Origin of the sequence: Paracoccus rhizosphaerae (assembly GCF_026162645.1) — a bacterium.
Lineage (GTDB): Bacteria > Pseudomonadota > Alphaproteobacteria > Rhodobacterales > Rhodobacteraceae > Paracoccus > Paracoccus rhizosphaerae.
Genome location: NZ_JAOTBE010000019.1, coordinates 1 through 54433, shown reverse-complemented (window position 1 = coordinate 54433; position 54433 = coordinate 1). Strand labels below are relative to the sequence as shown.

58 protein-coding genes and 1 tRNA gene (1 of these 59 cut by a window edge) are annotated in these 54433 nt (G+C 67.4%); 35 read left to right on the top strand and 24 right to left on the bottom strand.

The window, feature by feature from the left end; all coding sequences use genetic code 11:
- Positions 1-218, bottom strand: the start of a protein-coding gene (locus OC184_RS09165) for a D-alanyl-D-alanine carboxypeptidase family protein (RefSeq protein WP_322630194.1). The gene continues 1441 nt to the left of window position 1, outside the view; the window shows 218 of its 1659 coding nt (coding positions 1-218); the start codon lies at positions 216-218; the stop codon falls past the left edge of the window.
- Between the two features lie 264 nt (positions 219-482).
- Here OC184_RS09165 and clpS point away from each other — a divergent pair, with 264 nt between their 5' ends.
- From clpS to OC184_RS09150, 3 genes are read left to right on the top strand one after another with little or no spacing between them, the layout of a single operon-like run.
- Positions 483-800 (top strand): ATP-dependent Clp protease adapter ClpS, encoded by a 318-nt coding sequence (gene clpS / locus OC184_RS09160; RefSeq protein ID WP_265506903.1) that lies wholly within the window; start codon positions 483-485, stop codon positions 798-800.
- A 4-nt stretch (positions 801-804) separates the two neighbouring features.
- Entirely contained in the window at positions 805-1809 is a 1005-nt protein-coding gene (locus OC184_RS09155; protein WP_265506902.1) for a class I SAM-dependent methyltransferase, read from the top strand.
- On the top strand, positions 1806-2612 hold the full coding sequence (locus tag OC184_RS09150; protein ID WP_265506901.1) for an SDR family NAD(P)-dependent oxidoreductase: 807 nt from the start codon (positions 1806-1808) through the stop codon (positions 2610-2612). The genes OC184_RS09155 and OC184_RS09150 overlap by 4 nt, the downstream gene beginning before the upstream one ends.
- Here the strand turns inward: OC184_RS09150 and OC184_RS09145 are convergent.
- Positions 2609-3019 carry a hypothetical protein gene (locus tag OC184_RS09145; RefSeq protein ID WP_265506900.1) on the bottom strand — a complete coding sequence of 137 codons (411 nt, stop codon included), beginning with the start codon at positions 3017-3019 and terminating at the stop codon, positions 2609-2611. The genes OC184_RS09150 and OC184_RS09145 overlap by 4 nt on opposite strands.
- Before the next feature lie 63 nt (positions 3020-3082).
- Between OC184_RS09145 and hemF the strand changes: the two genes are divergently transcribed.
- The gene (gene hemF / locus OC184_RS09140; protein WP_265506899.1) at positions 3083-3949 is read left to right on the top strand and encodes an oxygen-dependent coproporphyrinogen oxidase; all 867 of its coding nucleotides are present in this window, start codon (positions 3083-3085) and stop codon (positions 3947-3949) included.
- An 81-nt stretch (positions 3950-4030) separates the two neighbouring features.
- Positions 4031-4666 (top strand): AbiU2 domain-containing protein, encoded by a 636-nt coding sequence (locus OC184_RS09135; protein ID WP_265506898.1) that lies wholly within the window; start codon positions 4031-4033, stop codon positions 4664-4666.
- On the opposite strand, the gene parE is transcribed toward OC184_RS09135, so the two are convergent.
- From parE to OC184_RS09120, 3 genes are all read right to left on the bottom strand, one after another.
- The gene (gene parE, locus OC184_RS09130; RefSeq protein WP_265506897.1) at positions 4663-6624 is read right to left on the bottom strand and encodes a DNA topoisomerase IV subunit B; all 1962 of its coding nucleotides are present in this window, start codon (positions 6622-6624) and stop codon (positions 4663-4665) included. The genes OC184_RS09135 and parE overlap by 4 nt on opposite strands.
- A gap of 103 nt (positions 6625-6727) precedes the next feature.
- Entirely contained in the window at positions 6728-7387 is a 660-nt protein-coding gene (locus OC184_RS09125; protein WP_265506896.1) for a glutathione S-transferase family protein, read from the bottom strand.
- 78 nt (positions 7388-7465) lie between these two features.
- Positions 7466-8425: an alpha/beta fold hydrolase gene (locus tag OC184_RS09120; protein ID WP_265506895.1), complete on the bottom strand. Its 960-nt coding sequence runs from the start codon at positions 8423-8425 to the stop codon at positions 7466-7468.
- Here OC184_RS09120 and OC184_RS20455 point away from each other — a divergent pair.
- From OC184_RS20455 to ccoS, 7 genes are all read left to right on the top strand, one after another.
- On the top strand, positions 8358-8873 hold the full coding sequence (locus OC184_RS20455; RefSeq protein ID WP_378927240.1) for a DUF1007 family protein: 516 nt from the start codon (positions 8358-8360) through the stop codon (positions 8871-8873). The two genes, OC184_RS09120 and OC184_RS20455, sit on opposite strands and share 68 nt — an antisense overlap.
- A gap of 330 nt (positions 8874-9203) precedes the next feature.
- Complete coding sequence (locus OC184_RS09115; protein ID WP_265506894.1) at positions 9204-9563, top strand: hypothetical protein; 360 nt, start codon at positions 9204-9206, stop codon at positions 9561-9563.
- Between the two features lie 14 nt (positions 9564-9577).
- Positions 9578-9802 carry a hypothetical protein gene (locus tag OC184_RS09110; RefSeq protein ID WP_265506893.1) on the top strand — a complete coding sequence of 75 codons (225 nt, stop codon included), beginning with the start codon at positions 9578-9580 and terminating at the stop codon, positions 9800-9802.
- A 73-nt stretch (positions 9803-9875) separates the two neighbouring features.
- Positions 9876-11291 carry a cytochrome c oxidase accessory protein CcoG gene (gene ccoG, locus OC184_RS09105; protein ID WP_265506892.1) on the top strand — a complete coding sequence of 472 codons (1416 nt, stop codon included), beginning with the start codon at positions 9876-9878 and terminating at the stop codon, positions 11289-11291.
- Entirely contained in the window at positions 11288-11746 is a 459-nt protein-coding gene (locus OC184_RS09100) for a FixH family protein (protein ID WP_265506891.1), read from the top strand. Before ccoG ends, OC184_RS09100 begins: the two co-directional genes overlap by 4 nt.
- Before the next feature lie 4 nt (positions 11747-11750).
- Positions 11751-13964, top strand: coding sequence for a heavy metal translocating P-type ATPase (locus OC184_RS09095; protein WP_265506890.1), 2214 nt, complete (start codon positions 11751-11753; stop codon positions 13962-13964).
- On the top strand, positions 13964-14128 hold the full coding sequence (gene ccoS / locus OC184_RS09090) for a cbb3-type cytochrome oxidase assembly protein CcoS (RefSeq protein WP_265506889.1): 165 nt from the start codon (positions 13964-13966) through the stop codon (positions 14126-14128). Before OC184_RS09095 ends, ccoS begins: the two co-directional genes overlap by 1 nt.
- 56 nt (positions 14129-14184) lie before the next feature.
- On the opposite strand, the gene hisG is transcribed toward ccoS, so the two are convergent.
- From hisG to hisS, 3 genes are read right to left on the bottom strand one after another with little or no spacing between them, the layout of a single operon-like run.
- A complete protein-coding gene (gene hisG / locus OC184_RS09085; protein WP_265506888.1) occupies positions 14185-14901 on the bottom strand; it encodes an ATP phosphoribosyltransferase in 717 nt (238 codons plus the stop codon).
- Entirely contained in the window at positions 14898-15956 is a 1059-nt protein-coding gene (locus OC184_RS09080) for an ATP phosphoribosyltransferase regulatory subunit (RefSeq protein ID WP_378927245.1), read from the bottom strand. The genes hisG and OC184_RS09080 overlap by 4 nt, the downstream gene beginning before the upstream one ends.
- Positions 15956-17434: a histidine--tRNA ligase gene (hisS, locus tag OC184_RS09075; RefSeq protein ID WP_265506886.1), complete on the bottom strand. Its 1479-nt coding sequence runs from the start codon at positions 17432-17434 to the stop codon at positions 15956-15958. Before hisS ends, OC184_RS09080 begins: the two co-directional genes overlap by 1 nt.
- Before the next feature lie 58 nt (positions 17435-17492).
- Here hisS and OC184_RS09070 point away from each other — a divergent pair, with 58 nt between their 5' ends.
- The 6 genes from OC184_RS09070 to OC184_RS09045 all read left to right on the top strand — a co-directional run bounded on the left by OC184_RS09070 (position 17493) and on the right by OC184_RS09045 (position 21959).
- Complete coding sequence (locus tag OC184_RS09070; RefSeq protein ID WP_265506885.1) at positions 17493-17708, top strand: SlyX family protein; 216 nt, start codon at positions 17493-17495, stop codon at positions 17706-17708.
- A gap of 144 nt (positions 17709-17852) precedes the next feature.
- On the top strand, positions 17853-19145 hold the full coding sequence (locus OC184_RS09065; protein WP_265506884.1) for an adenylosuccinate synthase: 1293 nt from the start codon (positions 17853-17855) through the stop codon (positions 19143-19145).
- Between the two features lie 80 nt (positions 19146-19225).
- Entirely contained in the window at positions 19226-19438 is a 213-nt protein-coding gene (locus OC184_RS09060; RefSeq protein WP_265506883.1) for a DUF2842 domain-containing protein, read from the top strand.
- On the top strand, positions 19435-20091 hold the full coding sequence (locus OC184_RS09055) for a thiamine diphosphokinase (protein WP_265506882.1): 657 nt from the start codon (positions 19435-19437) through the stop codon (positions 20089-20091). Before OC184_RS09060 ends, OC184_RS09055 begins: the two co-directional genes overlap by 4 nt.
- Positions 20092-20152: 61 nt before the next feature.
- Positions 20153-21286, top strand: a complete 1134-nt coding sequence (gene ispG / locus OC184_RS09050; protein ID WP_265506881.1) for a flavodoxin-dependent (E)-4-hydroxy-3-methylbut-2-enyl-diphosphate synthase — start codon at positions 20153-20155, stop codon at positions 21284-21286.
- A 73-nt stretch (positions 21287-21359) separates the two neighbouring features.
- Positions 21360-21959 carry a P-loop NTPase family protein gene (locus OC184_RS09045; protein ID WP_265506880.1) on the top strand — a complete coding sequence of 200 codons (600 nt, stop codon included), beginning with the start codon at positions 21360-21362 and terminating at the stop codon, positions 21957-21959.
- Here OC184_RS09045 and moaA read toward each other — a convergent pair.
- Entirely contained in the window at positions 21956-22963 is a 1008-nt protein-coding gene (moaA, locus tag OC184_RS09040; RefSeq protein WP_265506879.1) for a GTP 3',8-cyclase MoaA, read from the bottom strand. The two genes, OC184_RS09045 and moaA, sit on opposite strands and share 4 nt — an antisense overlap.
- A 119-nt stretch (positions 22964-23082) precedes the next feature.
- On the opposite strand from moaA, the gene OC184_RS09035 reads away from it, so the two are divergent.
- Entirely contained in the window at positions 23083-23571 is a 489-nt protein-coding gene (locus tag OC184_RS09035; protein WP_265506878.1) for a hypothetical protein, read from the top strand.
- Here the strand turns inward: OC184_RS09035 and OC184_RS09030 are convergent.
- Positions 23559-24200: a DNA alkylation repair protein gene (locus OC184_RS09030; RefSeq protein WP_265506877.1), complete on the bottom strand. Its 642-nt coding sequence runs from the start codon at positions 24198-24200 to the stop codon at positions 23559-23561. The two genes, OC184_RS09035 and OC184_RS09030, sit on opposite strands and share 13 nt — an antisense overlap.
- A 113-nt stretch (positions 24201-24313) precedes the next feature.
- Here OC184_RS09030 and aroA point away from each other — a divergent pair, with 113 nt between their 5' ends.
- Positions 24314-25645 carry a 3-phosphoshikimate 1-carboxyvinyltransferase gene (gene aroA, locus OC184_RS09025; RefSeq protein WP_265506876.1) on the top strand — a complete coding sequence of 444 codons (1332 nt, stop codon included), beginning with the start codon at positions 24314-24316 and terminating at the stop codon, positions 25643-25645.
- Positions 25646-25662: 17 nt separating this feature from the next.
- Here the strand turns inward: aroA and OC184_RS09020 are convergent, their stop codons facing one another.
- Positions 25663-27552, bottom strand: coding sequence for a propionyl-CoA synthetase (locus OC184_RS09020; protein WP_265506875.1), 1890 nt, complete (start codon positions 27550-27552; stop codon positions 25663-25665).
- 190 nt (positions 27553-27742) lie between these two features.
- A complete protein-coding gene (locus tag OC184_RS09015; protein ID WP_265506874.1) occupies positions 27743-30022 on the bottom strand; it encodes an NADP-dependent malic enzyme in 2280 nt (759 codons plus the stop codon).
- Between the two features lie 148 nt (positions 30023-30170).
- Here OC184_RS09015 and OC184_RS09010 point away from each other — a divergent pair, with 148 nt between their 5' ends.
- The 6 genes from OC184_RS09010 (at position 30171) to OC184_RS08985 (ending at position 35647) form a co-directional block, all read left to right on the top strand.
- Positions 30171-30566, top strand: coding sequence for a cytidine deaminase (locus OC184_RS09010; protein ID WP_265506873.1), 396 nt, complete (start codon positions 30171-30173; stop codon positions 30564-30566).
- Positions 30563-31843 carry a thymidine phosphorylase gene (locus tag OC184_RS09005; RefSeq protein WP_265506872.1) on the top strand — a complete coding sequence of 427 codons (1281 nt, stop codon included), beginning with the start codon at positions 30563-30565 and terminating at the stop codon, positions 31841-31843. The genes OC184_RS09010 and OC184_RS09005 overlap by 4 nt, the downstream gene beginning before the upstream one ends.
- Positions 31840-33018, top strand: coding sequence for a phosphopentomutase (locus OC184_RS09000; RefSeq protein WP_265506871.1), 1179 nt, complete (start codon positions 31840-31842; stop codon positions 33016-33018). The genes OC184_RS09005 and OC184_RS09000 overlap by 4 nt, the downstream gene beginning before the upstream one ends.
- Entirely contained in the window at positions 33015-33974 is a 960-nt protein-coding gene (locus tag OC184_RS08995) for an adenosine deaminase (RefSeq protein ID WP_265506870.1), read from the top strand. The genes OC184_RS09000 and OC184_RS08995 overlap by 4 nt, the downstream gene beginning before the upstream one ends.
- A complete protein-coding gene (gene upp / locus OC184_RS08990) occupies positions 33974-34603 on the top strand; it encodes a uracil phosphoribosyltransferase (protein WP_265506869.1) in 630 nt (209 codons plus the stop codon). The genes OC184_RS08995 and upp overlap by 1 nt, the downstream gene beginning before the upstream one ends.
- 66 nt (positions 34604-34669) lie before the next feature.
- The gene (locus OC184_RS08985; protein ID WP_265506868.1) at positions 34670-35647 is read left to right on the top strand and encodes an SPOR domain-containing protein; all 978 of its coding nucleotides are present in this window, start codon (positions 34670-34672) and stop codon (positions 35645-35647) included.
- Between the two features lie 7 nt (positions 35648-35654).
- Here the strand turns inward: OC184_RS08985 and hemE are convergent, their stop codons facing one another.
- Positions 35655-36683, bottom strand: coding sequence for a uroporphyrinogen decarboxylase (gene hemE, locus OC184_RS08980; protein ID WP_265506867.1), 1029 nt, complete (start codon positions 36681-36683; stop codon positions 35655-35657).
- An 82-nt stretch (positions 36684-36765) separates the two neighbouring features.
- Between hemE and hemC the strand changes: the two genes are divergently transcribed.
- The gene (hemC, locus tag OC184_RS08975; protein ID WP_265506904.1) at positions 36766-37695 is read left to right on the top strand and encodes a hydroxymethylbilane synthase; all 930 of its coding nucleotides are present in this window, start codon (positions 36766-36768) and stop codon (positions 37693-37695) included.
- Between the two features lie 27 nt (positions 37696-37722).
- Here the strand turns inward: hemC and lexA are convergent, their stop codons facing one another.
- The 7 genes from lexA to OC184_RS08940 all read right to left on the bottom strand — a co-directional run bounded on the left by lexA (position 37723) and on the right by OC184_RS08940 (position 43254).
- The gene (lexA, locus tag OC184_RS08970) at positions 37723-38439 is read right to left on the bottom strand and encodes a transcriptional repressor LexA (RefSeq protein ID WP_265506866.1); all 717 of its coding nucleotides are present in this window, start codon (positions 38437-38439) and stop codon (positions 37723-37725) included.
- Between the two features lie 97 nt (positions 38440-38536).
- Complete coding sequence (locus OC184_RS08965; RefSeq protein WP_265506865.1) at positions 38537-39715, bottom strand: molybdopterin molybdotransferase MoeA; 1179 nt, start codon at positions 39713-39715, stop codon at positions 38537-38539.
- Positions 39712-40185, bottom strand: a complete 474-nt coding sequence (moaC, locus tag OC184_RS08960) for a cyclic pyranopterin monophosphate synthase MoaC (RefSeq protein WP_265506864.1) — start codon at positions 40183-40185, stop codon at positions 39712-39714. The genes OC184_RS08965 and moaC overlap by 4 nt, the downstream gene beginning before the upstream one ends.
- Positions 40182-40973: an indole-3-glycerol phosphate synthase TrpC gene (trpC, locus tag OC184_RS08955; RefSeq protein WP_265506863.1), complete on the bottom strand. Its 792-nt coding sequence runs from the start codon at positions 40971-40973 to the stop codon at positions 40182-40184. Before trpC ends, moaC begins: the two co-directional genes overlap by 4 nt.
- A gap of 39 nt (positions 40974-41012) precedes the next feature.
- Positions 41013-41648: a uracil-DNA glycosylase gene (locus OC184_RS08950; protein ID WP_265506862.1), complete on the bottom strand. Its 636-nt coding sequence runs from the start codon at positions 41646-41648 to the stop codon at positions 41013-41015.
- Positions 41645-42667 carry an anthranilate phosphoribosyltransferase gene (trpD, locus tag OC184_RS08945; protein WP_265506861.1) on the bottom strand — a complete coding sequence of 341 codons (1023 nt, stop codon included), beginning with the start codon at positions 42665-42667 and terminating at the stop codon, positions 41645-41647. The genes OC184_RS08950 and trpD overlap by 4 nt, the downstream gene beginning before the upstream one ends.
- Positions 42664-43254 (bottom strand): anthranilate synthase component II, encoded by a 591-nt coding sequence (locus OC184_RS08940; protein ID WP_265506860.1) that lies wholly within the window; start codon positions 43252-43254, stop codon positions 42664-42666. Before OC184_RS08940 ends, trpD begins: the two co-directional genes overlap by 4 nt.
- A 139-nt stretch (positions 43255-43393) precedes the next feature.
- Here OC184_RS08940 and OC184_RS08935 point away from each other — a divergent pair, with 139 nt between their 5' ends.
- The 4 genes from OC184_RS08935 to trpE all read left to right on the top strand — a co-directional run bounded on the left by OC184_RS08935 (position 43394) and on the right by trpE (position 49001).
- Entirely contained in the window at positions 43394-44308 is a 915-nt protein-coding gene (locus OC184_RS08935; RefSeq protein WP_265506859.1) for a hypothetical protein, read from the top strand.
- A gap of 1 nt (position 44309) precedes the next feature.
- A complete protein-coding gene (locus OC184_RS08930; RefSeq protein ID WP_265506858.1) occupies positions 44310-45485 on the top strand; it encodes an aminotransferase in 1176 nt (391 codons plus the stop codon).
- A gap of 67 nt (positions 45486-45552) precedes the next feature.
- Complete coding sequence (locus OC184_RS08925) at positions 45553-47496, top strand: peptidylprolyl isomerase (protein WP_265506857.1); 1944 nt, start codon at positions 45553-45555, stop codon at positions 47494-47496.
- A complete protein-coding gene (gene trpE / locus OC184_RS08920; RefSeq protein ID WP_265506856.1) occupies positions 47496-49001 on the top strand; it encodes an anthranilate synthase component I in 1506 nt (501 codons plus the stop codon). The genes OC184_RS08925 and trpE overlap by 1 nt, the downstream gene beginning before the upstream one ends.
- 53 nt (positions 49002-49054) lie before the next feature.
- Here trpE and OC184_RS08915 read toward each other — a convergent pair whose 3' ends face one another.
- From OC184_RS08915 to fabI, 4 genes are all read right to left on the bottom strand, one after another.
- A complete protein-coding gene (locus OC184_RS08915; protein WP_265506855.1) occupies positions 49055-49858 on the bottom strand; it encodes a PRC-barrel domain-containing protein in 804 nt (267 codons plus the stop codon).
- Between the two features lie 131 nt (positions 49859-49989).
- Positions 49990-50490 carry a xanthine phosphoribosyltransferase gene (gene gpt / locus OC184_RS08910; RefSeq protein ID WP_265506854.1) on the bottom strand — a complete coding sequence of 167 codons (501 nt, stop codon included), beginning with the start codon at positions 50488-50490 and terminating at the stop codon, positions 49990-49992.
- Between the two features lie 13 nt (positions 50491-50503).
- The gene (locus tag OC184_RS08905) at positions 50504-51115 is read right to left on the bottom strand and encodes a LysE family translocator (RefSeq protein WP_265506853.1); all 612 of its coding nucleotides are present in this window, start codon (positions 51113-51115) and stop codon (positions 50504-50506) included.
- 13 nt (positions 51116-51128) lie between these two features.
- Complete coding sequence (gene fabI, locus OC184_RS08900) at positions 51129-51956, bottom strand: enoyl-ACP reductase FabI (protein WP_265506852.1); 828 nt, start codon at positions 51954-51956, stop codon at positions 51129-51131.
- 78 nt (positions 51957-52034) lie between these two features.
- Between fabI and pdxH the strand changes: the two genes are divergently transcribed.
- The 4 genes from pdxH (at position 52035) to OC184_RS08880 (ending at position 54125) form a co-directional block, all read left to right on the top strand.
- Positions 52035-52649, top strand: a complete 615-nt coding sequence (pdxH, locus tag OC184_RS08895; RefSeq protein ID WP_265506851.1) for a pyridoxamine 5'-phosphate oxidase — start codon at positions 52035-52037, stop codon at positions 52647-52649.
- A gap of 137 nt (positions 52650-52786) precedes the next feature.
- On the top strand, positions 52787-53374 hold the full coding sequence (locus OC184_RS08890; RefSeq protein ID WP_265506850.1) for a cold-shock protein: 588 nt from the start codon (positions 52787-52789) through the stop codon (positions 53372-53374).
- Positions 53361-53888: a DUF192 domain-containing protein gene (locus tag OC184_RS08885; RefSeq protein ID WP_265506849.1), complete on the top strand. Its 528-nt coding sequence runs from the start codon at positions 53361-53363 to the stop codon at positions 53886-53888. The genes OC184_RS08890 and OC184_RS08885 overlap by 14 nt, the downstream gene beginning before the upstream one ends.
- Positions 53889-54048: 160 nt before the next feature.
- Positions 54049-54125, top strand: a tRNA-Pro gene (locus OC184_RS08880).
- Positions 54126-54433: the final 308 nt, after the last annotated feature.

The window sequence follows — 54433 nt, the reverse complement described above, 5'->3', positions numbered from 1 at the left end:
CCCCTCTCGATGGCCGAGAAGGTCATGTAGAGGGTCATCATCTTGGTCAGGGACGCCGGGTGCAGCCGGGTGTCCGAGTTCTGGCGATAGATCGGCTGGCCGCTGCGGGCGTCCATCACATAGGCCGCGAAGGGCGCTGCGGCGGCGGGCACCGCAAGCAACGTCACGGCAATCAGTACGCGGCCGAGAAGCCGGAATGCGGGAAGGATTCGGGTCACTGTCGCTGTCTCTCTGCCTCAAGCGGACATGTCGTTTGTCGCATGCCCGTCGTTAACAAAATGATGATAGCACGGGTGAAACATCCGTGAAACCGGGCATTCAACTTAAATTTGTATTGTCAGCCTGGGAACGGCGGAAAGGCGGGGCCGGGGCTTTCATCCGCGATGGTTTGCGTTATATTTCCTGTAAACACCTGTGCGGACGTTGTCCGGCGGGTCCACGCTGCAGACTTCAGGAACGACGCCAACCCGATGACGCACTGGATGACCGATACCGACAAGCCCGACGACCAATCCGATCTGGCCGTCAAGCCGCGCGCCAAGTCGCAGCGGCCGCCGATGTACAAGGTGCTGATGCTGAACGACGATTTCACGCCGATGGAGTTCGTCGTCCACGTGCTGGAACGCCTGTTCCACATGACCCACGCCCAGGCCATCGAAATCATGCTGACTGTCCATCGGCGGGGCGTGGCGGTGGTCGGCGTCTTCTCGCACGAGGTGGCCGAAACGAAGGTCGCCCAGGTGATGGAGCTGGCACGCCGCCAGCAGCATCCCCTGCAATGCACCATGGAAAAAGAGTAATCACGTGACCCAATCACGATTGGACCTGGCCTTTCCGGACGGTCATCCCGGAGGCGAGGTGCTGTTCATCGGGGCCTTGGCCGCCGACGACCTGTCGCCCCTGGATCCCAGCCATCTGCATGTCGTCCAGGGGCACTTTCCCGACTATGAGGGGCTGTCCGCCCGCGGATTTCGCGTCTCCACCTCGGTGGAAGGGCAGTTCGACCACGCGATCGTCCGACTGCCGCGCGCCAAGGCGGCCGCCCGCGCCCGCATCGCGCAGGCCTTCGGGCACCTTACCGCCGCGGGCAACCTCTGGATCGACGGCCAGAAGACCGATGGTGTCGATGCGCTGCTGAAGGAGTTGCGCCGGCTCGCGCCCGTCAGCGACGTAATCAGCAAGGCGCATGGCAAGATCTTCCGCGTCAGCGCCCCCAATCATGACTGGCTGCCGCCGGACTGGGTCGCCTCGGCCCGCGAGGTCGCTCCGGGCTTCACGACCCTGCCGGGCGTCTTTTCCGCCGATGGAGTCGATCCGGGATCGCGGATGCTGGCCGAAAACCTGCCGCCCAAGCTGCCGACTCGGATCGTCGACTTGGGCGCGGGCTGGGGCTGGCTTTCGGCGCAGATCCTGTCACACAGCGGCGTGACGGAACTTCATCTGGTCGAGGCGGATCACGCCGCGCTCGAATCGGCGCGGCGGAACGTGATCGACCCCCGCGCGCGGTTTCACTGGGCGGATGCCCGCGACTTCCGGCTGGCCGAGCCTGTCAACGGCGTTATCATGAACCCGCCGTTCCACGAAGGACGTCAAGCCGATCCGCGTCTGGGGGCGGCCTTCATCGCCACGGCGGCGCGGCTGCTGACGGGCGCGGGGCGGCTGTGGATGGTCTCGAACCGGCACCTTCCGTACGAGGCCGTCCTGGCCGACCATTTCGGACAGGTTCACGAGATCGGCGGCGACAGTCGCTTCAAAGTGATCGAGGCAACTGCCGCCGGCAAGGGCGACGCACGGAAGAACCGCAGATGAGCATGTCGATACAGGGCAAGTCCGCCATCGTGACCGGGGCCGCGCGAGGCGTGGGCCTTGCGATCGCCCGGCACCTGACGGAACGTGGCGCGCAGGTCATGTTCGCCGACAGCGATGAAGCGGCGCTGAACTCGGTCGTCTCGGACTACGAGGACGACCAGTCGCAGGTGCGCCGCTTCGCCGGCAACATGTCGGAGAAGCTGGCGATGGCGAACCTGCTGTCGGCAACCCTGGATGCCTTCGACCGCGTCGACATCCTTGTGAACGCCCACCGCTTCGTCAAGGACAGCGACCCGCTGGACACCGACATGGACACGCTCGAGGAGATGCTGCGCCAGAACCTGATGGCCAGCCTGCGCCTGTCGCAGATGGTGGCCAAGCGGATGATCAAGCAGGCTGAAGGCGAGGGCCCCGCCTCTCAGACCGGGGCCATCGTCAACATCTCGACGCTGGCGGCACGGCGGCCGATCCCGTCGATGCTGGGCTATTCCATCGCCTGCGCGGCGCAGGAACAGGCGACGCGCGGGCTGGCGCTGGCGCTGGCGCCGCACCGTATCCGGGTGAACGGCGTCAGCTTCAGCAGCGTGATGTCGCACGAACTGCAATGCGCATTAAAGGAAGACCCCGACAAGCGCGCGCAGATCATCGCCGGCACGCCCCTGGGCCGCATTGCCCCCGCTGATGAGCTGGCCGAGACGGTGCATTACCTTGTCAGCGACGGGGCGCGTTTTGTCACTGGGCAGATCATGACCGTCGATGGGGGCCGCAGCCTGGCCGATTCCGTGACGGCGCAAATCCTCTAGGTGGTTTCAGGATAGGCGGCGCGGCAAGCCGACACGGCGGCGCGGGCGCTGCTGGCCAGGGCTGCCTGGCGTTCGGCCAGACCGTCGCGCTTGCGCGCCTCGGCCGCGGGGTCGATGGGCACGCGGTACCGCTCGGTGTCCACATAGTCGCGCCAGCAGCCATAGCTGGTGACATGCGCATTGCCGTCCTTGTCCCGCAGGACCCGGCGGCACTGGTCGAAGCGGGTGCGGACGACTTGGCGCTCTTCCCAAGCATAGCCGCGCGCCAGATTGCCCTCGACCTCGGCCAGAAGGCTGCTGACGGTGCGGTATTCGCTGGTGTTCCGGCTGATGCAGCGTTCCTGCGGGGTGCCGCAGGCGGCCAGCAGGGGCAGGGCGATCATGGCAAGGGCGGTGTTGCGGCGCATGGCGGGTCTCTTTACATCGATGTCGTATGCTAGCCGCGACGTGGCCGGCTTTGCAAATCACGAATGAGGAGCCTCATGGACGAACAACGCCGTCGCGCCGCCGCCTGGTTCCACGAGCTGCGCGACCGCATCGTCGCCGCCTTCGAGGCACTGGAGGACCGCGGCCCCGGCGACAGCCCCGCCGGCAGGTTCACGGTCACGCCGACGGAACGCGCCGACAATGGGGGCGGCGGGCTGATGTCCGTCATGCGCGGCGGTCGCGTCTTCGAGAAGGTCGGCGTGAACTGGTCCGAGGTCCACGGCACTCTGGCCTCCCGCGCGCAGGCCGCGATGGCCGCACGCGGCGTTCCGGGCATGGACAGCGATCCGCGTTTCTGGGCCAGCGGCGTCAGCCTGGTCGCGCATATGCAGAACCCGCATGCCCCGGCCGTGCACATGAACACGCGGATGTTCTGGACGCCGGGCGCGTGGTGGTTCGGCGGTGGGTCGGACCTGAACCCGTGCCTCGAATATGCCGAGGACACCGCCCATTTCCATGACACGCTGCGCGACGCCTGCCTGCCGCACGGGGCCGACTATTATGACCGCTTCAAGGCTTGGGCTGACGAATACTTCTTCATCCCGCATCGTGGCCGCGCGCGGGGCGTCGGGGGGATCTTCTATGACGACCTGAACACCGGCGACTGGGAGGCGGATTTCGCATTCACCCGCGCCGTGGGCGAGGCTTTCCTGCCCGCCTTCCTGCCGCTGGCCGAGGCGCGGATGGCAGAACCGTTCACCGACGCCGACCGCGACGCGCAGTTGGTGCATCGAGGCCTCTATGCGGAATACAACCTCGTCTACGACCGCGGCACGAAGTTTGGTCTTGAGACCGGCCACAACGCCGACGCCGTCCTGATGAGCCTGCCGCCGCTGGCGAAATGGGTGTAGTGCGTCCATGGATCGCCCGTGGGAGCACCTGGAGGAACTGCAAGGTACCATGCCTCGAAGGCCATAGCGGAATTCTGCTGGATGCAACTTGCGACGCTCAAGACCCAGGAGCGGATTTATACCGGCCTGTACGGTGAAGAACGTCGAGTTGAAGTGATGAACACGGCGTCCGGCATGGTCTCGAAGGTCATTCAGGATACCCTTTTCGACATGATCGTCTTGGGGATATGTCGCCTTCTGGACCCGGCGCAGCCGAGCAGAAGGCCTCTCAGGAACCTGACGTTCGATCTTCTGATCGAGACATTACCAGATGCTGATCGACGAAAATCCTACAAAGCTTGTCTCCTTGAACTGCGTGTTCTCGCCCAGCCACTCCGCGACCGTCGTGACAAACATCTGGCCCACGCGGACGCAGATACCCTGAAGAAGGGAGCCAGCGTCGGTTGGGTCAGTATGTCAGAGATCAAGGCAGTCATGGGTGGCATGGGTGACCTGCTTGTCGACATCAATGCACAGGAATTCGAGACACACCTGATCTTGTGGCCGCCTGACGATCATGCAGAGCTGAACTTTCTGCGCGCCCTATCATTCGGCAATCTGGCGCACCAGCAGAAGCTGGACGAATTCGAGGCGCGATTTGTCGCAACACCCTACGGCGAGAAGCTGCCTGACTTGGACGACATCTACCCCGCCTGGCTGCGACGACCGCAGGGTTAGACGTCCAGTTCCTCGACGAACCGCGCGTTCTCCTGAATGTATTCGAATCGCAACTCGGGCTTCTTGCCCATCAGGCGCTCGACAAGGTCACCGGTCTCGCCGCCTTCCTCATCGTCGATACTGACGCGGATCAGTTTGCGCGTCTTGGGGTTCATCGTTGTGTCTTTCAAGTCCTTGGCGTCCATCTCACCCAGGCCCTTGAAGCGCTGGACGTCGATCTTGCCGCGACCCCCGAGGCCCTTGGCCAGCATCCGTTCCTTTTCGGCATCGTCGGCGACGTACACGCGGTGCGCCCCCTGCGTCAAACGGTAGAGCGGCGGGCAGGCCAGATACAGGTGCCCCTTGTCGATCATCGGCCGCATCTGCGTGAAGAAGAACGTCATCAGCAGCGATGCGATATGCGCACCGTCCACGTCCGCGTCCGTCATGATGATGATCTTGTCGTAACGCAGGTCGTCGACGTTGAACTTGGACCCCATGCCGACGCCAAGCGCCTGGCAAAGATCGTTGATCTCCTGGTTGGCGCCCATCTTCGAGGAGGCCGCGCCCAGGACGTTCAGGATCTTGCCGCGCAAGGGCAGCAGTGCCTGGTTGGTGCGGTCGCGCGCCATCTTGGCGCTGCCGCCGGCGCTGTCGCCCTCGACGATGAACAGCTCGGTCCCGTCGCGGTTGGTGGCGCTGCAATCGACCAGCTTGCCCGGCAGGCGCAGCTTCTTCGTGGCCGTCTTGCGCGCGGTTTCCTTTTCCTGCTTGCGGCGCAGGCGCTCTTCGGCGCGTAGGACCAGGAAGTCCAGGATCGCGCCCGCCGATTTCATATCGGCCGCCAGCCAGTTGTCGAAATGATCGCGAACCGCGTTTTCGACAAGGCGCGCAGCCTCGGTGGTGGCCAGGCGGTCCTTGGTCTGGCCCACGAACTCGGGCTCCCGAATGAAGCAGCTGACCAGTGCGCAGCCGCCGGCGGTCAGGTCCTCACGCGTGATCTGCGCGGCCTTCTTGTTCGACACCCGTTCGCCGTAGGCGCGCACGCCCTTCAGGATAGCGGTCCAGAAGCCCAGCTCGTGCGTACCGCCCTCGGGGGTGGGAACGGTGTTGCAATAGGACTGGATGAAGCCGTCGCGGACGGGCGTCCAGTTAATGGCCCAATCGACCTTTCCCGGCACGCCAAACTTGGCCTGGAAATCCACGTTGCCCGCGAAGGGACGCTCGGAATAGGTCGTGGCGCCGGACAGCGTCTCGGCCAGGTAGTCGGCCAGACCGCCGGGAAAGTGGAACGTGGCCTCCCGCGGAGTTTCGCCGTCGTCGATCTCGGATTTCCAGCGGATCTCAACGCCCGAGAACAGGTAGGCCTTGGACTTGACCATCTTGATCAGCCGAGCAGGCTTAAAGCGGTGATGGCCGAAGATCTCCTCATCGGCGTGGAAGGTCACGGTGGTGCCGCGCCGGTTGGGGGCCGCCCCGACCTTCGCCACCGGCCCCTGCGGGATGCCGCGCGAAAACCGCTGCTCGAACAGCTCTCGGTTGCGGGCGACCTGGACGACCATGCTGTCGGACAGGGCGTTCACGACCGACGCGCCGACGCCATGCAGACCGCCCGATGTCTGGTAGGCATCGCCCGAGAACTTGCCCCCCGCGTGCAGCGTGCACAGGATCACCTCTAGCGCGGACTTGCCCGGAAACTTGGGGTGCGGGTCGATGGGGATGCCCCGGCCGTTGTCGCGCACCACGACGCTGTAATCGGCCTGCAGCTCGACCTCGATCCGGCTGGCATGGCCCGCCACCGCCTCGTCCATCGAGTTGTCGAGGATTTCCGCCACCAAGTGGTGCAGCGCCCGTTCGTCCGTGCCACCGATATACATGCCGGGGCGCTTGCGCACCGGTTCCAGCCCCTCCAGCACCTCGATCGAGGATGCGGAGTAGGCGTCGGCTTGCATGTCGCCGGAGAGGAGGTCGTCGGCCATGGGGTCTGCTCTGTCTGTCGTGGTCCGGGGGGTTATCTCATGCCCGGGGGGCGGGCGGCAAGGGGTTGTGGCCCCACGCTGCACCGCCCCCACCGATTGCGTGTCATTCGGGCTCGGACAGGCGGGCCTGCCACATCTTGTGGAACGCCGGGCGGTCCTGGCAAGCCTTCAGCCATGTCCGCAGCGCCACGAACGGCTCCAGCAGGGCACCGTGGCCCTGGGCATAGCGAATGACCTCGGCCATGTTCAGGTCGGCCACGGTGAAGCGCCCGCCGACCAGGTGGCCATGTTCGGCCAGGTGGTCGTCCACGACCTTCAGCGGGCGGACCAGACGCTCGGCGGCCTCCGCCACGAGGCCCGCGTCGTCGGCCTCCTGCAGGGTGCCGCGATTGTGCAGCATCAGGATGGTCAGGGCGTCGGGCTCGATCGCGGTGGCGGCATAGAAGGACCACTGCCCCATCAGCGCGTCCTCGGCATAGTCCTGGGGGCCGATGTCGGTGCCGTGTTTGCGCGCCAGGTGCAGCGTGATCGCCAGCGACTCTGACAGGACAAGAGCGTCGTCCTCGATCACCGGGATCGCGCCTGCGGGCGACATGGCCAGAAAGCCGGGGCTGCGGGTGTTCATGGGTGCATCCGGGGCATCGGCATCGGCGATGCGATAGGCCTGGATGACAGGCTCCTGCCGGAAGGGCAGGTCAAGCTCGTGACAGAGCCAGATGACGCGCGAGGCGCGGGAACGGGTGACGCCGTGGATGGTCAGCATGAGAGGGCCCCTGTGTGCGGTTCGCCCAGATTGGGACGGCTGGGGTGCCACCGCAACCCCCGTCGGCACGAACCCCCGTCAGCGCAGGCCCGCCCGCGCCGCCGCCCGGTCGATGGCCGCAACGACGGCCTGCGGGTCGGCGTGGTGGGCCATGTGGCCGACGCCCGGCAGGATGGTCAGCCGCGCGTTCGGCAGATCGCGAGCCAGGGGCCGGGCATGGATATTGGCGGGCACGATGCGGTCCTCGGCCCCGTGCAGGATCTCGACCGGCAGGGTCAGGCGCGAATATTCGGGCGCCATCGCCCGCAGATAGGGGCGCAGTTGCGTGATCTGGCGGGCGTTGGCGCGATAGGTTTCGCGGCGGGCGGCCAGGCCCACGCCGATGTGGTCGGCATAGCCCGGCGGGACCGGCTGCGGGGCGAAGATCCCCGCCATGATCCGCTCGCCCACCGCCACGGGGGTCAGCGCGGTCAGCAGGGGCGGGGCGACGCGGCTGCCGACGGGACTGCCGACGAAGGCGTACCAGCCGGTCAGCTCGCCCGGCCATGGCTCGGTCGCGCCCGAGACGACGACCAGAGCGGCGGTGTCCGATGGCGCCCGCAGCGCCCAGGCCAGCGCCACCGCACCGCCATAGCTGTGGCCCAGCACGATAGGATCGCTGGCGTCCAGCTGCTTTGCGGCGGCGCGCAGCAGTTCGGCCTGGGCGATGGGGTTGTCGTTGTCCGCGATGGGGTCTGTCCAGCCGAGGCCGGGGCGGTCGAAGGCGATGACGCGATAGCGATCCTTCAGCCGGTCGATGAGGTCGAAGGTGAAGTCGCGCACGTTGCCGCTGGCCCCGTGCAGCAGGATCAGGTCGGGGCCGCTGCCCTCCACATGGGCATGGACGGTGGTGCCGTTCACCTCCAGCAGCTGGCCGGTGGGTGGGAACTCTGCCTCGAACGCGGCCTCTCGCGCCGTGGCACGGGCGTCGATGACGGCGCATCCCGCCAGTGCCGCGACCAGTACCAGTCCCAGCACCGCCCGTGCCGGCCTGCCCATTCCCATCGTCCGTCCCCCAACGCTGCATCTGGTCGCGGCCCTGCGATTGTTAAGTCGGGCCGAATGGGACCAACTGTCCGCAGCCCGATCCGCCGTCAAGGCGCACCGTCACGGACCGGGCCCATGCCCCTGCGGCGACTGGCCCCTTCTGCTATCGCTGTTTCCGATGGCGGCTTGCGCGAATCCGCATGTTTTCGTCGATGCCGCGCTGAGCCTAGACTATGACGCTGCCGACTTGTCGCAGGTGACGGTCGAGTGGCAGTATGACGATTTCTATTCGCTGCTGATCAACGAGGACTTGGACATCGACCCCGGCGGCAATGGCATCCTGACCCCGAGGAGGGGGGCCCGCCCGCAAAGGTTTCGATGCTGCCTGGGAGCCCGGCTTCGATGGCAGCCTGTATCTACAGTCGGGCGGCGCCCCTGTCGCGTTGGGACCGCCGCGTGATTTCAGTGCTGAGTACCGGAACTGACGGCTGGTATCCGGCCACGTCCGGCCCGTGGTCCAGCCGCTGCCGGAGTCGCAGCCGCTGCCGGAGTCGCAGCCGCTGCTGATCCAGGTCTATAATCCCGAATACTACGTGCAGTTCAGCCTGCCGGATCTGCCGCAGATTCGGGGCGCGGACGGCTGCGACATGAAGGCGCGATTGGGCGATCCCGTCGCTGCCGCCGAAGCCTGTCCACGCGCCGTTGCCAATTACCTCGGTCGCCAAAAAGGCTGGCGATCGACATCGGCGCAGCCGGCGCCGATGAGGTCCGCATCACCTGCGGCGGGGCGATGCTGCGGCTGGCCGCACTGTCTGTCGCTGCGTTCCTGGCGCAGGCGACCACCGCTGTCGCGCTGGTCTGGACCGGCATCGCCGTCCTGAACCTGGGCCGAGAGGCACTGACCGAACTGGGCGTGCGGGCGACGCTGCATCTGAGCACCCGGCTGGTCGCGGGTGTCGGCCTGTGGCTGGCCCTGCGCGGATTGCGGATGCTTAAAGTGCAGACGCACCATCATCACGACACCTGCGGCTGCGGCCATGTGCATGGTCCCACGCCTGCGCAGGTGCGCAATCGCGATCGCTGCGCGACGGCCTGCTGGTCGTGGCCGGCATCGCGGCCCGGCCCTGCACGTGGGAGCTGTTCCTGCTGATCCTGACTTGGCGGATGGAGATCTTCGGAATGGGCGTCCAAGGCGCCTTTGCCATGGATCTTGGCACCGCCTTCGTGACGGTGGCGGTGGCCGGGCTGGCGGTCTGGGCGCGGCGCGGCAGTCTTGCGCTGCTGCCGCCGGACAAGCCTTTAAGGTCGGCGGCGCGCTGGCTGCCCGGGGTGATGCGACTGGCGGCGGGGGCGCTGATCGCGATTGTGTCGCTGATGGTGCTGGTCTGAGGGTGGTTTGACTCAGGTCAAGGACGGGCGGGGGCCGCGGGCCTAGACGGGCGGGGCGCCACAGGAGCCTGCCATGCCGACCCCGCCGCTGGATACGTCCAGCCTCTATGCCGCCCGAGAGCCGATCTTTCCCAAGCGGATCAGCGGCCGCTTCCGCAACCTCAAGTGGATCGTCATGGCGCTGGCGCTGGCGGTCTATTACGTCACGCCGTGGATCAGGTGGGACCGCGGGCCGTCGATGCCCGATCAGGCGGTTCTGGTCGATCTGGCCAACCGGCGCTTCTTTTTCTTCGGAATCGAGATCTGGCCGCACGAATTCTATATCGTCGCGGGGCTTCTGGTCATGGCGGGGCTGGGGCTGTTCCTGTTCACCTCGGCACTGGGGCGGGTCTGGTGCGGCTATGCCTGTCCTCAGACGGTCTGGACCGACCTGTTCATCCTGGTCGAGCGCTGGATCGAGGGCGACCGCAACAACCGCATCCGCCTGCACCGCGCGCCCTGGTCGCTGCAGAAAGCGCGGCTGCGGGTGACGAAATGGACGGTCTGGCTGCTGATTGCGCTGATGACCGGCGGGGCCTGGGTATTCTATTTCACCGATGCGCCGACGTTGGCGCGGGACCTTCTGGCGCTGGACGCCCATCCGGTCGCGTGGCTGACCATTGCGACCCTGACCGCCACCACCTTCTTTTTCGGCGGCTTCGCACGCGAACAGATCTGCATCTATGCCTGCCCATGGCCGCGCATCCAGGCCGCCATGATGGACGAGGACACGCTGACCGTCGCCTATCGGGATTGGCGGGGCGAGCCGCGCGGCAAGGGGGCGGGCGCGGGCGACTGCATTGACTGCATGACCTGCGTGAACGTCTGCCCGATGGGCATCGACATCCGGGACGGGCAGCAGATGGAATGCATCACCTGCGCGCTGTGCATCGACGCCTGCGACCAGATGATGGAGCGGACCGGCCGCCCGAAGGGCCTGATCGGCTATCTGGCCCTGTCGGACGAGACTGCCGAACGGGCGGGGGCAAAGCCGCGCCCCGTCTGGCGCCACGTGCTGCGGCCGCGCACGATCCTCTATACGGTCATGTGGTCGGGGATCGGCGTGCTGATCGTCCTGGCGCTGCTGATGCGGTCCCAGGTCGACATGAACGTCACGCCGGTCCGGAACCCGCTGTTCGTGACCCTCTCCGACGGCACGATCCGCAACGCCTATGAGCTGCGGCTGCGCAACAAGCAGCATGACGATGTCATCTACGAACTGGGCGTCGACGCCACCGGACCGCTGGTTCTGGCGATCGAGGGCGAAGAGGCGCAGCGCCTGATCGTGCCCGCGGACCAGACGATGACCCGACGCGTCTATCTGTCCGCGCCGCCGGAAAGCCCCCTGGCGACGTCCGAGACGACGCCCCTTACGCTGACCGCCCGCGATCCGGCAGGCGCCGCCGCCGCCGATGTCGAATCGGTCTTTCATGGAAAGGATGCCAAATGATCCGCGAACTGAAGGGCTTTCACGTCCTGCTGATCACTCTGACGGCCTTCGGCACGATCATCGCCGTGAATGTCGTCATGGCCGTCAGCGCCATCGGCAGCTTCCCGGGGATCGAGGTGCGCAGTTCCTACGTCGCCTCACAGCACTTCCAGGCCGACAGGGCGGCACAGCAGGCCCTGGGGTGGAGCGTCGATGTCGATCTGTCGGACGGGCGGCTGACGCTGCGGATGCGCGACCGGCTGGGGCAGGGAGTCCAGCCGAGGCTGCTGGACCTGATGCTGCGCCGCCCGACGCACCAGCTGTCCGACCAGCACCCGCGCCTGCGGCCCGAAGGTGACGGCGTCTGGATGTCGCAGGTCGATCTGGCGCCGGGCAACTGGAATGCCGACCTCTTTGCCGAAAGCCGTGACGGAACCGCCTTCCGCCTGCGCATCCCGCTGAACGTGGAGGAATAAGGCCATGGCCGAACTGACCGCCGCACCGGGTTTTCAGCCGCGGCTTGGCGCATGCCCAGCCTGCGACGCCGCACCCCTGGCGCAGCGCCTGGCCGAACGGGCCGAGGCGGCGCTGCCGCAGAACCTGATCCTGTCGCTGCCCGACGCGCATTGTGCGCTCTGCATCTCTCAGGTGGAAACGGCGCTTCTGGCGCATCCGGGTGTGCGTTCGGCCCGCGTGAACCTGACGCTGCGCCGCGTCACTGTGGATGCGCCGGGGCTGCAGGCGTCCGACCTGATCCCGCTGCTGGCCCGCGCGGGTCATGTCGCGCATGAATTGGACCCGGACGCGCTGTCATCGACCGCCGCCGACCGCGCGGGCCGTGACCTCTTGATGCGGATCGGGGTTGCGGGCTTTGCCATGATGAACGTCATGATCCTTTCGGTCGCCGTGTGGTCGGGCGCCGAGGCGGCGACCCGCGACCTGTTCCACTGGATCAGCGGCGCCATCGCCCTGCCGACGGTGGCTTTCGCGGGTCGGCCGTTTTTCGCCAGCGCATGGACGTCGCTGAAGGCGCGGCAGCTGGGGATGGACGTGCCGATCTCGCTGGCGCTGATCCTCGCCAGCGCGATCAGCGTTTCCGAGACCGCGCAGTCGGGGCATCACGCCTATTTCGATGCGGCGGTGATGCTGTGCTTCTTCCTGCTGGTCGGACGCTATCTGGACCACCGCACCCGCGCCATCGCCAAGTCCGCCGCCGCCGAGCTGACTGCGCTGGAGGTACCGCGTGCCACACTGATTTCAGACGTCGTGGAACGGACGGTGCCGGTGGCAGATCTGCGCCCCGGCGACGTGATCCGCGTGCGGCCCGGCGGCCGTGTCCCTGCCGATGGCATCATCGTCGACGGCACGAGCGAGATCGACCGCGCCCTTCTGACCGGAGAGACGCTGCCCGTCGCCGCCGCGCCGGGGCTTGCGCTCTCGGCCGGAGAGGTGAACCTGACTGGCCCCCTGGTCCTGCGCGTGACCGCTGCGGGCCGCGACAGCTCACTCTCGCGCCTGACGGCCCTGGTCGAGGCGGCCGAGAACGCCCGCGGCCGCTATACCTCGCTGGCCGATCGCGCGGCGCGCGCCTATTCGCCCGCCGTCCACCTGCTGGCGCTGAGCAGCTTCGCCGGCTGGCTCTGGGCCTCGGGCGACCTGCGGCTGGCGCTGAACATTGCGGCGGCCGTTCTGATCATCACCTGCCCCTGTGCCCTGGGGCTGGCGGTTCCGGCGGTGGCCACCTCGGCATCGGGCCGGCTGTTCCGGCGCGGACTGCTGATCAAGGACGGCACCGCGCTCGAGCGTCTGGCCGAGGTCGACACCGTCGTCTTCGACAAGACCGGCACCCTGACCCTGGGCCAGCCGCGTCTGCTGGACCCGGCGGCCATCCCCGCCGAACTGCGCGGCGTGGCGCGTGCGCTGGCGGACGGGTCGTCCCACCCGCTGTCGCGCGCCCTGGCCGAGGGACTGGCCGACACCGCCCCCGCCACGTTGCAGGATCTGCGCGAACAGCCGGGGCGTGGTGTGACCGCCCGCTGGCTGGGACTGCGCGTCAGCCTCGGCCGCGCCGACTGGCTGGACGTTCCGCGGGACGACGCGCCGACGCTGTCCAGCTGGCTGGCGGTCGAGGGGCGCCCGGCGCTGCGTCTGGACTTTGCCGACCGCCTGCGGCCCGGGGCCGAGGATTGCGTGGCGCGGCTTCTGGCCGATGACCGTCGGGTGATCCTGCTGTCGGGCGACCGGGCCGCGCCCGTCGCGGCGCTGGCGCGGCAGCTGGGTGTGCAGGAATGGCGGGCCGGCGTCAGTCCCGTCGAAAAGGCCGATGCCGTGGCGGCCCTGTCCGATGCGGGCCACAAGGTGCTGATGGTCGGCGACGGGCTGAACGACACGGCCGCGCTGGCGCGGGCGCATGCGTCGATTTCGCCGGCAAGCGCGCTGGACGCGGCGCGGGTTGCCAGCGACATGGTGCTGACCGGACAGGACCTGACGCCGGTGGCCGAGGCGCTGGTCATCGCCCGGCAGGCGACCCGGCGCATCCGCCAGAACTTCGCGATCTCGATCGGCTATAACGTGGTGGCGGTGCCCATCGCGCTTTTGGGCCTTGCGACGCCGCTGATCGCCGCGCTGGCCATGTCGATCAGCTCGATCACGGTCACCCTGAACGCGCTGCGCCTTGGCGGAAGGGCCCGCTGATGGAGATCCTGGCAATCCTGATCCCAGTCTCACTCGGGCTTGGAGGGGCCGGTCTGGTGGCGTTCCTCTGGGCGCTGCGGAACCGCCAGTTCGAGGACCCTAAGGGCGATGGCCAGCGCATCCTGTCCGAGCAGTGGGACGACAAGCCCCGCCCCAAAGACTGACAGCCCGCCAGCGACTGCGGTGGCAGGCGGGCGCGACGGTCCCCCTTGGGCCGCCGTCAGCCTTGCGCGGCCTCTTGCGGGGCAGGGGTGTCCGGCATCTCCAGCCCAAGCTGGGCGGCGAACCGTTCCAGGGCAGGCCCCACCGCGCCGCGATTGGCAAACAGCGTCGCCTGGGACCGCAGGATCGGCGGTTCGTCCAGAATGCGCAGGTTGTTGGCTCGCAGCGTCTCCCCCGAAGAGGTGATGTCGGCGATGGCTTCGGCGGTCTGGTTCGCGACCGTGCCCTCGGTCGCGCCCTGGCTGTCCACCAGCTGGTAATCCGCAACCTCTTGCGCCGACAGCCAGGCCCGCACGAGCCGGTGATACTTGGTGGCGATCCGCAGGCGGAACCCGTGTTCGGACCGGAAGTCGCGGGCGATGGCGGCGAAATCGTCCAGGTCGACGCAGTCTCGCCAGCAGTCGGGCACGGCCAGGATCAGGTCGGCGTGACCAAAGCCCATCGGTGCCAGTTCCACCAAGTCCGACGACCAGCCGGCCAGCTTTTCCCGCACCAAGTCGGTCCCGGTCACGCCCAACTCGATCCTGCCGGCGGCCAGCTCGCGCGGGATCTCACCCGCAGACAGCAGGACCAGCGCTACGCCCTGCGCGCCCTCGACCCGGCCTGCGTACTCGCGGTCTGACCCGCTGCGCGACAGTCGGACACCGCGTTCGGCGAACCAGTCGAAGGTCTGTTCCATCAGCCGCCCCTTTGACGGCACCCCCAGGCGGATCATGCGGCCCCCTCCAGTTCGGCCACCAGGCCCGGACGGATGATGCCACCCACGGCGGGAATTTCCCGGCCCTTTCCCAGAACGCGGGTCAGCGCGTCGTAACGACCGCCCGATGCGACGGGCGGCCAGCCGTTGCGGTCGGCTTGGAAGGTGAAGGTGAAGCCGTCGTAATATTCCATCGTGGTCCGGCCGTGGCTGGCGTCGAAGATCACCCGGTCAAGGTCGATTCCGCGATCCGCGATGGCCGCCATCCGGGCCTCGATCCTGGCGACGGCCGGCGCGATGGCTGGCATGTCGCCGGCCAGTTCGGCGAGCGTTGGCAATGCGTGCGGTGCCGGTGCCCGCAAGTCGAACAGCCGGTCCAAGCGTTCCGTCCATACCGCCGCCAGGGGCGCCACGGCGGCGTCGCCCTGTAGCCGCGCCATGCGGCGGATCATCTCGTCCTCGCTGCGCAGGCCGGCCCAAGCCTGGCCCGCCTGCGCGAAGCACCGCGTCACGCCCGGCTTCGAGAAGCGTTCGAGCAGCCGGCTGAACCGGCCCGGACGCCAAATATGGTGCATCAGCGCCTCGGCCCGCGCGCGTGTCAGGGGCAGGCCCGAGACGGCATCCAGCAGCAGGCCCATGTCGCCCATCTCGGCCCGAAGACCCAGCGGCTGCAGCGCGTCGTAAAACAGGGCGAAGACCTCGGCATCGGCGGCAGGGTCGCGGCTGAACAGCTCGAACCCGCACTGCAGGTATTCGCGGTCGCGCGGGTTGCGGGGCCGGATGTCGCCGCTGTCCTGCTTGCGGAACACCTCGCCCAGATAGCAATAGCGCGCGGGCTCGGCCCCCGACGCCATGTGGGCCTGCACGACCGGCACTGTGAAATCCGGGCGCAGCATCATCTCGCCCCGGATGGGGTCCTGGGTGACATAGGCGCGGGCGCGGATGTCCTCTCCGTAAAGGTCCAGCAGGCTTTCGGCGGGCAGCAGGATGTCGGGCGCGATCTCCTCGGCCCCGGCCTGCCGGAACCGCGCCAGCAGCCGCTGGCCAACGGCCTCCTTGTCGCGCTTGGGGATCATCCGAGGATCCGCCGCACTTCCGCAACCAGATCTGCACGCGCAGCCTCGGTCTGCGCAGGCTGCGACTTCCATTCCTCGACCGAGGCATCGGCGGCGATCCTTGCGCCCAGGACCAGGTCCTTGACCTGCACGACGCCACGTTCGGCTTCGTCCCCGCCCTGGATGATCGCCACCGGCGCGCCGCGTTTGTCGGCATATTTCAGCTGGTTGCCAAAGTTCTTCGGGTTGCCCAGATAAACCTCGGCCCGGATACCAGCCGCGCGCAGCTCGGCCGCCATCGCCTGGTAATCCGCCATCCGGTCGCGGTCCATGACGGTTACGACGACCGGCCCCCGATCCTCGGCCCCCGCCAGCCCCTTGGCCCGCAGTGCGGCCAGCAGCCGGTCCACGCCGATGCTGACGCCGGTCGCGGGCACCTTCTGGCCGGTGAAGCGTTCCACCAGCCCGTCATAGCGCCCGCCGCCAGCGACCGACCCGAACTGCCGCTTGCGGCCCTTGTCGTCCAGGATCTCGAAGGTCAGCTCGGCTTCGAAAACCGGGCCGGTGTAGTAACCCAGGCCCCTGACCACCGACGGGTCGATCACGGCCCGATCCTCGGCGACGCCCATGGCGGCCAGCATGCCGGCGATCTGGCGCAGCTCGTCCACGCCCTCGGCGCCGACGGTCGATCCGCCGACGGCCGCCGCCAGGTTGTCCAGCGTCAGCGCATTGTCGGCGCCTTTCGAAGTCAGGAACGCCAGGACCGGCGCGACCTGCGCCTCGGACAGCCCGACGCCGTCGATCTGCGCGCCGCTGTCGTCGGTGCGCCCCGTCGTCAGCAGGGCCAGCACACCATCGCGGCCGACCTTGTCGAACTTGTCGATCTGGCGCAGCACGTCCTCGGCCTGATCGGGACGAACCTCGGCGGCCTCCAGCACTCCGTTCAGCACCTTGCGGTTGTTGATCCGCACGATGTAGTCGCCGCGCGCGATCCCGACGCCCTCCAGCGCATCGGCTAGCATCGCGCAGATCTCGGCATCGGCCGCGACCGACGCCGACCCGACCGTGTCGGCATCGCACTGATAAAACTGCCGGAACCGGCCCGGCCCCGGCTTCTCGTTGCGCCACACCGGCCCCATCGCATAGCGGCGATAGGGCGTCGGCAGATCGTTCCTGAACTGTGCCGCGACCCGCGCCAGGGGCGCCGTCAGGTCATAGCGCAGCGCCAGCCAGTCGCCCGAACCGCCACCGGGCACGGCCTCTTCCTGCCAAGCAAAGACGCCGGCATTGGGGCGGTCCACATCTGGCAGGAACTTGCCAAGGGCCTCGACCGTCTCGACCGCGCTGGTTTCCAGTGGATCGAAGCCATGGCGGTGATAGATCGCGGCGATCCGGTCCAGCATCGCCTTGCGCTCGGTCACATCCGCGCCGAAATAGTCCCGGAACCCCTTGGGCGTCTCGGCCTTGGGCCGGGGCTGCTTCTTTTCTTTTGCCATGGTGTCTGTCGCCTTTTCAGGGCCGTATTCAGGCGCCGCTCTAACGGAAGGTGACGACATGGACAAGCAGCCCGACAGGCTCCACCAGATGGAAGAGGCGCTGGCCCACCTTGCGCGCCTGACCGAAGATCTGTCCGAGGTCATCGCCCGGCAGGATCGCGACATCGCGCGCCTGACCCATCGCCTGGACCTTCTGATGCGGGCCGAGGCAGAGCGTCAGGCCGACCAGACCGGCACAATCCCCTTGGCCGACCAGCGCCCGCCGCACTACTGACGCTTCACCTTTGCAAAAATACCCATGCAGGGGCCAATGTGCGTGATGCCGCCGGCGGGGCGCACCAAATCGCGCCTTCCCCCGCATCACCCGATGCGCTAGAGCCGGGACGAAAAACGGTTTCGGACAACGAAAGGATCGCTCATGGCCAATGTGGTGGTTGTCGGCGCGCAGTGGGGCGACGAGGGCAAGGGCAAGATCGTGGACTGGCTGTCGGAACGCGCCGACGTGATCGCGCGCTTCCAGGGCGGTCACAACGCGGGCCACACGCTGGTCATCGGCGACAAGGTCTTCAAGCTGTCGCTGCTGCCCTCGGGGATCGTGCGCGAAGACAAGCTGGCCGTGATCGGCAACGGCGTCGTGCTGGACCCCTGGGCCCTGTTTTCCGAGATCGACAAGCTGGCCGCGCAGGGCGTCAGGATCTCGACCGACAACCTGATGATTGCCGAAAACACGCCCCTGATCCTGCCTCTTCACCAGGACCTCGACAAGCTGCGCGAGGAAGCCGCCGGCAAGGCCAAGATCGGCACCACGGGCCGCGGCATCGGTCCCGCTTACGAGGACAAGGTTGGCCGCCGCACGATCCGCGTGGCGGACCTTGGCGATGAGGAGACGCTGGACGCGCGGCTCGACCGCCTGCTGGCCCATCACGACGCGCTGCGCCAAGGCCTGGGCGCCACGCCCATCGACCGTGCCGACCTGAAGGCGCGCCTGATGGAGATCGCGCCGAAACTGCTGCCCTACGCCCAACCCGTTTGGAAGATCATGGCCGACGCCCGCAAGGCCGGAAAGCGCATCCTGTTCGAGGGGGCGCAGGGCTCGCTGCTGGATATTGATTTCGGGACCTATCCCTATGTGACCTCCTCGACCACCATGTCGGGGATGGCGGCCAGCGGCACCGGCATGGGGCCGGGCGCGATCGGTTTCGTGCTGGGAATCGTCAAGGCCTATACGACCCGCGTCGGCGAGGGGCCTTTCCCGACCGAACTGAACGACGCCGACGGCCAGCGCCTGGGCGAGCGTGGGCATGAATTCGGCACCGTCACGGGGCGCAAGCGCCGCTGCGGCTGGTTCGACGCGGTCCTGGTGCGCCAGACCTGCGCGATCAGCGGCGTGAACGGCATCGCACTGACCAAGCTGGACGTGCTTGACGGATTCGAGACGCTGAAGATCTGCACCGGCTATGAGGTCGACGGCGTGCAGTACGACTATCTGCCCACCGCGGCGGCGCTTCAGGCGAAGGTGACGCCGATCTATGAAGAGATGGAGGGTTGGCAGGAATCGACCGCCGGCGCGCGCAGCTGGGCCGATCTGCCAGCCGCCGCGATCAAGTATGTCCGCCGGGTCGAAGAACTGATCCAGTGCCCCGTGGCGCTGCTGTCGACCAGCCCCGAGCGTGACGACACGATCCTGGTCACAGACCCCTTCGCCGACTGATTGCATCCCGCGACCTCCGGGGGACGTCCCGTCCCCCGGGCCCCCTGGGGGATATTTCCGGACCAAAGCAGGAGAGACCGATGAATCTGAAGACTCGCAAACGTCTGTCGATCCTGATCCTGGTTGTTGGGATGCCGCTCTATGTCGTGGCGGCGGTGACGCTGATGAATTGGCTGGATACGCGTTACGGCCGGCAGCCAATCTGGGTGGAGGTCGTCGTCTATGTCGTTCTGGGCGTCTTGTGGGCCTTGCCGTTCCGCCGGGTCTTCACGGGCGTCGGCAAGGGCGAATGATCTCTCGGCCCGTCCGCGATGGCAGGGGGGTGACCGTCATCGGCGGCGGCGCGGTGGGTCCTGCCGATCTGGCGGCCGCATTGGCGGTCGCGCCTGTGCTGGTTGCGGCTGACGGCGGGGCGGATCGCGCTTTGGCATTGGGGCATCCGCCCGACTGGGTCATCGGCGACCTCGACAGCATCTCGGGCGCGGCACGGCGGATGGTGCCGTCGGACCGGGTCATGCACGTCGCCGAACAGGACAGCACCGACTTCGTGAAGTGCCTGACCCGCATCTCGGCCCCGCTTGTCATGGCGGTGGGCTTTGCCGGGCTGCGGCTGGATCATACGCTGGCGGCGCTGACGGCGATCGTCGCGCCGGGTGCGCCGCGGGTCGTCATGCTGGCCCCGGATGATGTCGTCTTCGCCTGTCCGCCGCGCATGACGCTGCCGCTGATGCCGGGAACGCGGGTTTCGCTGTTCCCGATGGGACCGGCGCGCGGGACCAGCAGCGGGCTGGAGTGGCCGATCGAGGGGATCGAGTTCGCGCCGGGAGGACGAGTCGGGACGTCAAACCGGGCGACGGGTCTGGTGACGCTGCGGGTCGAGGGACAGATGCTGCTGATGCTGCCGCGAGACTGCCTTGGAACCGTGTTGACCGCGCTGGTCCAGTAAGGCGCCGGTTGTCGGGGCGGCCCGGATCGCCTATCTGGGGGACGAACCCCGGAGGCTGCCCATGTCGCTGAACCCGATCCGTCCCTGGCGCAACATCGAGCGTCGCAAGTCCCGCCAGATCATGGTCGGCAACGTCCCCGTCGGCGGCGACGCCCCGATCAGCGTGCAGACGATGACCAACACCGATGGCCACGACGTCCGCGCCACGCTGGACCAGGTCATCCGCGCGGCCGATGCGGGCGCCGACATCGTGCGGATCAGCGCGCCGGACCAGGAAACGACGCGGGCGTTGAAGGAAATCTGCCGGGAAAGCCCGGTGCCGATCGTCGCGGACATCCACTTCCACTACAAGCGCGCCATCGAGGCCGCCGAGGCTGGCGCCGCCTGTCTGCGCATCAACCCCGGCAACATCGGCGACGAAAGCCGCGTTCGAGAGGTCATCAAGGCCGCCCGCGACCACGGCTGTTCGATCCGCATCGGCGTCAACGCCGGATCGCTGGAGCGGCACCTGCTGGAGAAATACGGCGAGCCCTGCCCGGACGCGATGGTGGAATCGGGGCTGGATCACATCAAGATCCTGCAGGACAACGATTTTCACGAATTCAAGATCAGCGTGAAGGCCAGCGACGTCTTCCTGGCTGCGGCCGCCTATCAGCAGCTGGCCGAGGCGACGGATGCGCCGATCCATCTGGGCATCACCGAGGCCGGGGGCTTTGTCGGCGGCACGGTGAAATCGGCGATCGGCCTTGGCAACCTGCTGTGGATGGGCATTGGCGACACCATCCGCGTCAGCCTGTCCGCCGATCCGGTCGAGGAGGTCAAGGTCGGGTTCGAGATCCTCAAGTCGCTCGGCCTGCGGACGCGCGGCGTGCAGATCATCAGCTGCCCCAGCTGCGCCCGGCAGGGTTTCGACGTCATCAAGACCGTCGAGGTGCTGGAGAAGCGGCTGGAGCATGTGAAGACCCCGATGAGCCTGTCAATCATCGGCTGCGTCGTGAACGGACCCGGAGAGGCGCTGATGACAGACCTAGGCTTCACCGGCGGTGGGGCAGGGTCTGGCATGGTCTACATGGCCGGCAAGCAGAGCCACAAGATGTCGAACGACCAGATGATCGATCACATCGTGGAACTGGTCGAGGAACGGGCCCAGAAGCTGGAGGCCGAGGCCGCCGCTGATCAGACGGCCGCCGAATAGGCTCTCAGCGGGAACTTTCCCCGCAGTGATGACACTTCCTCACGGACATGTCAGAGTGTCCTGTGGAGGAAGCATGGTGACTGGACCCCGCGTCTTCGAACGGGTGATGATCATGGGCGGCTCTGGCGTGGGCAAGTCGCATCTGGCCCTGCGTCTGGCGGCGATCAGCGGGCTGCCGCGGTATCACATCGACCAGCTGAGCTGGCTGCCAGGCTTCGTTCACCGCACCACGGACGAGCTGGACCGGATGACGTCCGAAATCCACGCCACTGATCACTGGATCATCGAGGGTGGGCATTACGAAACCAGTCATGATCGTGCGAAGCGGGCTGATCTGCTGCTGGTCCTGGCGCCCAGCAGGCTGATGCAGGTGATGCAGATCATCCTGCGGTCGTGGCGATATTCGCGAATGATCAGGCCGGGCATGGCAGAGGGCTGCACACAGCGATTCGGCCCGCAGACGCTGTCGGCGGTCGAATATGCCCTGCGGTCGAACAGCTTTCACCTGGAACGCGCGCAAGCGGTGATGAACGCGTCGCCCCGACTAACAATCCGGCAATTGAGCTCCCGAGGAGAGATCAACCGCTTCATCTCTGGCTGCAGTCCAGTCGCAGGCCGACGCGGGTTTGTCATCGACGGGCACACCGGCGTACCGGTCCCGCACTGCGCCTAGCCGCCGGTATGGCTCATGTGGCGGGTCATCTGGCCGCCGACGGATTGGCGGGAATAGTCGAAGTCGTGGCCCTTCGGCTTGCGCGCGATGGCAGCGCGGATTGTCTCGCGCAGCGCCCGGTCGTCGGGGCTGGCCCGCAGGGGCGCGCGCAGGTCGGCGTTGTCCTCCTGGCCCAGACACATGAACAGCTCTCCGGTGCAGGTGACGCGGACGCGGTTGCAGCTTTCGCAGAAATTGTGGGTCAGCGGCGTGATGAAGCCGATCTTCTGGCCAGTTTCCTCCAACCGGACATAGCGGGCGGGGCCGCCGGTCCGTTCGGGCAGATCGGTCAGGGTGAAACGGCGGGCCAGTTGCGCGCGCAGGTCGGACAGCGGCCAGTACTGGTCCAGCCGGTCTTCCTCGCCCAGATCGCCCATGGGCATGACCTCGATGAAGGTCAGGTCGTGCCCCTCGTCGCCGCACCAGCGGACGAGGTCGAAGAGTTCCGCATCGTTGACCCCCTTCAGCGCGACGGTGTTGATCTTGACCCGCAGGCCTGCGGCGGTCGCGGCGTGGATACCTTCGAGCACCTGCGGCAGGCGGCCCCAGCGGGTGATCGCGGCGAACTTGTCGGGGTCCAGAGTGTCTAGCGAGACGTTGACCCGGCGCACGCCGATCCCGGCCAGTTCGGCGGCGTGGCGCGCCAGCTGGCTGCCGTTCGTGGTCAGCGTCAGCTCGTCCAGACCTTGGCCCAGATGGCGCGACACCTGACGGAAGAACCCCATGATGCCGCGCCTGACAAGCGGCTCGCCGCCTGTGATGCGCAGCTTGCGCACGCCTAGGCCGATGAACGCGGTGCACAGGCGGTCCAGTTCCTCCAGCGTCAGAAGATCGGCCTTGGGCAGGAACTGCATGTGCTCGGCCATGCAGTAGACGCAGCGGAAGTCGCAGCGGTCCGTGACCGACACCCGCAGATAGGTGATCGGGCGGGCGAAGGGGTCGATCAGGGGCGCGTGCATGTCCATTGGGTCAATCTAGGCGCGCGGACGCCTGCCGACAAGCGCGGTTGCGGTTTTCAGGGACGGTGGACGTTCCGGTCCGGGCGGGGCTAAGCTGGCGCGAACGACCCCAGCAGAGGCTTCCCATGCGCATCGCTTCCATCGCCCTGACCGCAGCCTGTGGCCTGATCCTGGTCGGCTGCAGCCAGATGGCGTCCATGCAGTCCCGGCCGGGCGCCGCCACGCCCGAAACGCCGCCCGCCACCGCCGCGACGGCCATCACCCGCGCCCCGGCGCCCCGGCCGGCGGCCCGAGCCACGCCTGCCCAACTGGACACCACCACGGCCGAGCAGCGCGCCGCGGCCGCCGAGGCTCCGGCGCAGGCCGAGCAGCGGCTTGGAACCACGGTCGGCTCGCTTGGCAACCCGGCCGAGGGCGGGTTCTGGATCAAGACGCCCCTGGTCGAGGAACGCGCCATGGGCCGGATCGTGAACCCCGCCACCGGCAAGTCCGCCAAGGTCGAACTGATCCCGCTGACCACTGGCGGCAGTGGCAGCCAGGTGTCGCTGCCCGCGCTGCAACTGCTGGACGTGCCGCTGACCGATCTGCCAACGCTGGAGGTCTATCGCTCCTGATCGTCTTGTGCGTCCCAGTCGGTGCGCCAGGTGGCGGCGCGGTCGGGATCGTGCTTGTCCAGATCGCGCAGCCAGCTGTCGACGGCCTGCCGGACCGCGCCGTTGCGGTCCCGCGACAGTTTAATCGCCCATGCCAGCACCCGTTCCCGCACGGCCCGGTCCGCCGGCTTGAGGTTGTTCATCCGCGCCCAGGGACCGGTCGCGACCAGCACCGCCCGTCGCAGCCACGGGTTCGCACCCGTCACCCAGGGCTCGATCTGGTCCAGCCGTTCGGGCACGGCCAGAAGCCTGCGCGAGGCGGCGGCCATGACCGCATCGCCGATCTCGGTCCCGTCGACGTCTGGCGCCCAATCCAGAATGGCCTGCCAGGCGCCGTCGTCGGGGCGCATGCGCGCCTGCACCAGCAGCCGCGCCGCGGCCAGCCGTGCCTCGTGGACATCGCTGTCCCACAGCGCCCGCGCCAGATCCACGCGGCCGTTGATGTCCAGCGCCGCACGCCATTCGGATGCCAGCGCCTCGATCCGCGCCGGGGGCACGCCCAGGGTCTCTCGGCCGGTCTTGTGCCTGGCGGCGGTGCGGGCGGCGCGGGTCACGTCGGCCTCGGCCCGAAGGCGTTCCAGTTCCTGCATGGTGTTCTCCTGCTGCTCGGCCCCTTCTAGGCAGGCGGGTGGCGGTCCTCAAGAAGGTGGTGGCAGGGCGGCGGCGGGCAAGCTAAAAGGCCCGCGAAACCACGAGGTAGCCCATGTCGCATTCCGTCGAACCCCGCCCGATGACCTCGCGCCGCTGCGGCCCGCTGAAGGGCTTGGCCCTGGTGCCGGGCGACAAGTCGATCAGCCACCGCGCGCTGATCCTAGGCGCGATGGCGGTGGGCGAGACGCGGATCACCGGCCTGCTGGAGGGGCAGGACGTTCTGGACACGGCCCGCGCCATGGTCGCCTTCGGCGCTCAGGTGACGCAGCACGGGCCTGGTGACTGGTCGGTCCACGGCGTGGGCGTCGGCGGCTTTCGTTCGCCCGAGGGGGTGATCGACTGCGGCAATTCCGGCACCGGCGTGCGGCTGATCATGGGTGCCATGGCCACGACGCCGATTACCGCGACCTTCACCGGCGACGCCAGCCTGTCGCGCCGGCCCATGGCACGGGTGACCGATCCGCTGGCGCAGTTCGGCGCCCGCATCACCACGCGGGAAGGCGGCCGCCTGCCCATCACCATAGAAGGGGCGCAGGACCCGGTGCCGGTCACGTATCGCACCCCCGTCGCCAGTGCGCAGATCAAGTCGGCGATCCTGCTGGCCGGGCTGAACGTCCCCGGCGACACGGTGGTTATCGAATCCGAGCCCACCCGCGATCACTCGGAACGGATGCTGACAGGCTTTGGCGCCGAAATCCGCACCGAGACCACGTCTGACGGCCACCGGATCACCCTGACGGGCCGTCCCGAGCTGCGCCCTCAACCCGTGGCGGTGCCACGCGACCCGTCCAGCGCGGCGTTCCCGGTGGCGGCGGCGCTGATCGTGCCCGGGTCCGAAATCCGCGTGCCGGGCGTCAGCCGGAACCCGACGCGCGACGGGCTCTATGTCACGCTGTTGGAGATGGGCGCCGACATCACGTTCGAGAACACCCGCGAAGAGGGCGGAGAGCCCGTTGCCGACCTGGTGGTGCGGCACGGCCCGCTGAAGGGCGTCAGAGTCCCGGCCGCGCGTGCCGCCAGCATGATCGACGAATTTCCGATCCTGTCGGTCATCGCCAGCTTTGCCGAGGGTCCGACCGTCATGAACGGCGTGTCGGAACTGCGGGTCAAGGAAAGCGATCGCATCGACGCGATGGCCAAGGGGCTGCGGGCCAACAGTGTCGAGGTCGAGGACACGGCCGACAGCATGACCGTCCACGGCATGGCGCGCGTTCCGGGCGGCGGGCAGGCGGTGACCCACCTGGATCACCGCATCGCCATGAGCTTCCTGGTCCTCGGCATGGCCACCGAACATCCTGTCGGCATAGACGATGCCGGGCCGATCACCACGTCCTTCCCGGATTTCGTGCCGCTGATGACGCGGCTGGGGGCGGAGCTGGCCTGATCCGCCCCGCCGGCGCTTCAGCCGCGCGGGTAGCCGACCGTCGCCAGAGAGGCGCGGATCTCGTCCAGGATCGCCGGATCGTCGATGGTCGCGGGCATCTTGAAGTCCTCTCCATCGGCGATCCTGGCCATGGTGGCGCGCAGGATCTTCCCCGACCGGGTCTTGGGCAGGCGGTCCACCACGCAGGCCGTCTTGAAGGCCGCAACGGGGCCGATCTGGTCGCGCACCATGGCCACGACCTCGGCCACGACCTGCGACGGATCTGCTTCGGCGCCCTTCTTCAGGCACAGAAGCCCCACGGGCGCCTGACCCTTCAGCGGGTCCGCCACACCGATGACCGCGCATTCCGCCACGGCGGGATGAGAGGCCAGAACCTCCTCCATTCCGCCGGTGGACAGACGATGGCCCGCGACGTTGATGACATCGTCCGTCCGCGCCATGATGTAGACGTAGCCGTCCTCATCGACGTAGCCAGCGTCGCCGGTTTCGTAATAGCCGGGGAAATGGTCCAGATAGGCCTTGCGGAACCGATCCTCGGCATTCCACAGCGTCGGCAGGGTGCCTGGCGGCAGGGGCAGGCGGATGGCGATGGCGCCAAGCGTGCGGGGCGCGACGGGATGGCCGGCCTCGTCCAGGACCTGCACGTCATAGCCGGGCATGGGCAGGGTCGGGCTACCCTTCTTGACCGGCAGAAGTTCGATCCCGAACGGGTTGGCGGCGATTGCCCAACCCGTCTCGGTCTGCCACCAGTGGTCGATGACCGGGACATTCAGCCGATCCTCGCACCAGGTGATGGTGTCGGGATCGGCACGCTCGCCCGCAAGGAACAGCGCCTGCAGCGATGACAGATCGTGCTGCGCGACCAGCTTTCCCTGGGGGTCCTCGCGCTTGACGGCGCGGATGGCGGTGGGGGCGGTGAAGAAGCTTTTCACCTTGTGGTCCGCGATCACCCGCCAGAAGGTGCCGGCGTCGGGGGTGCCGACGGGCTTGCCTTCGAAGATCACGGTGGTCGCGCCGGCGATCAGCGGGCCATAGACGATATAGCTGTGGCCGACGACCCAACCCACATCGGAGGCGACCCAGAAGACGTCGCCCGGCCCAATGCCATAGATGTGGGGCACGCTCCAAGCGAGGGCGACAAGGTGGCCGGCCGAATGACGGACCACGCCCTTCGGCTGGCCCGTCGTGCCCGAGGTATAGAGGATATAGGCCGGATGATTCCCCTCGACCGGGACGCAGTCGACCGGATCGGCGGCGGCCACGGCATCCTTCCAATCCAGATCGCGGCCCTCCGTCATGTCGGCGCGGCATTCGGGGCGCTGGAAGACGATGGTGACATCCGGCTTGTGCGTCGCCTCGGCGATGGCGCGGTCCATCAGCGGCTTGTAGGCGACGGTGCGTCCCGGCTCCAATCCGCAAGAGGCCGCGATGATCGCGCGGGGGCGGGCGTCGTCGATGCGAACCGCAAGCTCGTGCGCGGCGAAACCGCCGAAGACGACCGAGTGGATGGCGCCGATCCGGGCGCAGGCCAGCATCGCTTGCAGCGCCTCGGGTATCATCGGCATGTAGATGATGACGCGGTCGCCCTTGCCGATGCCCCGCGCCGCCAGCACCCCTGCCAGCCGCGCCACGCGGTCCTGGAGTTCCGAATAGGTCAGGCGGCTGACGCTGTCCGTCATCGGGCTGTCGTGGATGACCGCCAGCCGGTCACCGTGGCCCGCCTGAACATGCCGGTCGATGGCGTTCCAGCAGGTGTTGACCATACCGTCGGCGAACCATTCGCCGGCCGGACCCTGGTCGAAGAAAGCGCGGCTTGGCGGGCTGTCCCAGTCTATGGCCTCGGCGGCCTTCATCCAGAACGCCTCGGGGTCCTGTTGCCAGCCTGCTTGAATGTCGCGGTAACCCATCTCATCCTCCCCATGGATGACGATTTGTTACGAAGCGGGTTGCGCTCAGGCAACCTTGTTAGCGGGAGCGGGCGCGCGCGTTCTGCAACATCTTCCCCTTGAAGGCCAGGCATTTTGCAAACCTTGCAGCGCAGCAAAGCGGGCTTTGCTGCGCTGCAAGGTTTGCAGAACTGTCGCGTCGGCTAGCGAATCACCCGTAATGGGCGACGGGCGTTCCGGCCAGGACGCTCATGTTTAGAAGGCCCCGGGTCGTGATCGAGGGGGTGACGATATGGGCGCGGTTGCCCATGCCCATCAGGATCGGCCCGACCTCCAGCCCGCCGGCCCGCATCTTCAGCGCGTTCCTGACGCCCGAGGCCGCGTCGGTGCCGGCAAAGACCAGCACGTTCGCCACGCCCGTCAGGCGGGAGTTCGGGAAGATCCGCGCCCGCAGTTCCGGGTCCAAGGCGGCGTCGACATGCATCTCGCCGTCATACATGAAGTCCGGTTCCCGCGCGTCAAGAAGCGCCAGCGCCTCGCGCATCTTGCGCCCCGATGGGCTGTCGGTGTTTCCGAACTGCGAGTGGCTGCAGAGCGCGATCTGCGGCGTCAGTCCAAAGCGGCGGACGTGGCGCGCGGCACCCATCACGGCCTCGGCCACCTGCTGTGGCGTGGGGTCGTTGTGGCATTGCGTGTCGGAGATGAACAGCGGGCCTTCTTCCAGAATGATCATCGACAGCGCGCCGACAGGGTGCAGGCCGTCGCGCGCCAGGATCTGGCGGACATATTGCAGGTGCCAGCTGTACTGACCGAACGTGCCACAGATCAGGCTGTCGGCTTCGCCCCGGTGGACCATGACCGCGCCGATGGCGGTGGTGTTCGTGCGCATGATCGCGCGGGCGATGTCGGGGCTGACGCCGCGGCGCTCCATCAGCTTGTGATAGGTTTCCCAATAGTCGCGATAGCGGGGGTCGTTTTCAGGGTTCACGATCTCGAAGTCGCGTTCCGGCCGGATCGGCAGGCCGGCCCGTTCGGCGCGCACGGCAATGACCTCGGGGCGGCCGATCAGGATCGGGACGTCGGTGGTCTCCTCCAGCATGGCGTTGGCGGCGCGCAGGACGCGCTCGTCCTCGCCCTCGGCGAAGACGATGCGGCGGGTCACGGTGGCGGCGGCGTCGAAGACCGGCCGCATGATCAGCGCCGAGCGGAAGACCGAACTGTCAAGCTTTTGCTTGTAGGCCGCCAGGTCCTCAAGCGGCCGCGTCGCGACGCCGGTTTCCATCGCCGCGCGGGCGACGGCGCTGCTGACGACGCCGACCAGACGCGGGTCGAAGGGCTTGGGGATCAGATAGTCCGGCCCGAAGGTCAGCGTCTCGCCGCGGTAGGCGGCGGCGGCCTCGGCGGCAGTGGTGGCGCGGGCGAGTGCGGCGATGCCCTCGATGCAGGCGATCTTCATCTCGTCGTTGATCGTGGTCGCGCCCACGTCCAGCGCGCCGCGGAAGATGAACGGAAAGCAGAGAACGTTGTTCACCTGGTTCGGAAAGTCGCTGCGGCCGGTGGCGATGATCGCATCCGGGCTGACGGCACGCGCAGACTCGGGGTCGATTTCTGGGTTGGGGTTCGCCAGCGCGAAGATGATCGGGCGGGCTGCCATGCGGCCCACCATCTCGGGCGTCAGGACGCCGGGGCCGGACAGGCCCAGGAACAGGTCGGCGCCGTCGATCACGTCCGACAGCGTGCGCTTGTCGGTGGCCTGTGCATAGGCGGCCTTCTGCGGGTTCATGTCGGCCTCGCGCCCCTCATGCACCAGACCGTGGATGTCGCAGAGCCACACGTTCTCGCGCCGCACCCCCAGCTTCAGCAGCATGTCCAGGCAGGCGATCCCCGCCGCGCCGCCGCCGGTGGAAACAATCTTGATGTCCTCGAATCGCTTGCCGGCGATGCGCAGGGCGTTGGTCGCGGCGGCGCCGACGACGATGGCGGTGCCGTGCTGGTCGTCGTGGAAGACCGGGATGTTCATCCGCTCGCGGCAGATCTTCTCGACGATGAAGCAGTCGGGGGCCTTGATGTCTTCAAGGTTGATCGCGCCGAAGGTCGGCTCGAGAGCGCAGACGATCTCGGCCAGCTTTTCGGGGTCGGGCTGGTTCACCTCGATGTCGAAGCAGTCGATGTTGGCGAACTTCTTGAAGAGGACCGCCTTGCCCTCCATCACCGGCTTCGAGGCCAGGGCCCCGATATTGCCCAGCCCCAATACGGCGGTCCCGTTCGAGACGACGGCGACAAGGTTTCCGCGGCTGGTATAGCGGGCGGCCGTGCTGGGGTCGGCCTTGATCTCGAGGCAGGCTTCGGCGACGCCGGGGGAATAGGCGCGCGACAGGTCTCGGCCGTTCGCCATCGGCTTGGTCGCCCGGATCTCGAGCTTACCGGGCCTGGGGAACTCGTGATAATCCAATGCGGCCTGGCGCGCGCTGTCCTGCCTGCGGTCTTCCATTTCTGCCCTCCGGTTTCGGAATTGGTTCACCGTTAAACCATTCCCCAAGCGGCGAACAGCGGCTAGTTGCGCATGGCCCTTGTGCGGCCCGTCTTGCACGTGCAGCCCGACAGGCGCAGATTGACATGAAACGCGAACGAGGGGTCCAATGACGTCATTGCTGGATGAGGCGCGCGCCGTGCGCGAAAGGGCCTATGTGCCCTATTCCAAGTTCAAGGTCGGCGCCGCGATCCGGGGCGCCTCGGGGCAGGTCTATCGCGGCTGCAACGTCGAGAACGTGGCCTATCCCGAAGGCACCTGCGCCGAGGCGGGCGCCATCGCCGCCATGGTCGCCGCCGGAGAGACGGTGCTGGTCGAGGTCGCCGTCATCGCTGACAGCCCCAGCCCCGTGCCCCCCTGCGGTGGCTGCCGTCAGAAACTGGCCGAGTTCGGGGCCGCCGACGTTCCCGTGACACTGGCCACCACCGACGGTGGCAGTCAGCAGACCACCGTCGGCGCATTGCTTCCCGGCCGCTTCGACGCAGGCCACATGGCGCGCGCATGACGGATCCGCGCCCCGTCATCGCCTCGATCCGCGACGGTCGCGGTCTAGACGGACCAGGGGCCGCGCTGATCGCGCAAGGGCTGGCTGACGGATCGGTCAGCGATGCGCAGGCGGGGGCCTTCGCCATGGCGGTTCTGACCAAGGGGGTCGGCACCAGGGGCCGGGTCGCGCTGACTCGTGCAATGCGCGATTCTGGGCATGTGCTGCAATGGGACCTGCCGGGGCCCGTGGTGGACAAGCATTCGACCGGCGGCATCGGCGACACCGTCAGCCTGGTGCTGGCGCCGCTGCTGGCGGCGCGGGGCTGCTTCGTGCCGATGATCTCGGGGCGTGGGCTGGGCCATACCGGGGGCACGCTGGACAAGCTGGAGGCGATCCCCGGCTTTGTCTGCGAACAGCCCGAGGATGACCTGCGCCGCATCGTCCGCCAGGTCGGCTGCGCGATTGTGTCGCCGACGGGCGACGTGGTGCCGGCGGACCGGCGGCTCTATGCGATCCGCGACGAATCCGGGACGGTCGAGTCGATTGACCTGATCACGGCCTCGATCCTGTCGAAGAAGCTGGCGGCGGGGCTGGACGCGCTGGTCCTCGACGTCAAGGCGGGGTCCGGGGCGATCCTGAAAAAGCCCGACAGCGCCGCCCGTCTGGCGCAGGCGCTGGTGGAAACCGCAAACGGGGCAGGATGTCCGACGACGGCGCTGATTACCGACATGGACCAGCCGCTGGCCCGCAGCGCCGGAAACGCGTTGGAGGTGGCCGAGGCGATCCGCGTCCTGCGCGGAGAGCAGGGGGCGCTTCGCGACCTGACACTGGCTTTGGCCGCCGAGTGCCTGGCGCTGGCGGGGCAGCCTGTGGCGGGGCTGGAGGCGATGCTGGACGGCGGCGCCGCGGCCGATGTCTTTGGCCGCATGGTGGCGGCTCAGGGCGGGCCGCACGACCTGATCGACCGGCCCGAGGTGCATCTGCGGACCGCGCCGGTGGTTCGGCCCGTGCCTGCCCCCGCAGGCCGCGTCGGCCGCATCGACGTGACGGCGCTTGGCCATGCGGTGCTGGCGCTCGGCGGCGGCCGCCTGCGTGCGGGCGAACGGATCGACCACGCGGTCGGCCTGGACCGGATGGCGAAGCTTGGCGAAGCGGTCGGTCCGGACCGTCCGCTGGCGATGGTGCACGCCGCCGACGACACCGCGGCAGAGGTCGCCATCGCCGCTGTTCAGGCTGCCTATGTCTTGGGCGATACCGGCCCCGGCCCTCTGATCCGCGACAGGATCACCGCATGAACCGCGCCTTCCTGATCGTCATGGACAGCGTCGGCATCGGCGGCGCCCCTGATGCCGACCGCTTCTTCAACGCCGGCCTGCCGGACACCGGAGCAAATACCGTGGCCCATATCGGGCAGTCGCGCGGGCTGCACATGCCGGTGCTGGACGGGCTGGGCTTGGGCGCTGCGGTCCGGCTGGCTTCGGGGGACGACACTCCGGGGCTGACGGCCGAGCCGCAGGGTCTCTGGGGCGCCGCGACCGAAACATCGCCCGGCAAGGACACCCCTTCGGGGCATTGGGAGATTGCTGGCGTCCCGGTCCCCTGGGACTGGACCTACTTTCCCGACCGGCGGCCCGCTTTTCCGCCGGAGGTCACTGCCCGCATCTGCCAGCTGGCGGGCACCGATGGCATCCTGGCAAACTGCCACGCCTCGGGGACCGAGGTGATCGACGACTTCGGCGCCCGGCATCTGCAGACCGGCCGGCCGATCTGCTATACCTCGGTCGACAGCGTCCTGCAGATCGCCGCGCACGAGGACGCGTTCGGCCTCGACCGGCTGATCGTTCTCTGCCGCGACTTGGCGCCCATGCTGCACGACATGCGGGTCGGCCGCGTGATCGCGCGGCCCTTCGTCGGAGAACCGGGTGCCTTCCGCCGCACGCCCCATCGCCGCGACTTCGCCATCGCGCCCCCCGGCGACACGATCCTGGACATCGCCCACAAGGCCGGGCGCGTGACCCATGCCATCGGCAAGATCGGCGACATCTTCAGCCATCGCGGCATCACCCACCTGCACAAGGGCGGTGACGACGCGGCGCTGGCCGAGCATCTGGTCACGCTGGGGCAAGAGGCCGAACCGGGCAGCCTGACCTTCGCCAACTTCGTCGAGTTCGACACCAATTTCGGCCATCGCCGCGATATTGATGGCTATGCCCGCCAATTGGAATGGTTCGACGGGGTCGCGGGGCGGTTTCTCGCGACGCTGAAGCCGGGCGACCTGGCCATCTTCACCGCCGATCACGGCAACGACCCCAGCTGGCGCGGCACGGATCACACCCGCGAACGCGTCCCGGTGCTGGCCCATGGGGCGGGGGCGCGCCGCGTCGGTCTGGTCGGCTACAGTGATATCGGCGCCTCGGTCATGGCGCATCTGGGCCTGCCGGCGCCCGCGCACGGAGAGAGTTTCCTGTGAAGACGATCGAACTGCACCTGCACCTGGAAGGGGCCGCGCCGCCCAAATTCATCAGGTCGATTGCGGCCGAGAAGCACGCCGACCTGTCCGGCGTTTTCGATGCCCGCGGCAACTATGCCTATGGTGACTTCGCTGGGTTCTTGCGCTGCTACGAGGCGGCAACAAGCGTTCTGACCACACCGCGCGACTATGCCCGCCTGCTGGCCGAGGTTCTGGAGCGCTGCGCCGAGGAAGGCGTCATCTATGCCGAGCTGTTCGTCTCGCCAGAGTTCTGCGGCGGCGGCGACCTGTCCGCATGGCGCGATTACCTGGCCGCGATGGAGGAGGTGGCAGGACAGGCGCGCGAAGCCGGCATCGACAGCCGCGGCATCGTTACGCCGATCCGACATTTCGGCCCCGAACGGGCGCGCAAGTCCGCGATTTGCGCGGCCGAAACCGCCGGCGGCTGGATCACCGGGTTGGGCATGGGCGGCGCCGAACAGGTGGGCCATGCAACCGACTTCGCGTGGAGCTTCGATTGCGCGAAAGAGGCCGGGCTGGGGCTGACCTGCCACGCCGGGGAATGGGGAGGCCCCGACAGCATCCGCGCCGCATTGGATCTGGGCTGCACCCGCATCGGTCACGGTGTTCGCGCGATCGAGGACCCGGCGTTGGTTCGCGACCTGGACGACCGCGGCATCACGCTGGAGGTCTGCCCGGGATCGAATATCGCGCTTGGTTTCTATCCCGACTGGCCGTCGCATCCGATCGCTCGACTGGCGGATGCGGGTGTGCGCGTCACGGTCTCGACCGACGACCCGCCGTTCTTCCACACGACGATGCGTCATGAATACGATCGGCTTGCCACCAGTTTTGGCTGGGGCGATACCGAGTTCCGGCAGATCAACCTCTGGGCCGCCGAGGCCGCCTTCTGCGACACGGCCACCCGGGAACGGCTGAAAAAGGAATACGCCTGATGCAACACCTGACCATTGTCGATCACCCGCTTGTCAGCCACAAGCTGTCGATCATGCGCCAGAAGGACGTCTCGACCGCCGGCTTCCGCCGCCTGCTGCGAGAGATCAGCCTGCTTCTGGCCTATGAGGTGACGCGAGAGCTGGAACTGACGACGACCCGGATCGAGACGCCCCTGCAAGAGATGGACGCCCCGACGCTGGAAGGGAAGAAGCTGGCCCTGATCTCGATCCTGCGGGCGGGGAACGGCCTTCTGGACGGCATCCTCGAACTGATTCCCGGCGCGCGCGTCGGCTTCATCGGCCTTTACCGCGACCCCGAGACGCTGCGGCCCGTCGAATATTACTGCAAGGTCCCGTCTGCCTTGGACGCCCGCATGACCATCGTGGTCGATCCAATGCTGGCCACGGGCAATTCCTCGGTCGCGGCGATCGACATGCTGAAGGCGCGTGGAGCCAGGAACCTGCGTTTCCTGTGCCTTCTCGCCGCGCCCGAAGGGGTCGAGCGGATGCGCGAGGCGCATCCCGATGTGCCGATCTTCACCGCCGCGCTGGACGAACGCCTGGATGATCACGGGTATATCGTGCCGGGTCTGGGCGATGCGGGCGACAGGATGTTCGGAACGAAATGACCGCCCGTTAACCGCCGCTTCAAGGTTCTGCGCTAGGTCTGGCGCAGGACAACTGACGGGTGGCAGATGACGGTGAAGTTGCGGTTCTTGGCGTTCATGATGCTGGGCGGGGCGGCCTCGGCGGCGCCGGTCCCGCCGCCACCGCAGGATTATCAGGGCGGGCAGTATATCGACGGGCAGGGCTGCGTGTTCACGCGGGCCGGATCGGACTGGTCGGCGCGGACCGACGGGGCGGGCCAACCGCTCTGCGGCTTTCCCCCCAGCCTCGACGCGCGGCGCACCGATCCGGAAGCCGATCGCGTGTTGCCGCTGACCCGGACCGAGGTTCCGGCCGATCCCCAGACGCTGCTGATGGAGCAGCTGTCGCAAGAGCTGCGATCCGGTGAATGGGCAAGCGATCCTGCCGCCCCGCAACAGCGCGCCGCGCCCGAACCGGCACGCCGGCCTGACCCGATGAGCGATGTCCTGCGCGACGCGCTGGCCGCGGCGCCTTCGATGCGTGCCGCGGCGGGGCTTTCGGCCTCGCCCGAGCTTTGTGCCCGGCTGGGGTATAAGGCACCGGCAGATGCAGACGCGCAATCGCCGGGGCTGGGGCTGTGTCCGGGGATGCAGGCGGGACCGACGATGGCTGCGATCCCCGCGGCGACGACCGAACCCGCGCCCCAACCGAAGCGGCAGACTGCGGTGCAGACGCCATCCGCACCCAAGCACGCGCCTACGGTCCGTCAGCAGCCAGCCGCTCAAGCGGCCGCTGTAGTTGCGTCACGCCGGACCCAGCCTGCACGGAAGCCCGAAGCCGGACCCGAGATGATCCCGCCCACTGCGCGTTATGTCCAAGTCGGCGCCTACGCCGATGGCGACAATGCCATGATCGTCCTGCGCGCTCTGGCGGCGCGCGGCTATCCGACAGGGCAAGCGCGCAGTCGCGCGAAGACCGGCCCGATGCGGGTCATCATGGCGGGTCCCTTTGCCGATCGTCAGGCTCTGATCAGGGCGCTGAACGACCTGCGTGCCAACGGCTATCCAGGGGCGGTCGCACGCTGAGGTGACCTCAGGCGCTGCGGACAGCGTCGATCATCCGCGCGACGTTGTCAGGATCGGCATCGGGGGTGATGCCGTGGCCCAAGTTGAAGACATGGGGACCGCCGCGGAAGCTACGGGTGATCCGCTGCGCCTCGGCCACCAGTGTCGGCCCGCCGGCGACCATATGGCGAGGGTCGAGGTTGCCTTGCACGCAGCCGTCGACCTGGACATGCTCGGCTGCCCATTCGGCTGGAACCGAGTTGTCCAGTGCGACGCAATCCGCCCCCGTGGCCTTGGCAAAACCGGCATACCGATCGCCCGCCTCGCGGGGGAACGCGATGATCGGGACCAAAGGATGACGCTCTTTCAAAGCCGCGATAATCTTGCGTGCAGGAGCAAGGGCAAAGTCGTCGAAGTCTGCGCCGCGCAGGCTGCCTGCCCAGCTGTCAAACAGCTTCACGACCTCGGCACCTGCCTCGATCTGTCGCGACAGATAGTGGATGGTGGCTTCCGTGATCAGGTCCATTAGGTGGACGAAGGTCTGGCGGTCACCGTCCTTCAGCGCATGGGCGGGGCCCTGATCCTTGGTGCCGCGGCCGGCAATCATGTAGGTCGCGACGGTCCAGGGCGCACCCGCGAAGCCGATCAGCGTCGTCTCGGGCGGCAGCTCGGTCGAGAGGATGCGCAGCGTCTGGTAGATCGGCGACAGACGCTCGTCGATGTCGTCCGCAGGCTTCAACTGCTTCAGATCGGCGGCCGAAGTGACCGTCGATAGGCGCGGCCCCTCTCCGGTCACGAACCACAGGTCGGCCCCAAGCGCCTGCGGCACCAGAAGGATATCGGCAAAAAGAATCGCTGCATCGAATCCATAGCGCCGGATGGGCTGAAGAGTCACCTCGGCCGCCAGCTCCGGGTTGTAGCACAGCGACAGAAAGTCCCCGGCCTGGGCGCGGGTGGCGCGGTATTCGGGCAGATAGCGACCGGCCTGCCGCATCATCCAGATCGGCGGGGTGGGCAATGTCTCGCCGGCCAAGGCACGCAGCAGCAATTTCGTCATGTCGCCTCCTGCGCCCCTTGAAGGCGAGGCAACGGACGTTGTCAAGCGCGCGCCCGCCAGCTATGCGGTGGCCATGAAACAGATGCCCGACACCTCCCGCCCGCTGCGGATCGGAACACGCGGATCGGTCCTGGCTCTTGCCCAGGCCCACGAGACCCGCGACCGGCTGATGGCCGCGCATTCCCTGCCTGCCGAAGCGTTCCAGATCGTGCCGATCAAGACGACCGGCGACCGGGTCACGGACCGCCCGCTGAAGGAAATTGGTGGCAAGGGCCTGTTCACGCGAGAGATCGAGGAGGCCTTGGCGGACGGGGCAATCGACATCGCCGTGCATTCGATGAAGGACATGCCGACCCTGCAGCCCGAAGGCCTGGTGATCGACTGCCTTCTTCCGCGCGAGGATGTCCGGGATGCCTTTGTCAGCCCCCACGTCACGTCGATCGCCGATCTGCCGCAGGGTGCGGTGGTCGGATCATCCAGCCTGCGCCGTCGGGCCCAACTGGCGCATCGCCGTCCCGACCTTTGCCTGGTCGAGTTCCGGGGCAACGTCCAGACGCGGATGCGCAAGCTGGACGAAGGTGTTGCGACGGCGACCTTCCTTGCCATGGCCGGCCTCAACCGGCTGAACATGGCCGATGTCGCACGCAGCGCCATTGACCCTGCCGAGATGCTTCCTGCCGTCGCTCAGGGGGCCATCGGCATCGAGCGGCGGCAGGACGATGTCGTCGTCGAGATGCTGTTGGCGTCCATCCATGATCCGCAGACGGGGTTCCGCATCGCGGCCGAGCGGGCGTTCCTGGCCCGGCTCGATGGGTCATGTCAGACGCCCATCGCGGGTTTGGCCGAGATTTCGGGGCCGACGATGACGCTGCGGGGCGAGATCCTGCGCCCCGACGGCAGCGCGGTCGTCGCCGCGATGCGGGAAGGGGTCGTGGCCGATGGCCCCGCCATAGGCGACGACCTCGCGCGTGAACTGCTGGGACGCGCCGGTCCAGGCTTCATGGAGATCTGAACCGAGATTTCTCTCGGCCGAGGCAGATCAATAGCTGCGGATCAGGCCCACAAGCCGACCCTGGATGCGCACCCGATCCTCGGGCAGCAACCGGGTCTCATAGGCCGAGTTGGCGGCCTCGAGCGCGATCATCGAGCCCTTGCGGCGATAGCGCTTCAGCGTCGCTTCCTGATCATCGACCAAGGCCACGATGATGTCGCCGTTATCTGCGGTGTCCTGCTCTCGAATGACGACGACATCACCATCGTTGATCCCGGCGTCGATCATCGAATCACCCGTTACCTCGAGCGCGTAATGATGCTCTCGCCCCGACAGCATCGTTCCCGGCACCGAGACGTGATGGGAAACTTCGGAGATTGCTTCGATGGGAACCCCGGCAGCGATGCGACCCATTAGCGGGAGCTGGACCGCGGGACTGTCCACGACCGTCAATGCTCCGCGCGGGCGGGCAGGTCGCTGGTTGGTGATGACGCGAGGGGTGAAGGTGGATTTCGCAGGCGCTGGCGGGGTGTCCGTCAGGTGCGCCAGCGCGTCCGGCAGGCGCAAGACCTCCAATGCGCGGGCGCGATGCGGCAGGCGTCGGATGAACCCCCGCTCTTCCAGCGCGGTCACAAGCCGGTGGATGCCCGACTTGGACCGAAGGTCCAGCGCGTCCTTCATCTCGTCGAATGACGGTGGCACGCCGTCGCGCATCATCCGCTTCTGAATGAACTCCAGCAGTTCGATCTGCTTTCTTGTCAGCATGGCCCGCCCTTCGCACACATGTTCGTTCAATGTTCTACCCCGCCTGCAGAATCGCGTCAATCATCAGCGCATACGATGATGAAAAAACGATTAATCTTCAGCGGCGAAGCGGAATGAAATCGGCGCAGGACCCTGCCTTCCGGGGCGGATCGTTCGCCGGCCGAACCAGCAGCGCATCCGCCTGCGCCATCAGCGACAGGCGCGCTGAATCTTGGTCCGTGAAGGGGCGGATCACCGGCAACAGGTCGCCATCCTCCAGCGTCGCCCTCAGGTAATGCTGGCGCGGTCCCTCGGCCGGCAGGTCATGCGCCAGCAGCCCCCGACGAAGCGGCGAATGCGCGGTCGTACCCTGCATCCGCCGGATCAAGGGCTGCACGAACAAGATGGCGCAAACGATTGCAGAGACGGGATTTCCCGGCAGCCCGATCAAGGCTCCGCCATTGATGTGGCCAGCCATCAACGGCTTTCCGGGCCGTATGGCGATCTTGTAGAACGACCGCTCCATACCCAGGCCTGCGGCGACCTTTGCGACAAGGTCATGGTCCCCGACCGATGCACCGCCGATGGTCACGACCAAGTCAGCACCCCTGGCGGCATCGAAACTCTGGCGCAGGCTCTCTTCGGTATCCTGCGCGATGGGCAGCATGTCGACGATGGCCCCGGCATCGCGCGCCAGCGCGGCGACGGCAAGGTCGTTCGAACTGACGATCTGCCCCTCGGCGACGGGGCTGCCCGGCCGAACAAGCTCATCCCCGCCCGCGAGAACCGCGACGCGGGGGCGCCGGGCGACGGTGACTGCTGACAGGTTCATCGCTGCCAGAAGACCGATATCCGCCGCCTGCAGAAGCCGCCCGGCCTCGACGACATCGCCTTCGGCAAAGTCGTTGCCGCGGGCGCGGATGTTGCGGCCGGATGACGGTCGTTCGACGCTGACGAATTCGCCCTTGACGCTGGTATTTTCCTGCAACTCGACGTGGTCATAGCCTGGCGGCACCGGTGCGCCGGTGAAGATCCGGACTGCGGTTCCGGGGGTTGGCGTGCCGGTCCACGGATGGCCTGCCGCGCTGGTTCCGACGATCCGTAGCGGGCCCGGCAGATCGACAAGCCGCATTGCATAGCCGTCCATCGCCGAGGCATTGAACGGCGGCTGCGTCAGGCGCGATACCGCGGGCTGCAGAAGCACGCGCCCGTTTGCCTGATCCAGAGGCACGGCTTCCCCCTTGGGCGCCGGGGCCAGCGACAGGACCTTTGCCAGCGCTTCCTCGACCGAAATCATGCCTGTGCCTCATAGAGGCCTGACTTGCCGCCCTCTTTTCTCAGAAGGTGGATGTCGGTGATCTGCATGGATTTCTCGGCCGCCTTCAGCATGTCATAGACCGTCAGGCAGGCGGTGGTGACGGCGGTCAGGGCCTCCATCTCGACACCGGTGCGCCCCGTCGTGCGCACGGTGGCGGTCACGCGGACGCCCGGCAGGGTCGGGTCGGGGACCAGATCCAGCGCCACCTTGCTGATCGGCAGCGGGTGGCACAGCGGGATCAGGTCGGCTGTCCGCTTGGCACCCATGATGCCGGCCAGGCGTGCCACGCCCAGCACGTCGCCCTTGGCGGCCCCAGCATGCGCAAGCTTCAGCGTCGATGCGGTCATGATCACGCAGCCGGTGGCCACAGCCTCGCGCACGGTTTCGGCCTTGTCCGAGACATCGACCATGTGTGCCTGACCCGAGGCGTCGAAATGCGTCAGCGTCATGCCGCGACATCCAGGATCGTGCGCGTCGCGGCACCGACATCCTCCTGCCGCATCAGGCTTTCACCGATCAGGAAGCGGCGCGCGCCGCAGTTCATCATCTGGCGAAGATCCTCCGACGTGAACAGCCCGCTTTCGCAGACCACCTGACGTTCTTCAGGGATGCGTGCCGATAGATTGCGCGTCACATCAAGACTGACCTCGAACGTCCTGAGATTGCGGTTGTTTATGCCGATCAGCGGCGACTTCAACCGCAGCGCGCGGTCAAGCTCGGCCTGGTCGTGAACCTCGATCAGCGCGTCCATGCCCCAGTGGCAGGCGGCATCCTCGAGCTCGGCCGCCAGGGTATCATCGACCGAGGCCATGATGATCAGGATGCAGTCCGCGCCCCAAGCCCGCGCCTCGGCCACCTGATAAGTGTCGTGGAGGAAGTCCTTGCGCAACGCCGGCAGGTCGCAGGCATCGCGAGCAGATGCCAGATATTCCGGCGCACCCTGAAAGCTGGGCGCATCGGTCAGAACCGACAGGCAGGCGGCGCCGCCCGCCGCATAGGCGCGGGCCAAAGCGGGCGGGTCGAAGTCGGGCCGGATCAGGCCCTTGGACGGGCTGGCCTTCTTGATTTCAGCGATGAGAGCGGGACCGGCGGCCGCGGCCCGGTCCAGTGCGGCGGCAAATCCGCGGGGGGCCGACGCCTGGCGGGCGGCGGCCTCGACATCGGCCAGCGGGCGGGCGGCCTTCGCGGCCGCGATCTCTTCCAGCTTGTAGGCCTTGATCTTTTCCAGAATGTCCATGACAGGGTTCTATCGCCATGCGTCATGCTGGGGAAGGGGTCACCGCGTCCAGTCGATAGGGGGCTGGCCCTGGCTTTCCAGCCAGGCGTTGATGCGGCTGAAGGGCCGGCTGCCGAAGAACCCCCGCCGCGCCGACAGGGGCGAGGGATGCGCCGTCGCGATCACCATGTCCTGCGGGCGGGGCAGGCCGGCCAGTGTCTTCTTGGCATGGTTGCCCCAGATCAGGAACGCCAGCGGATGGTGGCGCTGCGCTTCGGCTACGGCATCGCGGGCCAGGCTGCTCCAACCCCAACCCGCATGGGCGCCGGCATTGCCCGGCGTGACAGAGAGCGCGCTGTTCAGCAGCAGCACTCCCTGCCGCGCCCAGTTCGACAGGTCGCCTGTGGGCGGAGCAGCGCCAAGATCGTCCTTCAATTCGCGGAAGATGTTCTTCAGCGACCGCGGCAAGGGCGTCTCTGGCGTGACCGAAAAGGCCAGCCCGTTCGCATGTCCCGGCGTGGGGTAGGGATCCTGCCCCAGGATCACAACGCGGACTTCTTCGGGTGTGGTGGCCTCAAGCGCTGCGAAGATTTGGTCCGGGCCGGGCAAAAAGGCACTATTCGCCAACCGGTCGCGGATCGCCGGCCAGTCGTTTCGGAAGAACGGCAGATGAGCCCAATGCTTTGGCGGTTTCACGCTTCGGGTGCCCCGGTCACCTGCGCCAGTGCGGTCAGGCGCTCCCTCGCGGCGCCGCTGTCGATCGATTCGGCGGCCATGGCTGCGCCGTCGCGCAAGTCCGTCACCTTGCCCGCCACCAAAAGCGCCGCCGCCGAATTGAGCAGAACCGCGTCGCGGTAGGCCCCGGTCGCCCCGTCCAGCAGCGCGCGAAACTCTGCTGCGTTGTGCGACGGCTCTCCGCCGACGATGGCTTCGAAAGGGTGGCGGGGCAGGCCCGCATCCTCGGGCGAGATGGTGAATTCGCTGATCTGGCCGTCCTTCAGCGCCGCCACATGGCTTTCGGCGGCGATGGAAAGCTCATCCGTGCCGTCGCCGCCGTGGACCAGCCAGGCCGCGTCAGACCCCAGATCGCGCAGCACCTCGGCCATGGGACGAATCCACTCGGCGCTGAAGGCCCCGGTCAGTTGGCGCCGGACCGAGGCAGGGTTCGTCAGCGGTCCCAGCAGGTTGAAGACGGTGCGGGTGCCCAGCTCGGCCCGGGGAGGGCCGACATGGCGCATCGCGGGATGGTGCATCGGCGCCATCATGAAGCAGATGCCGGCCCGGTCCAGCGCCTGCTGCGCGACGGCAGGCCCGCCCATGACATTGATCCCCATCTGAACCAGTGCATCCGCCGCGCCCGACTTCGACGACAGGTTGCGGTTGCCGTGCTTGGCGACGGCCACGCCGGCCCCCGCCACGACAAAGGCCGTGGCAGTCGAGATGTTGAGCGTGCCCTTGCCGTCGCCGCCTGTGCCGACGATGTCCATCGCCCCCTCGTGCGCGCGCACGCGGTTCATGCGGGCCCGCATCGCGCGCGCGGCTGCGGCGATTTCCTGCACCGTCTCTCCACGCACGCGCAGGGCCATCAGCAGGCCGCCGATCTGCGCGGGTGTCGCCGCCCCGTCGAACAGTGCCGAGAATGCGGCCTCGGCTTCGGGGCCGGTCAGCGGGCGGGTGGCGGCAAGCCCGATCAGTGGGCGGATGTCGGTGGTCATGCGGCGTTCTCGCGGGGCGTGCAGCGCGTCAGGAAGCTGCGGATCATCTCGTGACCATGTTCCGAGGCGATGGATTCGGGATGGAACTGAACCCCCTCAATGGGCAGGTTGCGGTGGACCAGACCCATGATCGTCCCGTCGCCCGAGGTCGCGGTGATGCGAAGGCAGTCCGGCAGGCTGTCCGGTTCGACCGTCAGCGAATGATAGCGTGTGGCGTTCAGGGGCGATGGCAGGCCGGCGAAGACTCCGGTGCCGTCGTGGCTGATCGCATCGACCTTGCCGTGCAGGATGCGGCCCGCGCGGACGATGCGGCCGCCGAACGCTTCCCCGATCGCCTGGTGGCCCAGGCAGACGCCCAATATCGGCACCGCCCTGTCGGATGCCGCGCGGATCAGGTCCAGGCAGATGCCCGCCTGCGCCGGGTTGCAGGGCCCCGGAGAGATGACGATCCCGTCCGCACCCATCTCCAGCGCCTCGTCCACGGTGATCTGGTCGTTGCGGCGGACCGTCACCTCGGCGCCGGCCTCGCCCATGTAGTGGACGAGGTTCCAGGTGAAGCTGTCGTAGTTGTCGATCAGAAGGATCATCGCGGGCACCTTGCGGCAGTGATGTGACGGACCGGCGGAAGGGGCGGTTCCCCCTCGCGAAAGCGTCCGCTATAGATGGGGCAAAGCGTGACCGGGGGTCAAGACCGGCCGGGATGATGACATGGCGGGTCGAGGACGGATGGCACGGGGATTTCTGGCAGGCATGGTGCATGGCGGGCTTCTGGGCGCGACGGCGCTGGCGGTGCTGTCGCTGCTGGCACCCCTGCCGCAGACCGCGGCGGATGCCCCGCCTGAGCAAACCGCGCCGCTGCCGGAGGCTGATGCCGACAACCCGGCGGAACAACCTGCAACGCTGCCGCAGCCAGACACCGACGCCTTGTTGGCGCCACCGCCTGCCGATATCGATGTTCCGGCAGAGGAGTCCGCGCCGCTGCCGCGGGCTGATGCCGACAACCCGGCGGAACAACCTGCAACGCTGTCGCAGCCAGGCATCGACGCCTTGTTGGCGCCACCGCCAGCTGACACCGAGGTTCCCTCAGCGCCGCTGCGGCAGGACGAGGCGGACGGGTCAACCCAGCCCGATGCGCCCCCGAGGGCACCTGACGTCGCCCCGTTCGTGGACGGGGTGCCTGCCGATCCGGCTCCGGCGCTGACCAAGCCGCTGGACCTGCCCGCCGGGTCCGAGTTCGGGCGCGGGGGCGACCTTCCGCCGGTGCTGCCGGAACAGGGTGGCGCGGCCGAGCGCGCAGTCCCTGCGGGACCGCTTACCGCCCCCGCGCAGGAGGCAGCGGCCTTTCCCCCGGTTCAGCCCGCGCGCCCCGAAACGCAGGCCGACGGCCGGGGTCCTCTGCAACCTGATGCCGGCGAAGGCACGCCCGCGCTGACGCTGCCCGCACCGCCGACCGCTGACATGCCGCGGACGACGCCCGCGACCCTGGCGCAGCCAGAGGCCGATGCCGAACGCGACGCCCTTCCGCAGATCGCGCCCGAGGCCGCCGGCAGTCCCGACACCGCGCCGCGACTGCCAAGTCCCGCGCTCGACCTGTCGCTGCCGCCCGACCTTACCGACCTTCGCCGACTGGAGCGGAACTGACATGACCCCTCTGAACCCCGCCCTTGCGGCCACTTTTGCGCCCCCGGTGATGGAGGCGCGGCGCTGGCTGACGGGCGTCGATTTTCCGCCTGACCGGCCACTGATCAACGTCAGCCAAGCCGCGCCGGTCGATCCGCCGCCAGAAGGACTGCGCCGCGCTATCGCCGAGGCAACGCTGACGCGCCTCGAGGCGCATCTCTATGGTCCGGTGCTGGGCAACGTCGATCTGCGAGAGGCCGTTGCGGCTGAATTCTCGGCTGCCTATGGCGGGTCCGTCGCGGCGGGTCAGGTGGCGATCACGCAGGGCTGCAACCAGGCCTTTTGCGCCGCGATGGCGACGCTGGCGGGGGCGGGGGATCAGGTCATCCTGCCGACACCCTGGTATTTCAACCACAAGATGTGGCTGGACATGTCGGGTGTGCAGGCGGTGCCGCTGCCCTGCGGCGACGACATGCTGCCCGATCCCGACCACGCGCGCGCCCTGATCGGGCCGCGGACCCGGGCGATCGTGTTGGTGACGCCGAACAACCCCTCGGGCGCCGAATATCCGGCGAACTTGGTGGGCCGGTTCTTCGACCTGGCGCAAGAGCACGGGCTGGCGCTGGTCGTTGACGAAACCTATCGCGATTTTGACAGCCGCGACGGTGCTCCACACGATCTACTGACCCGCCAGGACTGGGACGCCACGCTGATCCAGCTCTACAGCTTCTCCAAGGCCTACCGGCTGACCGGGCACCGCGTCGGCGCGATAGTTGCCGGAGAGGCGCGGCTGGCCGAGGTCGAGAAGTTCCTCGACACGGTGGCGATCTCTCCCTCGCAACTGGGGCAGGTGGGGGCGGTCTGGGGCATGGCGAACCTGCGCCAGTGGCTGGCGGGTGAGCGGGCAGAGATCCTTGCCCGCCGCGCCGCTACTGAAGCCGCCCTTGGCGCGTTGCCGGGCTGGCGGCTGAAAAGCGCGGGCGCCTATTTCGCCTGGGTGGAACATCCCTTCGCGGAAAGCTCGGCCGATCTGGCGCGGCGGATGGTGCGCGACATTGGCGTCCTGGCGCTGCCCGGCACGATGTTCACGCCCAATGACGATCCGGCCGGCGCGCGGCACCTGCGGCTGGCCTTCGCCAATGTCGATGCGGACGGGATCGCCGCGCTGGCAGAGCGTCTGGCGGCGCTTCGACCCTGATCCACTTGTGGCGCGGCCTGCGCCGTCCTAAAGACGGCAACGACACGACCACGAGGAAGGCCGCGCCATGTCACAGCTGCGAACCAAGGGCAAATCGTCCATCGTCTGGATCCTGATGGGTCTGATGGTGCTGGGGCTGGGGGGCTTCGGCGTTACCAGCTTTTCGGGCGGTACGACCGAGGTCGCATCGGTGGGCGAGACCTCGATCAGCGCCGACGATTATGCGCGGGCCCTGCAGCAGGAGATCCGGGCCTTCTCGCAACAGACCGGTCAGCCAATCACGATGCAGCAGGCGCAGCAGCTGGGCATTCCGCAGGCGGTGCAGGCGCGGCTGATCGCGGCAGCCGCGCTGGCAGAACAGGCGCGCCGCATCGGCGTGTCGGTGGGCGACGCGCAGGTGGCGCAGACGATCATGCAGGCCGACGCCTTCCGCGGCCCGAACGGCGATTTCGACCGCACCGCCTATGGCGAGATCCTGCGCCGCGAGCGTCTGACCGAGGCCGATTTCGAAGCCGACGTCCGCGACGATGAGGCGAGGCTGCTGCTGCAGCGCGCCGTCGCGGGTGGCGTTCAGACGCCGGAACCCATGGTCGACCTGACCACGCGTTGGCTTCTTGAGACGCGCGACTTCAGCTGGCGCGAACTGACCGAGGACGATCTTCCCGCCCCCGTGGCCGAACCCGACGAGCAGACCCTGCGCGCCTGGCACGAGGCAAACGGCGACCGCTTCACCGCGCCCGAGACGCGCCGGATAACCTATGCCTGGGCCACGCCCAATATGCTCTCCTCGGAGGTGCAGCTTGATGAGGCCGCGCTCCGCGCCGTCTATGACCAGAACATCGCCGAGTTCCAGCAGCCCGAGCGTCGCCTGGTCAGCCGGCTGGTCTTCCCGGATGCCGAACAGGCCCAAGCCGCCCGCGCCCAGATCGACGCCGCCGAGAAGCCGTTCGAGTCCTTTGTACTGGAGCGTGGACTGACGCTGGAGGATGTCGAACTGGGCGAAATGACCGAGGCCGAACTCGGCGCCGCCGCGTCAGAGGTCTTCGCGCTGGAGCAGCCCGGCGTCGTCGGCCCCATCCAGACCGACCTGGGGCCTGCGCTGTTTTCGGTGAATGCGATCCTTGATCCCGTCAACGTCACCTTCGAGGAAGCGCGCGACGATCTGCGGGCCGAGGCCGCGCTAAGCGCCGCCGCACGGATGATCCAGGACCGCGCGCCCGATTACGAGGATCTGCTGGCGGGTGGCGCCACATTGGAGGATCTGGCCGAGGAGACGGAGCTGGAACTGGGCCAGATCGACTGGACCGCTGACGCCAGCCCCACCGAGGGCGGCATCGAAGGCTATGAGACCTTCCGCGAACGCGCCGCCGAGATTCAGACCAGCGACTTCCCGCAGCTGTTTGAGTTGGCCGATGGCGGCGTCTTCGCCCTGCGCCTGGACGAAATCGTGCCGCCGACGCTGATCCCCTTCGAGGAGGTGCGCGACGAGGTCTTGGCCGACTGGCGCGCGGCGGAGGTGCAGCGCCAACTGCTGGCCGTTGCCGCCGAGGAGCGCGTCGCCGCGGTGGCCGAGACTGCGCCCGCGCCCGCGCCCGAGGCATCGACGGCCGGGGCGAATGGCGTCGTTGCCAATCCCGGACGCCAGCCGGCGGACCCGCAGCCAGCCGCCACCCCGGCCGAGACCTGGACGATGGAAGAGGGCCTCTCGCGCAGCGACTGGATGGATGGCCTTCCGCCCCAGCTTCTGTCGCAGGCTTTTGCGCTGGCGGAACCCGGCGAGGTCGATGTCGTCGATGCGGGGGACCGCGTGTTTGTTCTGCGTCTTGATGCAATCAACGACGCTGATCTGGGCGGCGAGGATGCCGGCCCGATCCGCCAGGCCGTGCAGGCGCGGCTGGACCAGTCGATCCAGGCCGACATCTTCGATTACTACGCCCGCCACATCCAGCGTGGGGCGGAGCTGCAGCTGAACCAGCAGGCGATCAACGCCATCAACGCGCAGGTCCAGTGATGCAGCTGACACCCCAGTTCGATGCCTTCGAGGCCGAATGGAAGGCCGGGCGCAATCAGCTGGTGACGATCAGGCTGGCGGCGGACCTGGACACCCCCGTCAGCCTGATGCTGAAGCTGGCCGAGGCCGCGCCGCAGAGCTTCATGCTTGAATCCGTGACCGGAGGAGAAGTGCGCGGACGCTATTCGATTGTCGGGATGAAGCCGGACCTGGTCTGGGACTGCCGCGACGGTCGCGCCCGGATCAACCGCCAGGCACGGTTTTCGGCCGACTTCGAGGACGACCCGCGCCCCGCGCTAGACAGCCTGCGCGCGCTGATCGCGGAAAGCCGGATCGAGACCATGCCGGACGGGGTGCCGCCGGTCGCCGCGGGGCTGTTCGGCTATTTGGGCTATGACATGATCCGGCTGGTCGAGCACCTGCCAGACGTCAACCCCGACCCCTTGGACCTGCCGGACGCGATGCTGATGCGGCCCTCGGTCGTGGCGGTACTGGACGGCGTCAAAGGTGAGGTGACGCTCTGCGCGCCGGCTTGGCAGGATGGCGGCGACAATGCCCGCGCCGCCTATGCCCGCGCCGCCGAACGGGTCATGGACGCGCTGCGGTCGCTGGACCGCCAGCCTTCCGAGCCGCGCGCCCTTGGCGACGACGCGCAAATCGGCACGCCGGTGTCGAACTTCGCCAAGGCCGACTATCTGGCGGCCGTCGAGAAGGCCAAGGACTATATTCGCGCGGGGGACATCTTCCAGGTCGTGCCCAGCCAGCGCTGGCGGATGGAGTTTCCGCTGCCGCCCTTCGCGCTTTACCGCAGCCTGCGGCGGACGAACCCCTCGCCCTTCATGTTCTTCCTGAACATGGGGGGGTTCCAGATTGTCGGTGCCAGCCCCGAGATCCTGGTCCGCCTGCGCGACGGAGAGGTCACGATCCGCCCCATCGCCGGCACCCGCCCGCGTGGCGCGGATGAGGCCGAGGATCGGGCGCTGGAAGCCGACCTTCTCTCTGACCAGAAGGAACTGGCCGAGCACCTGATGCTGCTGGACCTTGGGCGGAACGATGTCTGCCGGGTGGCCAAGCCCGGCACTGTCCGCCCCACCGAAAAGTTCGTGATCGAACGCTATAGCCACGTCATGCACATCGTCTCGAACGTCGTTGGAGAGCTGCGGGACGGCGAGGATGCGTTGTCGGCGCTTCTGGCCGGTCTGCCGGCAGGCACCGTGTCAGGCGCGCCAAAGGTCCGCGCGATGGAGATCATCGACGAACTGGAGCCTGAGAAGCGGGGCGTCTACGGCGGCGCCGTCGGCTATTTCGCCGCGAACGGGGAGATGGACATGTGCATCGCGCTGCGCACGGGTGTGGTCAAGGATCAGGCGCTTTATATCCAGGCAGGGGGCGGTGTCGTCTATGACAGCGACCCCGAGGCCGAATTCCAGGAGACAGTGAACAAGTCCCGTGCCCTGCACCGCGCCGCCGAAGGCGCGGCGCGCTTTACGCGTAGCAACGGCTGAACACGAAAAAGAAGGGCGACCGCAGGGTCGCCCTTTTTTGAAACAACCCGAAATCAGTTCGCCGGGGCGGTTTCGGTCGTTTCTTCCATCGGCTCAGCCTCCGTGGCGTCGGCCGGCTCGGCCTCCATGGTCTCCACCGGCTGAGCTTCCATGGTTTCCGTTTCGGTCTCCATGGTTTCGGTCTGCATGTCGCCGCTGTCGGCAGGCTCTTCCATGATCTCAGTCGCCGCGGGATCGGTGGTCGCGTCCATGGCGGGCGCGGTGGTGGCGCCCATGCCGCCTGTGGCCATCGGATCGGCCGCAGGCGCGGTGGTGCCGGCGGCGGGATCGGTCATCATCTCGCCAGCCGGCTGCTCCTGCTCGCGGAAGACATATTCCGGCGCTGCGTCAGCCTCTTCCTTGGTCAGGTCCGAGGTAATTTCTTGCGCGTCCGAGTTGATGGTCAGCTCTTCCCAAGGCAGGGCGATCTGTTTTTCACCGATGCCGAGGAAGCCGCCGACACCAATGACTGCGGCCTTCATCTGGCCGGTGTCGCCGTCTACGATCAGGTCGCTGATCGAGCCGATGTTCTCACCGTCGGGCGAGGTCACGGTCGTACCGGTGATCCAGTCCACGCGCCATTCGTTTGCCGCCTGCTGCTGTTCGACCTTTTCGGCGGCCGATGCGGCAGCCGCGTCTTCGGATGCTTCCATGTCAGCTGCGGGCATCTCGGCCGTGGGGTCGGTGGTCGCGTCGGTCGCCATCGGGGCCGTTTCCATGGTCCCGGTTTCGGTGGCCGGATCCGTGGCGGCGTCCTGCGCCTGCGCGGCGAAAGCGACGGGAAGGGCGAAGGCGGTGGTCAAAAGAAGCTTACGCATGTCTTTCTCCTGTGTATGACGCAGGATGAAGAAGCACCCTGCGATTGGGTGCACAATGCGCATCTGACCCGCCGGGTTCCGCCCGATCGTCGGGGCGGAACCGGAAGTTGATCAAGCTGTCGTGAGAAGCCTCAGTCCTCGCCGCGGAAGGGCTGGACGTATTGCAGGGCCATGTCCCAAGGGAAGAAGATCCAGGTGTCCTGGCTGACCTCGGTCACGTAGGACGCGACCATCGGCTTGCCCTTGGGCTTGGCATAGACGGTCGCCAAGTGGGCCTGGGGATACATCTCTCGGATCAGTTCCAGCGTGCGGCCCGAATCGACAAGATCGTCCACTACCAGGATGCCGTCGCCGTCGCCCATCAGTTCGGCGTCGGGACGCTTCAGGACCTCCAGCTGGCCTTGACCGGCCTCGGCAGCGACACCCTTGTAGGACCGGATCGAGATCGTGTCGATCGTGCGGATGTCCAGTTCCCGCGCGACGATCATCGCCGGCACGAGGCCTCCGCGGGTGACGGCGACGACGGCGCGCCATTCGGTCCCGTCCAGGCGCCAGGCCAGCGCGCGGGCGTCGCGGTGCAGCTGGTCCCAGCTGACGTGGAACCCTTTCTCGTGTGGCAGGCGGTCGTTCACGTTCAGGTCTCCTTCAATGCCGCAGGACCAGTGACAGCCCCAGGGCCGCAATCGCAAGCCCCGCCGCCCGGTCGATCCAGAACTTCGCCGCGAAATAACGCCGCCGCAGGAACGGCAGCGCCATCAGGCTGGCCAGTGCGGTATAGAAGAACAGCTCGACCGACAAGGCCACAGCGTAGATCGCCCCCTTGTCGGCGATGCCCAATGCTGCGGGAAAGATCGACAGCAGCACCGCCGAGTAAAAGAGCGCAGGCTTGGGGTTCGACAGGTTCAGCGTCAGCCCTGACAGCATTGTCATGCCCTGCGCATCGGCCGGGTCGGGCAGGGGATCGGCTGCATGGCGCCACAGCTTTGTGCCGATCCAGATGAGGTAGAGACCGCCCACCACCTTCATCAAGACCAGCGTCCAGGGCGCGATGCGGAACAGCGCCGTCAGCCCCAGAAGCGCGAAGAGGCACCAGAACGACGCGCCGATTGCCAAGCCCCAGCCGTAGGTCAGGGCACGCCGGCGCCCAAGGGCGAAGGCGCCCTGGCTGACGGCGATGACGCCGGGGCCGGGCGACAGGATGGCCACCGCAAGCGTCGCGACGAAGACGCCCAGCTGTTCCGGCGTGACCTGGATCATGGGGCGGCCGCGATCAGTCCTTCTTCACCGTCGCGATGTCGGGCGCGTCCACCGCCTTCATGCCGACGACGTGATAACCCGCATCGACGTGATGCGTCTCTCCAGTGACGCCGGCCCCCAGGCGCGACAGCAGGTAGAGTGCTGAGTTTCCGACATCCTCCTGCGTTACGTTGCGCCGCAGCGGAGAGTTCAGTTCGTTCCACTTCATGATATAGCGGAAATCCCCGATGCCGCTGGCCGCCAGGGTCTTGATCGGGCCGGCGCTGATCGCGTTCACGCGAATGCCGTTCTTGCCGAAATCCTCGGCCAGATAGCGGACGCTGGCCTCGAGCGCGGCCTTGGCGACGCCCATGACGTTGTAGTGCGGCATGACGCGTTCCGCCCCATAATAGGTCAGCGTCAGCATCGACCCGCCATCCGTCATCATCGCGGCGGCACGGCGGGCGACGGCGGTGAAAGAATAGACCGAGATGTCCATCGTCATCAGGAAGTTGTCGCGCGTGGTATCCGCATAGCGCCCGCGCAGCTGCTCCTTGTCGGAAAAGCCGATGGCGTGGACGACGAAGTCGAGGCCGTCCCACTGCGCGCCCAGGGCCGCAAAGAGGGCGTCGATCGAGCTTTCGTCCGACACGTCGCAGGGCAGCACCGTGGTCGAGCCGAGCTGCGCGGCCAGCGGGTCGACGCGCTTCTTCAGCGCGTCGCCCTGATAGCTGAAGGCAAGCTCAGCCCCTTCGGCCGCCAGGGCCTTGGCGATGCCCCAGGCAATCGACTTGTCGTTGGCCAGTCCCATGATGAGACCCCGCTTGCCGGCCATCAGACCAGTTCTCTGCTCGCTTGACATGTGCCGTCCCTCGCGGTTTCAACCCTTTGAGCGGTGTTAGGCCAAGTGCTATGCCGCATCAAGCACAAGGAAGGCGCGATGACAGATCGAACCGGAATCTTCTCGGGCGACGACCCGTTCGACATCGCTCGGGCCTGGCTCGAGGAAGCCAGGCAGGAAGAGCCGAACGATCCCAACGCGATCGCACTGGCCACGGTCGACCCCGAGGGGCTTCCGGACGTGCGGATGGTCCTGTTGAAGGATATCGACGGACAAGGGGCCGATGGATCCTTCGTGTTCTACACGAACTATGACAGCGCCAAGGGCCGGCAGATCGCGGCCAGCGGCAAGGTCGCCTTCGTGATGCACTGGAAGTCGCTGCGCCGTCAGATCCGCGTCCGCGGCACAGCGTCGCGCGAAGAGGGGCCGCAGGCCGACGCCTACTACGACAGCAGGGCGCTTCAAAGCCGCCTTGGCGCCTGGGCGTCTCGCCAGTCGCAACCCCTGTCCAGTCGCGGCGCCTTGGTGGCCGAGGTCGCTCGAGTCAGCCTGAAATATGGGACAAATCCGACGCGGCCGCCGTTTTGGGGCGGGATCCGGATCAAGCCCAGCCAGATCGAGTTCTGGGCCGACGGCGCGTTTCGCCTGCACGACCGTTTCCAGTGGACGCTTGACGGCGCCGATCGGTGGCAAACCGCCCGTCTTTTTCCTTGACCTTGACGAAACGCGTCACGGGGCAGAGATTGGATCGGACGGGCGCATTTCCACGCGACGTAAGGTGCTGTATTGTGGTTGCCTTGGGCACACCTTAGGGTCCCTCGGCTGGGTAGATCTATGAATACGAGAATGCGATGACTGACGATGGTGGCCTTAAGCTTGTAACCGGGTTGGTGAAGTGGTTCGACCCGACCAAGGGCTATGGGTTCATCCTGGATGACAATGGTGGGACGGACATCCTGCTGCATGCCAACGTGCTGCGCAATTTCGGGCGCAGCTCGGTGGCTGATCAGTCACGCGTGCGCGTTCTGGTGCAGGAAACCCGCCGCGGCGTTCAGGCCGCCGAGGTCGTGTCGATCGAGCCGCCGATATCGGACGGACAACCGCCCATCGCCGACCTAGACATCGAGATCATCGAACATCTGGACAGCCTGCCGCTCCGCCCTGCGCGGGTGAAATGGTTCGACAAGTCCAAGGGATTCGGCTTTGCCAATATCTTCGGTCACTCCGAAGATGTATTTATACATATAGAAGTGCTGCGCCATTCCGGTTTTGCAGACCTTGCCATCGGCGAGGCGGTTTGCGTTCGCGTCGTCGAGGGGCCGCGGGGTCTGATGGCGGCGCAGGTTTCTGCATGGGACAGCGCACTGCCCGCCCATTCGGAGGAAGAGCCGGATAGCAACGGCAACGGCGGTGATTTCGTGGCGCATGTTGCCGAATAGATTCGTCGGCGCCCTGGCGGTCGCAACCTGTTTTCTGCAAGGCCCTGCGCTGGCGCAGCAGGTCGTGCCCTTCACGTCCCCGGCACAGTGCCAAGCCGGTCGGCTTCTGATCGGGCTGGACGAAGACCGCGCCTTGTCGTTCCAGGTCGAACTCGCCGATACGCCCGAACGCCGCGCCCGCGGCCTGATGTTCCGCACGAATCTGCCGGCGGGGCAGGGCATGCTGTTCGTCTACGAACGCCCGCAGCCGGTCAGCTTCTGGATGCGCAACACCCTGATCCCGCTCGACATGGTGTTCATCGACGAAAGCGGCGTGATTCGGCACATCCACCGCAATGCGACGCCATTGGACGAGACGCCGATTCCCGGCGCGGCCCCAGGCGATCCTGCGCCAGATCGCCTTATGGTGCTGGAAGTGGCAGGCGGTGAGGCTGCGCGCCTGGGCCTGAAGATCGGCCAGCCAGTGGCCCATCCCGCGTTTTCGGCGCAAGAAGAGGCCTGGCCCTGCGCCTAGCCCTTTCCACCGCCGCGACAATGGTCTAAAGCAGCCTCGTCGGGGTGCGACGTTCGCGTCATCCCGACTGCCGGAAGGCAATGCAGGACAGGCGTGACGTGATTCCCTTATCGGACCCAGGTCGCAGCTTTGATCTTGGGCGTCGTGCCGGTAAAGGTGTCGGAGTGTAGCGCAGTCTGGTAGCGCGCCTGGTTTGGGACCAGGATGTCGGGGGTTCGAATCCCTCCACTCCGACCACAGCCGTTCATTGTCACGCTGCCCCGCCTCGGCCTCATTCGAGCCACGGCAACCTAAGACGCAACGATGTCGGAAACGACAGAGTGGACTAGGCGGGACCCATCGAAGGCGATTTGACTTAGGCATTTCTCGTTTCTTGCCAACCTAGGCCTCGACGAAGATGCTGTGCATTTTCGACTATGTACGCGTAAGGGGCGCTGTTGCATGAAGCGTTTGAAGATCAGATTTCCCCTTTCCCGTCTGAAGTCAGCCGACGGGCTGCGTGACGGGAATGCCGAGTGCGGTGAAGCGGTTGAGGATGGCGATGC

What these genes read in the sequence shown, in the direction of transcription:
- OC184_RS09115 (WP_265506894.1), top strand. Translation starts at nt 9,204, where the DNA reads ATGCTGCGGCTGGCCGCACTGTCTGTCGCTGCGTTCCTGGCGCAGGCG.
- OC184_RS08985 (WP_265506868.1), top strand. Translation starts at nt 34,670, where the DNA reads ATGACGGTGAAGTTGCGGTTCTTGGCGTTCATGATGCTGGGCGGGGCG.
- parE (WP_265506897.1), bottom strand. Translation starts at nt 6,624, where the DNA reads ATGGCCGACGACCTCCTCTCCGGCGACATGCAAGCCGACGCCTACTCC.
- OC184_RS08965 (WP_265506865.1), bottom strand. Translation starts at nt 39,715, where the DNA reads ATGATTTCGGTCGAGGAAGCGCTGGCAAAGGTCCTGTCGCTGGCCCCG.
- OC184_RS09145 (WP_265506900.1), bottom strand. Translation starts at nt 3,019, where the DNA reads ATGCGCCGCAACACCGCCCTTGCCATGATCGCCCTGCCCCTGCTGGCC.
- hisS (WP_265506886.1), bottom strand. Translation starts at nt 17,434, where the DNA reads ATGGCAAAAGAAAAGAAGCAGCCCCGGCCCAAGGCCGAGACGCCCAAG.
- OC184_RS09100 (WP_265506891.1), top strand. Translation starts at nt 11,288, where the DNA reads ATGATCCGCGAACTGAAGGGCTTTCACGTCCTGCTGATCACTCTGACG.
- hemE (WP_265506867.1), bottom strand. Translation starts at nt 36,683, where the DNA reads ATGACGAAATTGCTGCTGCGTGCCTTGGCCGGCGAGACATTGCCCACC.
- OC184_RS09070 (WP_265506885.1), top strand. Translation starts at nt 17,493, where the DNA reads ATGGACAAGCAGCCCGACAGGCTCCACCAGATGGAAGAGGCGCTGGCC.
- OC184_RS08890 (WP_265506850.1), top strand. Translation starts at nt 52,787, where the DNA reads ATGACTGACGATGGTGGCCTTAAGCTTGTAACCGGGTTGGTGAAGTGG.
- trpD (WP_265506861.1), bottom strand. Translation starts at nt 42,667, where the DNA reads ATGACCACCGACATCCGCCCACTGATCGGGCTTGCCGCCACCCGCCCG.
- OC184_RS09010 (WP_265506873.1), top strand. Translation starts at nt 30,171, where the DNA reads ATGACGTCATTGCTGGATGAGGCGCGCGCCGTGCGCGAAAGGGCCTAT.
- hemF (WP_265506899.1), top strand. Translation starts at nt 3,083, where the DNA reads ATGAGGAGCCTCATGGACGAACAACGCCGTCGCGCCGCCGCCTGGTTC.
- OC184_RS09125 (WP_265506896.1), bottom strand. Translation starts at nt 7,387, where the DNA reads ATGCTGACCATCCACGGCGTCACCCGTTCCCGCGCCTCGCGCGTCATC.
- ispG (WP_265506881.1), top strand. Translation starts at nt 20,153, where the DNA reads ATGTCGCTGAACCCGATCCGTCCCTGGCGCAACATCGAGCGTCGCAAG.
- OC184_RS09020 (WP_265506875.1), bottom strand. Translation starts at nt 27,552, where the DNA reads ATGGGTTACCGCGACATTCAAGCAGGCTGGCAACAGGACCCCGAGGCG.
- pdxH (WP_265506851.1), top strand. Translation starts at nt 52,035, where the DNA reads ATGACAGATCGAACCGGAATCTTCTCGGGCGACGACCCGTTCGACATC.
- OC184_RS08930 (WP_265506858.1), top strand. Translation starts at nt 44,310, where the DNA reads ATGACCCCTCTGAACCCCGCCCTTGCGGCCACTTTTGCGCCCCCGGTG.
- OC184_RS20455 (WP_378927240.1), top strand. Translation starts at nt 8,358, where the DNA reads ATGACGGCGCATCCCGCCAGTGCCGCGACCAGTACCAGTCCCAGCACC.
- hisG (WP_265506888.1), bottom strand. Translation starts at nt 14,901, where the DNA reads ATGATCCGCCTGGGGGTGCCGTCAAAGGGGCGGCTGATGGAACAGACC.
- trpE (WP_265506856.1), top strand. Translation starts at nt 47,496, where the DNA reads ATGCAGCTGACACCCCAGTTCGATGCCTTCGAGGCCGAATGGAAGGCC.
- OC184_RS09095 (WP_265506890.1), top strand. Translation starts at nt 11,751, where the DNA reads ATGGCCGAACTGACCGCCGCACCGGGTTTTCAGCCGCGGCTTGGCGCA.
- OC184_RS09110 (WP_265506893.1), top strand. Translation starts at nt 9,578, where the DNA reads ATGGAGATCTTCGGAATGGGCGTCCAAGGCGCCTTTGCCATGGATCTT.
- lexA (WP_265506866.1), bottom strand. Translation starts at nt 38,439, where the DNA reads ATGCTGACAAGAAAGCAGATCGAACTGCTGGAGTTCATTCAGAAGCGG.
- moaC (WP_265506864.1), bottom strand. Translation starts at nt 40,185, where the DNA reads ATGACGCTGACGCATTTCGACGCCTCGGGTCAGGCACACATGGTCGAT.
- clpS (WP_265506903.1), top strand. Translation starts at nt 483, where the DNA reads ATGACCGATACCGACAAGCCCGACGACCAATCCGATCTGGCCGTCAAG.
- OC184_RS09150 (WP_265506901.1), top strand. Translation starts at nt 1,806, where the DNA reads ATGAGCATGTCGATACAGGGCAAGTCCGCCATCGTGACCGGGGCCGCG.
- aroA (WP_265506876.1), top strand. Translation starts at nt 24,314, where the DNA reads ATGTCGCATTCCGTCGAACCCCGCCCGATGACCTCGCGCCGCTGCGGC.
- OC184_RS09030 (WP_265506877.1), bottom strand. Translation starts at nt 24,200, where the DNA reads ATGCAGGAACTGGAACGCCTTCGGGCCGAGGCCGACGTGACCCGCGCC.
- OC184_RS09135 (WP_265506898.1), top strand. Translation starts at nt 4,031, where the DNA reads ATGCAACTTGCGACGCTCAAGACCCAGGAGCGGATTTATACCGGCCTG.
- ccoS (WP_265506889.1), top strand. Translation starts at nt 13,964, where the DNA reads ATGGAGATCCTGGCAATCCTGATCCCAGTCTCACTCGGGCTTGGAGGG.
- hemC (WP_265506904.1), top strand. Translation starts at nt 36,766, where the DNA reads ATGCCCGACACCTCCCGCCCGCTGCGGATCGGAACACGCGGATCGGTC.
- OC184_RS09120 (WP_265506895.1), bottom strand. Translation starts at nt 8,425, where the DNA reads ATGGGCAGGCCGGCACGGGCGGTGCTGGGACTGGTACTGGTCGCGGCA.
- OC184_RS09005 (WP_265506872.1), top strand. Translation starts at nt 30,563, where the DNA reads ATGACGGATCCGCGCCCCGTCATCGCCTCGATCCGCGACGGTCGCGGT.
- OC184_RS09015 (WP_265506874.1), bottom strand. Translation starts at nt 30,022, where the DNA reads ATGGAAGACCGCAGGCAGGACAGCGCGCGCCAGGCCGCATTGGATTAT.
- OC184_RS08940 (WP_265506860.1), bottom strand. Translation starts at nt 43,254, where the DNA reads ATGATCCTTCTGATCGACAACTACGACAGCTTCACCTGGAACCTCGTC.
- upp (WP_265506869.1), top strand. Translation starts at nt 33,974, where the DNA reads ATGCAACACCTGACCATTGTCGATCACCCGCTTGTCAGCCACAAGCTG.
- moaA (WP_265506879.1), bottom strand. Translation starts at nt 22,963, where the DNA reads ATGGACATGCACGCGCCCCTGATCGACCCCTTCGCCCGCCCGATCACC.
- fabI (WP_265506852.1), bottom strand. Translation starts at nt 51,956, where the DNA reads ATGTCAAGCGAGCAGAGAACTGGTCTGATGGCCGGCAAGCGGGGTCTC.
- OC184_RS09055 (WP_265506882.1), top strand. Translation starts at nt 19,435, where the DNA reads ATGATCTCTCGGCCCGTCCGCGATGGCAGGGGGGTGACCGTCATCGGC.
- OC184_RS09035 (WP_265506878.1), top strand. Translation starts at nt 23,083, where the DNA reads ATGCGCATCGCTTCCATCGCCCTGACCGCAGCCTGTGGCCTGATCCTG.
- OC184_RS08935 (WP_265506859.1), top strand. Translation starts at nt 43,394, where the DNA reads ATGGCACGGGGATTTCTGGCAGGCATGGTGCATGGCGGGCTTCTGGGC.
- OC184_RS08915 (WP_265506855.1), bottom strand. Translation starts at nt 49,858, where the DNA reads ATGCGTAAGCTTCTTTTGACCACCGCCTTCGCCCTTCCCGTCGCTTTC.
- OC184_RS08925 (WP_265506857.1), top strand. Translation starts at nt 45,553, where the DNA reads ATGTCACAGCTGCGAACCAAGGGCAAATCGTCCATCGTCTGGATCCTG.
- ccoG (WP_265506892.1), top strand. Translation starts at nt 9,876, where the DNA reads ATGCCGACCCCGCCGCTGGATACGTCCAGCCTCTATGCCGCCCGAGAG.
- trpC (WP_265506863.1), bottom strand. Translation starts at nt 40,973, where the DNA reads ATGGACATTCTGGAAAAGATCAAGGCCTACAAGCTGGAAGAGATCGCG.
- OC184_RS09000 (WP_265506871.1), top strand. Translation starts at nt 31,840, where the DNA reads ATGAACCGCGCCTTCCTGATCGTCATGGACAGCGTCGGCATCGGCGGC.
- OC184_RS08885 (WP_265506849.1), top strand. Translation starts at nt 53,361, where the DNA reads ATGTTGCCGAATAGATTCGTCGGCGCCCTGGCGGTCGCAACCTGTTTT.
- OC184_RS09065 (WP_265506884.1), top strand. Translation starts at nt 17,853, where the DNA reads ATGGCCAATGTGGTGGTTGTCGGCGCGCAGTGGGGCGACGAGGGCAAG.
- OC184_RS09045 (WP_265506880.1), top strand. Translation starts at nt 21,360, where the DNA reads ATGGTGACTGGACCCCGCGTCTTCGAACGGGTGATGATCATGGGCGGC.
- OC184_RS08905 (WP_265506853.1), bottom strand. Translation starts at nt 51,115, where the DNA reads ATGATCCAGGTCACGCCGGAACAGCTGGGCGTCTTCGTCGCGACGCTT.
- OC184_RS09060 (WP_265506883.1), top strand. Translation starts at nt 19,226, where the DNA reads ATGAATCTGAAGACTCGCAAACGTCTGTCGATCCTGATCCTGGTTGTT.